Source organism: Cytobacillus sp. GQ23, assembly GCF_059758675.1.
On sequence record NZ_JCAXER010000029.1, the window covers coordinates 1 to 57354 of the forward strand.

The window sequence follows — 57354 nt, forward strand, 5'->3', positions numbered from 1 at the left end:
GGAGGGAGCCCCTCCTCTTTTATAATTAGGCTATTATTGAAAGGTTTCCTTGATGCTTTTTGTTTACTGAGTTAATTGCAGCGGAAGGTGAGAGATCCTAGAAAATGCATACATTTTTTTCGTGCGGTGTGTACTCAAGTAAGCATATTCAATGTCCTGCGGGAGTAGCGGGACAGATGAGATCCAGCATACGAGTAGCGTCGAGGGGCTTAGGCGCCCGCCCCACGATCATTGAGCATTCCTTTGCTGCAATCAACGGGAAAAAATGATAAGCAAAAGATAACATTTAAAGAGCCTTACAAAAAGAACCCTTAATTATTCCATTCAGAAACCCTTTCATCTGGGGGAAGCAATAAAGTCAGCAATCCCAAAACGGGAAGAAACCCTGTTAATATAATCATATTAACCAGACCAATAGTGTCGGCTATATAGCCCAAAGCAACGGAGCCTATTGCCCCCATGCCGAAAGCCAGCCCTACAGTCAGTCCAGCCATTGTGCCGATTTTGCCTGGGACGAGTTCCTGGGCGTATACAACAGTCACAGAAAAGCTTGACATAAGAATAAATCCGCCTGCCACCAGCATGATAAATGCAAGAGCGGAAGGCACTAATGGAATGAGAATTGAAAGAGGAACAGTCAGTATCATTGAAAGAAAAATAATCTGTTTCTTCCCAAACCGATCTGCAAGCGGGCCGCCAAAAAACGTACCCAGCGCCCCTGAGACTAAAAATGCAAATAAAAAGAGCTGTGCCTGACTAATTGTGAATGAATACTTCTCTATTGCATAAAAAGCATAGAAATTTGTCATCCCAGAGATATACCACGAACGGGCAAATATCAAAAAAAGAACCAATAGAAGGGCTCCCCACACCTTTTTAGAAATTCTTTTGTTTTGGTGTGCCCCTGAAGCTTTCCGAGGTTTTGTGACGGTCAGTTCCTTATGAAGCCGTCCTGTATACCAAAATGCAATATAAATAAGCAGTCCTACTGCAATTGCCGCAACTGCGGTAAACCATGCAGCCCCTATTTGTCCCAGGGGAACAAGTATGAGGGCTGTAATGATCGGAGCAAGTGCCTGTCCGGTATTTCCCCCAACTTGATAAATGGATTGAGCAAGTCCTCTGCGCTGGCCTGCTGCCATGTAGGCTACCCTTGAACCTTCAGGATGGAACACAGCTGAGCCCAACCCAATGAATAGAACTGAGAGAATGATCCATTTATAATCTGGTGCAAATGCCAGGCCTAATACACCAAATAAAGTTGAGGTAAGGCCTATTGGCAAGGCGAACGGGAAGGGTTTTTTATCAGTGGCCATCCCAATGACAGGCTGCATGATGGAAGAAACCATATTTAACGAAAAAGCAATCATGCCCAGCTGTGAATAGGTAAGTCCCATAGATTTTTCCAAAATGGGAAACATAGCCGGGATTACGGATTGGATAGAATCGTTCAACAGGTGGCAGAGCCCAATGATGAATAATATCCTGTAGGCTGTTTTCTGCTGCGGATCAGAATTTGGATTGATTGTAGCAGCGGTAGCACTCATAATGTAAGTCTCCTTCTTTCTGAACATTTCGTGAAGCTAAATATAGTGTACCTTATTCACAGGTCTATCAAAATAGCTATTTCGAAAATCTATTAAATATTATATAATTTACATTATTTAGAATAAAGGGAGAGCAGGGAAGCTAATGGAAAAAGCTGTTGATGCTTTAATGACGGACGAAATCCTCCATCATTTCTTAAGTATCTTTTCTTTGGATACCGTGAATTATAAAAAGCTGGGTGACTTTGAAAACTATGTCTATCAAACTTCAAAACATGGGGAAGAGCTTATTTTGAGAATTACCCATTCGTCCCATAGAAAGCTGCAGGAGCTATTATCAGAAGTTGACTGGATGAGCTTTTTAAGAGCAGAAGGTGTGAAGGTTCCGAGGGGTGTTCCTTCACAAGATGGAAATATGGTTGAAGCTTTGGAGGCTTATGACGGCTCTGTCTTTTATGCAAGTGTGTTTTCCAAAGCAGAGGGAAAGCCAATCAGTGTTCATGCACCGGTATTCAATAAGGAGTTATTTTATGTGTGGGGAAGAGCAGTGGGGAAAATGCATACAGCCACAAAGTCATATGTTCCTTCTGCTGGCACTATCCCGCGCATGCAATGGCATGAAGAAGAATTGCTTAACGTTGAAAAATATATACCTGAAAAAGATCAATTAATCGTTCAGAATACAAAGGAATTATTGAATCTGCTTCAAACATTGCCAAAACATAAAAACAATTATGGGCTTATTCATACGGATATTCATTCAGGAAACTTTTTTTATGACGGAAAAGAGATACAAGTGTTTGATTTTGATGACTGCTGTTATCATTGGTTTGCATCTGATATCGCCATTCCCCTATATTACTCACTCTTATATAAGTTCAAGGAGGCAGATCAATCAGAAATAAATGGTTTTGGAAGGGGGTTCCTGGACTCCTTTTTGGATGGCTATCAGCTGGAAAATGAAATTCCCGGTGACTTGGAAAAACATCTGCCGTTATTCCTGAGGCTTAGGGATATCACTCTGTATTCTGTTCTCCATAAAAAAATCGCACCTGAGGACAGGACTCCTCAGCTTTTAAAAATGATGAAGTCAATAAAGGACCGGATTGAGAGAAACGTTCCGATCTATATAAGTTAAAAGGGAAGGTGCATACGTTCATGCACCTTCCCTTTTTATGTGTTTTTGACTGGCAGAAAGATATCTACATGAGTACCCTTCGTTTCTTCGCTTGTAATAAATATTTCACCGCCGAAAGAATGGATAATGCGCCTGCATACCACTAGACCAAGACCTGTACCCATTTCCTTTGAAGTGTAAAAAGGATGAAATATCTTTTCTAATTCATTTTCTGGAATACCAGAGCCTGTATCCGCGATTTTAAGCTGGCATCTGGATTGCAATTTGGTTAGCTTAATTGTTAGTTTTCCGCCACTCTCCATTGATTCAAAAGCGTTTTTCATTAAATTCAGGATTACCTGTTTCATCTGATCTTTCGTACAGTCAACCATAACAGGCTCATCTGGAAGAACAGATTCGAAATTGACATTGTGTAAATTAGCTTCTGAAAGTATTAATGGCTCTAACTCCTTTACAATACCTCTTAAATCCATCGCTTCCGTTTTTAGCGCTGTAGGTTTACCCAGAATTAAAAACTCACTGACAATTTCATTAATTCTTCTTATCTCATCATTTATGACCGAGAAATAATACTGGTCCTGAGCATTCGTATATTTTTCGCTCAATAACTGTATAAGGCCTTTTATTCCCGTTAATGGGTTCCTGATTTCATGGGCTGTGCTGGCAGCCAGAGTGCCTACCAGTTCCAGCTTTTGCACTTCATTTTCCTTTTTTTCCTTTTCAGTCTGTTTTTTAAGCCTTAAATATTTAATAAAGAGAAATACAATATGCAATAAAATCGCTAAACCAAGGATTGCCCGGAAAGCATCCTTTATTATTTTCAGCATGTCTCTTGGCGGAAATTCCACTTTCACACTCCAAGGCAGCCTGTCAATCGGAATTGTAATGCTGTTTTGACTGGAAAAGGAGGAGTCTCCATTCATATTGATGTCCATGATTGTTTGCCTTTTAGAATTAAGAATACAAAGTCGGGCATCGGGAGTGAGAAGCCTCATAATATTTTGTACGTAATCCACCCTCATATGTGCCACAATAATAGCAATTACATCTCCATTGTCATTTACTACCGGCTTTGCTATCCCAACGACAGTTTGACCATTTGACAATGTTTCAGATGTATTTGAAATAACAATATCTTTCGTTAGCAAAACCTCTTTAAGATATTTCTTATCAGATAAATTTGAGTTTGCTAAAAATTGATTTGAGCCTGTAAGAACCATTCCGCTGGGGTTGAGAAGGTAAATCCCTCCATAACGCGGATCCATTTGATTGGCTTTTTGGAGCAGAGGCTCAAGCTTGTCCGTAGGCTTGTCAGCACTTCCCGCTGTCAGTGAAAGCATCTCAAGTGTGGTCACGGTCTCGGAAATAAATTGGTCCCAGCTTCGTTGATGTATGGAGCCAATCCATTTTGCTTCTTCCAGTCTTTCCATATCGTTTTGTTTAACAGAATCCATAAAGAAAAAGATGCTGCCGGCTAAAGTTGGAATAATAACTGCAAATAAATAAAGCAGGAAATTTCTGTTTCGGTTATTCATGAGGTTAGCTCCAGATTTATTAGGTTAATTTGTTCTTAGCTAGCTGACAATATCAATATTATACCATTTTGTGTTAAAAAAAGTGGTTTAATTCTTTCAAAGGAATGTTATTTTATATGTAAGGAGGGGTTTGATGAAATCCGAAGCTATACTCACAATTTTAGCTACAAGTGATATCCATGGACATGTTTATCCATATTTATATGGAACAGATGAAAATGCTGAGCATGGCCTGGGCAAGCTTGCAGCGTTAATAAAGAGAGAAAAGGAACAATCTGAAATCTCTATTCTTATTGATAATGGAGATTTGATACAGGGAACTCCTCTTACTTATTATTATTCCAGATACCTGAAAAACCAAAAAAATCCAATGATACAAATATTAAATAAACTTGAATATGATGCAGCTGTAATCGGAAATCATGAATTCAACTATGGAAAGAACATCCTTGCAAGAGCGGTCAGTGAATCAAATTTCCCTTGGCTTTCAGCTAATATCTTATTCAATTCAACAAAAGAAACTTATTTCGGGCTTCCTTATAAAATAAAAACCTTTGCAAATGGTTTGAAAACAGCCGTAATTGGTGTAACCACCCAGTATATTCCCAATTGGGAGAAAAGGCAGCATATTGAGCAGCTTTCCTTCGAGTCTGCGGTAGTTAGCTTGAAAAGGTGGGTTTCCTATATCCAGGAGGAAGAAAAGCCTGACTTAATTATCGTCTCTTATCATGGAGGCTTTGAAAAGGATCTTAGAACAGGAGAAATGACGGAAGAACAAACTGGAGAAAATGAAGCCTACAGAATCTGTACTGAGGTACCAGGAATTGATGTTTTGATTACCGGGCACCAGCACCGTTTTATCGAAGCGGAACAAGTGAATGGTGTATCTATTGTCCAGCCGGGGTTTAACGGTCAGGCGCTGGCAAAGATTACAGTCAAATTCAGAAAAAAACACAATGATTGGCTGATCGATGAAAAACATTCTTCTTTAATTTATCCCAATGGAATCATGCCTGATTGTGAGGTACTTCAGCTTGCCGGGTATTATGAATCTAAAACCCAAAATTGGCTGGATACGGTGATTGGTGAGATTGAAGGAGATATGGTGATTGATGATATTTTCAAAGCGCGCCTCACAGAGCATCCGCTGATTGAATTCATTAATAAAGTACAGATGGAAGCTGCAGGTTGTGATATTTCCTGTACTGCACTGTTTCATGAGGGAGCACCGGGCTTCAAATCTAAAGTAACGATGAGAGAAGTTGTTTCTAATTATATTTATCCGAATTCACTATGTGTGCTAAGAGTTTCAGGAAAGGACATTAAGGAGGCTTTGGAGCGGTCAGCATCTTATTTTGATTTGAACAGTGACGGGGAAATTGTTGTAAATCCTGAATTTTCATATCCAAAGCCCCAGCATTACAATTACGATATGTGGGAAGGAATTAAATATAAGATAGATGTTTCGCGCCAAAAGGGCAGCCGGATCACAAGTCTTCTTTATAAGGGAAATCCAGTCAGAGAGGATGAAGAGTACCGTGCAGTAATGAGCAATTACCGGGCTGCCGGAGGTGGAGGATATTATATGTTCAAGGGAAAACCAATAGAGAAAGAGATATTAACAGATATGACTGAATTGATTGCAGATTATTTTTCAGACAAGGGAAAGATAATTCCGACTCTGAACAGCAATTGGGAGGTAACTTCCGGCAAATGATTATAATCTGTTAAATTGACAGCTTTCTTCCTGTTTTCTATAATGGTTGAGAATTGATGTAAACGCTACTCATTAAAAGGTAAAGGGATTGGATAAAATGGGATCTGAACAAATTGACCAATCATTGAAATTATTTATTGTTCTGTCCAGGGCATACCGGGCTATAAATGAAAATGTTAATAAACTTATTCAAACTTACGGAGTAAATCCAACTGAATTTGCAGTTCTGGAGCTCCTGTACCATAAAGGTGACCAGCCTCTTCAGCAGATCGGCGGGAAAATACTATTGGCCAGCGGAAGCATTACGTATGTAGTGGACAAGCTTGAGCAGAAAGGTCTGTTAAAAAGGGTCGCCTGCCCTACCGACAGAAGAGTTACCTTTGCGCAAATAACAGATGAGGGAAAAGCATTTATCGAAAACATTTTTCCTGACCATGAAAAACATATACATTCACTTATGAACGAGCTGACTCCAGAAGAGAAAGGTACAGCCATTATATTATTAAAGAAATTGGGACTATCAATCTCCCATGATAAAAATAGCGGACTTGAATGACAGCCTTGACCGGCTGTTTTTTATTTTGGGCCAGATAAAGAATTGTTTAGAGGAGGAATCATCCAAATATTGTCGAATTAGTTTAGTGTTTCTTAATAAATCCATATACATAATACGAGGGGGCAATAATGTGAAATTTGAAGACTATACATATGTTCGTCCGAATCTTGAGAAGATAAAGGGACAATTTGAAGCAGCGCTTGAAAAGTTCGAAGGTGCAGCTTCCGCAGAACAGCAAACTCAGGCTATGAAAGAAATTAATGATATCCGCAATGATGTCGGTACGATGTTCAACCTGTGCTATATCCGGCACTCAGTAGATACGAATGATGAATTTTACAAAGCAGAGCAGGATTATATGGATGAGCTTCAGCCTGAAGTAGAAGGGTTGGTTACAAAGTATTATCAGGCTTTGGTTGATTCCAGGTTCAGGAGAGAGCTTGAAAAGCGCTGGGGAGATCAGCTGTTTTCGCTTGCAGAAGCACAATTGAAGGTGTTTTCGCCAGAGATTGTACCACTTTTGCAAAAAGAAAATAAACTTTCTTCGGAATATACGAAATTAATTGCTTCAGCGAAGATTGATTTTGAAGGTGAAGAACGCACTCTTGCCCAATTGGAGCCATTTACCCAATCTACAGAACGTGAAATGCGCAAAAAAGCAAGCGAGGCACGCTTTGGTTTTCTGGCTGAAAATGAATCTGAACTGGACCGTATTTATGATGAGCTTGTCAGTGTTAGAACAGAAATCGCCCATAAGCTTGGTTATAAGAATTTTGTTGAACTGGCGTACTTCCGTATGTACCGGACAGATTATAATGCCGAAATGGTTGCAAACTTCCGTAAACAGGTGAAGGATTTTATAGTTCCGATTGCGACAAGGCTAAAGGAGAGGCAAAGAGAGCGCATTGGCGTTGATAAACTGAAATACTACGATGAAGGATTTGAATTTAAAACAGGTAATGCCGTACCAAAAGGTAATCCTCTATGGATTATTGAAAACGGACAAAAAATGTATGATGAGTTATCCAGGGAAACAAGCGAATTTTTCTCATACATGAGGGAAAATAATTTAATGGATCTGGTGGCCAAAAAGGGAAAAGCTAGTGGCGGCTATTGCACTTACATTGAAAACTATAAATCCCCATTCATTTTCTCTAACTTCAATGGGACTTCAGGAGATATTGACGTGCTTACCCATGAAGCAGGCCATGCATTCCAGGTCTACTCAAGCAGTCATTTTGAAATACCTGAATATAACTGGCCAACCTATGAAGCAGCCGAAATTCATTCCATGAGCATGGAATTTTTTACATGGCCTTGGATGGAAGGCTTCTTTAAAGAGGATACTGAGAAATACAAGTTTTCACATTTAAGCGGAGGACTTCTTTTCCTGCCTTATGGCGTGTCAGTTGATGAATTCCAGCATTGGGTGTATGAAAACCCGCAAGCAACACCGGAGGAAAGAAAACAGGCATGGAGAGAGATCGAGAAGAAATACTTGCCGCATAAAGATTATGATGGCAACCAGTATTTAGAGAATGGAGGCTTCTGGCAGCGTCAGGGACATATCTACAATTCTCCATTCTATTATATTGATTATACGCTGGCCCAAATCTGCGCATTCCAGTTTTGGAAAAGGTCCAGGGAGAATCAGGAAGATGCATGGAAGGATTATTTAAAACTATGCCAGCTTGGCGGCAGCAAGCCTTTCACTGGACTTGTTAAAGAAGCTGGATTGATTTCTCCTTTTGAAGAGGGATGTGTAGAGTCGGTTATCGGGGAAATTGAGAAATGGCTGAATTCAGTGAATGATAAAGGTTTATAAAATAAAAGCTGTTTTCGGAATGTTTGCTGCTTTTTCATAACTTGTTTAATTTGCTGAGTTGATTATCAACGGACAGCATTGAAGCGAAAAACAATTAATTTATACGAAAAGGGCCTTAAAGAAGAGCCATAAAAAAAAGAGAGCCGGTTATGAATTCCGGCTCTTTGTCATCTTATTTGCGTAGTGAATTAATCACAATTATTCCGTTTTCCAGCTCAGCCTGTAAATGGCTATTACCGCCATGGTCAATGATGAAATCTGCAATTTTGTCCTCAAGCTCATCCTGGATAATTCTTCTCAATGGCCTTGCGCCAAAATCAGGGTGATACCCGTCTTCTGCTAATTTCTCCTTAACTTCCTGCGCAACAGTCAATTCAAGCTCCTGATCATTTAATGTTTTCTGCAGATCATTGAGCATGATATCGACTATTTCTAATAAATGTTCTTTTTCCAATGCTTTAAATTCAATAATGCCATCAAAACGATTCAGGAATTCCGGCTTAAAGAAGCTGCCGAGCGAATCCAGAATGTTTGAATCTTTGACGGCATCAGCTGCGCCAAATCCAACATGGATTTCTTTATGCCCAACACCTGCGTTGCTTGTCATAATAATAACTGTATCTTTAAAGCTGACAGTACGGCCCTGGCTATCTGTCAGGCGCCCATCCTCCAGAATTTGAAGGAACATGTGCTGTACATCTGGATGTGCTTTTTCTATCTCATCAAGCAGGATAATGCTGTACGGATTTCTGCGGACCTTTTCTGTCAGCTGTCCTGCTTCTTCATGTCCAACATATCCGGGAGGGGAACCGATAATTTTAGACACGCTGTGCTTTTCCATATATTCACTCATATCAAGCCTGATCATGCTGTCTTTTGAGCCGAACAGCTCCTCCGCAAGTGTTTTGGTTAATTCAGTTTTCCCAACACCTGTCGGCCCGACAAATAGGAAAGATCCAATTGGGCGGTGCTTGGATTTAAGTCCTGCACGGCTTCTGCGGATGGCTTTTGCAACTTTACGAACTGCTTCCGGCTGTCCAATTACATTTTGAGCAAGATTTTCCTCAAGGTTTTTCATTTTTTTCTGTTCATTTTCGGCTAATTTGCCGACCGGAATTCCCGTTTTCTTCTCGATGATCTCCTGAATAAGACTAGTTTCAATAACTGGCCTTTCAGCTTTGTTTTCTCCGTTTAATGCCTGCTGGAGTTTTAGTTCCTCTTCACGGAGTTTTGCAGCTTCTTCATATTTTTCTTCTTTTAATACAAGTTCCTTCTGCCTGCTGATTTCATTCAGCTGTTTCTCAATATTTTCTGCCGGAATATATCCTGACTGAAGATTCATTTTTGAACCTGCTTCATCCATTAAATCAATGGCTTTATCAGGAAGGAATCTGTCCTGAATATAGCGGCTTGACAGCTGTACACACGCTCTTATGGCGTCTTCTGTAAAAGAAACATCATGATAATCCTCATATTTTTGTTTCAGCCCCATCAAGATGTCAAAGGTCTCATCAGCAGTCGGCTCATTTACATGAACAGGCTGGAATCTGCGTTCGAGAGCTGGATCCTTTTCAATTTGGCGGTATTCTTTCAATGTTGTAGCTCCAACTACTTGCAGTTCTCCCCTTGCAAGGGCAGGCTTCAGTATATTGCCGGCATCCATTGAGCCTTCAGCTGACCCTGCTCCGACAAGCAGATGGATTTCATCAATAAAGAGAATAATATTCTTCCTGGTCTGAAGCTCTGAAATAAGCTGCTTCATTCGTTCCTCGAATTGGCCGCGAATGCCGGTATTTGCAACCAGGGATGCCACATCAAGCAAATAAACCTCTTTATTTAGAAGTTTCTTCGGGGCCCGCCCCTCGGCAATATTAACCGCCAGCCCTTCGGCAATAGCTGTTTTACCTACTCCCGGTTCACCTATTAAGACCGGATTATTTTTACTTCTTCTATTTAAAATTTCCGTCACACGATTTATTTCTTCGTCCCGTCCGATGACTGGGTCAATTAAACCAGCTTTTGCAAGCTGTGTAAGATTTCGTCCGAATTGATCGATAAATCCGCCGTTCCCCTGATTGTGTCCCGGCGCTTCTTTTAAAGGCTTGAAGTTTTCATTTCCTTGGGATGATGCCATTTTTTTAAAGAAATCCTCTAAAGGCATTTGGCCAAAACCTGAAAAGCCGCTCAAAGCAGGCCCAAAGGAAGTAAGACTTTTTTGCTTTTCAGTTTGATAACAGCTATGGCAAAGGTTAATGTTTCGTTCATTTCCATTCACATTCAGTCTTAATTGTACGTTTGCTTCTTTTGATTGACATTTTTGACAAAGCATTTTGCATACCTCCATTAAAAATTTGGTCTGACTTTGACTATATTTGACCTTATACCGATATTATAATTTGACCTTCTTTGACTTTCAAGAGATTTGTTTTGGAATTTGTATCAAAAATGTAGTTTGCGTTTAAATGCAAAAAAGCTCGTCTTTGTTTGTATCAGACTACATATATTGGAAAGGAAGGAGGAGATTAAGTGAAGACGAATTGGGGGGCAGCTTTTCAGATCGCTGCCGTTTATGTGGGAACCGTGGTAGGCGCGGGCTTTGCCACTGGCAGGGAGATTGTAGAGTTTTTTTCCCGATTTGGTTTTATCGGTTTAATTGGGATACTTATGAGCGGTTATATCTTTATATTTCTCGGTTCCAAGTTAATGAGAATCTCTGCACAGATAAAAGCAGCATCCTACCAGGAATTAAATGAATATTTATTTGGAAGATTTTTTGGTTCTGCCATTAATATACTAATGCTGTTTATGCTGCTTGGTGTATGTGCAGTTATGCTGTCAGGTGCAGGAGCAGTGTTTGAGGAACAGATTGGCATCAGCAAGACTGCAGGATTGCTCGTAACGATAGGGTTAACGATCATTACAATGATAGTGGGCATACGCGGATTATTTGCTGTAAATACATTCGTTGTTCCAATGATGATTGCATTTAGCTTTATTTTATTATTTATTAGCATGAAGCTTCCTAATTTTGCAGAACAGGTTCTGTTTATCCCATATGCTGAAGATGGGTGGAAGGCGGTTGTGGCTCCGTTTTCTTATACTGCTCTGAATTTAACATTGTCGCAGGCTGTCCTGGTGCCTGTGGCTTCTGAAATAAATGATGACCGGACAATCAAATGGGGCGGATACCTTGGTGGTGCCGCATTGACACTCATTCTGCTATCCAGCCATTTAACACTTATGATGCTGCCGAATCTAGAGGCATATGATATCCCGATGGCCGCTATTGTAAAGACATTGGCATCTTCATTCTATTGGATTTTTGTGTTTGTCATCTATGGAGAGATTTTCACTTCTGTTATTGGGAATGTATTTGGCATCGAGAGACAGGTAAAAAAGCACTTTTCGGTGCCGAGTATTTTTATAGTGGGCTTTATCTTTGTAGTTTGTTACTTTATCAGTTTGATCAATTATGGAACGTTGCTTTCCTATTTATATCCGGTTTTTGGATATGTAAGTTTGACATTTATCATTCTTCTATGGATGAAGCCATTTGATGATGGAAGTAAGGGCAGAAAAGCCTGATAATAACAAAAAAGAGATCCGCTTTACATGGATCTCTTTCAAATTCCTATTATTCCTGGGGCTTCTCTTTCATAATGGTTTTCGCCATCTGCAGGAATGCATCCTCATGGTCAGCATCTTCCTTATTGAATAGAGTGAGCTTAAGTGATAAATCATCGTTTTTCACAAGGTAGGCTGAAACCTTCTCACCGTTTCCTTCTGCTCTCATCACAGACGCATCTTTGTAAAAATCATCTGAAGGAGCATTTGATGTCTGCACATTTTCGCTGACAGCTTCAAGCTGTGCTTTGGTGTTCTCTTCAATCATGTCCCAGTCTGCATCATCCGGAAGAAGTTCAATCCTCATGAATACTTGATCATTTTCGGAAAGGTACAGCACATCCTTATTTGGTTCCTCGGCAGTTAATTCATATGCTGGCAGAACGTAAATCGAATAATTTTGATTATCACTGTGTTTCAGAAAGGCAGTGTCTTCCTTCGTTTCACCATTAGCGGAATAAGACATATTCTGTTCCATTATTCTGATAACATTACCTTCTTCATTATTGCCACCTTCTGATGGCTCCTCTTTTTCACTTTGTTCTTGTCCATCCTGTCGTTCCGAAGCTGTTTCTTCTTCATTTTTTCCAGGCTCCGCTCCATTGTCTGGATCATTTTGAGCTGTTCCGCATCCTGCCAGGACAGCAGCTACAATTCCCAGCATTAACATAAATTTTGCCATAGTTTTCATTATTGTTCCAACCTCCCGTTGCCTGCCTGCGCATTTGCCTAATTAGACGTAATTGAAATAAAAGAGTTACGTATAAATTCCTATTTAATTGTACATTACCATTTATGTAAAATATCGACAAGATTCACTAAAGAATAAAGGCTGTTTTCGCAAAGTTTGTTATTTGTATTATATTTACTGAGTTGATTGCAGCGGAAGGTGAGAGATCCTCGAAAATACATGGGTATTTTTGGGGTATGGTTTGTACTTAAGGAAGTTATTCAATATCCTGCGGGAATAGCGGTAAGGTGAGACTCGGCAGACGCACAGCGTCGAGGAGGCTCTGGCGCAAGCCCCGCAGCACGCTTGAGGATCCCTTCGCTGCAATCAGCGCACTGAATTCTAAATAATAACAACAATCTTTAGAAATGAGCCAATAAAAAAAGACAATTCATAAAGAATTGTCTCATCATCACTGCAGTATGTGGATGAACAACTATTTAAGGGGAAGAAGAACGAACAATAACAAGTCAAAAATCAGATGCGATACGATTACTAAGGGAATGCTTCTTTTCCAGGCATAAAGCCATCCCCAGAAGAGACCTGCGATTAATGCTGCAAAAGCGAGCATCCAGTATCCTGAATAAAAATGAACAGAAGTATAGAGCAGAGATGATATTATAATGCTTACCTTAACAGACGTATGTTTCATCAATCTTTTTTGAACGAATCCTCTCCAAAACACCTCTTCACCTGGAACGATGATTAAAATCAGCACAATATAGTGCCAGATAAACGAAGGTGAGAATCGGCCGTATAAATGTTCAACCTGATTAACGAAGGGGAGATTGAGCAAATCAAATAAATTGTATCCTGCCCAAAATAGTCCATACAATAGAAAACCGGAAAGGGTTCCGAAGGTAATATAAGTTCCAAAAGAAGCTTTGTCTTCCACTTCTTCCATGATAATTGAGTAACTGATTAGAAGCAGTAAAGTGGCTGAAAAGATGTACCAAAAAATTGATTTATCCTGAAATGTAAAATACATAAGCAGATGAGCAAGAACCAGACCGCCGATTAAGCGGACATCTGCAGCAATATTTTTCAAATTACTTAACTCCTTTCAAGCGAAAAAAATAACCAAACACTATTCTAACAAAAAACAAACATAAAAAGTAAGGAAAAGATTTCTTTGAAATCGTTAAGATAAATTAATGCAGAAATGCTAAACATAAGCCCATATGAAGGGAGGTATGTATAATGACAAAATCAAAAAGAGAAAAAGAGCGTGCCTGGACAGTTAGAAAGCAGGATCAGCATCCTCATGGAAAAGTGAAATCCTTCAAAGAGCTGTCAGGGGAAAAAGAATAAAGTTATGGCCTCCTGAAAGGAGGCCATAACTGTGGGATTTATAGTGCAGCTAAAAAATCCAGCTGGTATGGCCAGGGAAAAAAGACAAAAACAAAAAGCAGCAAAGGGAGCTGCTTTTAAAAGAATACGCTTTCATTTTTTCTTCTTTTATACTGCTGATTCTCTGACAACTTTATAATTTTTATGATTGACAACAGTTCTCTGATCTAATTCAAGATCACGGTAGTTATCCATGTACGTTAAATCCACAATCACGGAATTCTCATTTACTTTTTCTACAATTCCCTGTAGTCCATCACGAAATTCAATAATATTGCCAACCTCTGCTTTCTTCACAAATCATCTCTCCTTTTGTCCATTTCTTTCGCTGGTAGTAACAGTTTGCACTATATTTTAAAATGCGTAAAGAATTTTGCAATTTACTGCTGCTAAGGTAAAATGTTACATTCTTTAGGTTGGTAATATTATACCAGAAAAAATACTATTGTACATTAAAATTATTTAATATTCAGAAAAATAAGTCGTGTTTATATACTTCAAAATTGGCAGTACTTTATTTATGATTAAGAAAGAATGTAGAAAAAGGAGTTCTGGATAATGAATCATGAACAAATTCAGGAAGTGCTTGAACAATTAAAAAATGGAATCATCTCAGAGTATTATGTGTCAAAGGAGGACTTTCTTCCTTTTCGCAGTGTCATCGTACAAAGGGATGACTTTAAGCACTTCAGGGGAATTGCTCAAAGAGGCGGACATGTAATTTATCAATACTTAGATTCTCCACGAAGCTAATTAAGCGTTGAAAAAAATAGCACGCAGTAAAGACACTTGATCATTTCAGGTGTCTTTACTATGTGCATACAGTTTAATTGAAAAGAAATAAGGAAAATAAGCATTATGTCAACTTTGAAAGGATGAGCAAGTATGAACGACTTTAAAGGGAAAACAGTCATTGTTACCGGAGGAGCCAGCGGAATAGGGTTGAGTATTGCCGAGTCATTCGCGAGAAAAGAGGCAAATGTTGTTATCGCCGATATTGATGAAATGAATGGAAAACAATTAGAAGACCGTTTAAACAAGACAGGCCTTAATAGCCTATTCATTAAAACAGATGTTAAGAATGAAACTGATATTAAAGAACTAATTACAAAGTCATTTGAGACATTTGGATCCATAGATATCCTGATCAATAATGCAGGCATATCAAAATTTCATTCATTTTTTGAATTGAGTGTCGAAATGTGGGATGAGGTGATCAATACAAATCTTCGGAGTGTGTTCCTGTGCAGCAGGGAGGCTGCCAAATTGATGAAGCAAGGTTCCAGTATAATCAACCTTACTTCTACAAGAGCAATAATGTCAGAAAGCGGAACAGAAGCTTACTCAGCTTCTAAAGGAGGAATTAGGGCAATTACTCACGCGATGGCCAGTACACTCGCTGAAAAGGGGATCAGGGTTAATTGCATAAGCCCCGGCTGGATTGAAACAGGAGTATATGGAAATCTAAGGGAAATCGACCATAAACAGCATTTCTCAAACAGGGTTGGAAAGCCCGGGGATATTGCAAGGACTTGCTTATTTTTAGCCCATCCGAAAAATGACTTTATAACAGGTGAAAATATAACAGTGGACGGAGGCATGACAAGGAAAATGATTTATGAACAATAATTGTGATAGTAGGAAATTAAGTTAGAAATAGAAACAATTACCTTGTTCTAAATGGTTCTATAGGCTCATGTTCTATTAATGTTTTAGAACGATTTTAGGGAAGGGTTTAATGGGCATTACCATGATTAAGATTATTAAGATTTCTTCCGAATACTTTGCCGTTGGGATTCTGCTGGGGTATTATATGTCCAGTACTCATTCTTATTTATTAGGGCCTGTTCATGTCCATATTAATTTACTTGGGTGGACGTCCTTGACTTTGGCAGGAATCCTATATTACCTATTTCCTGCTCTTGCAGTTGGGAAAGCTGGGATGTGGCATTTTTGGCTTCATAATATTGGCCTGCCAATCATGATGCTGTCACTGTCTTTAGTCCCGGTAACAGAGAATAATGCTTTTCTTTCGGGTACAGCTGTTGGAGCCACTTTTACGGCAGTCGCCATAATGAGTTTCGTATGGAACTTACTGAAAAACCTAAAAGCAGACTAGTAACTAAATGTATCGGATGGAAGAGTATTAACGGGTTCGGTTTTGAAGAGCAGAATTCAGATTAGCAGTGCTTTTCGCAGTTGAGTCAGCAGCCGCTTTAACAGAGAAATTAGCACAAAAAAGCTCGGAGTCAATATGCTCTGAGCTTTTTAGGCATCATATAGCTAAGATTAGATTTCATCTCTATTACGGCAAATAATCCCCATGATGATTAGGGGAATTTTCGCCAGACCAGAAAAGAAAACATATACATTATCACCTTTATTTTTGCATAGGAAAGACTTCAGCATTATATCTTTTGTAAAAAATTAATTTTGCATTATTACCGTATATTCCGGTTTGGTCAGTTCCCATTATACCAGCGTACTTTTTATGAAAAAAATAACCTATTATTAATTCAACAAATAATAATATAATCATTCCTATTGAATAATAAATTTTCGGCATTTCCTCCACCTCATTAATTCTAACGTTAAACTGCCTGAAAGATGACTGCCTCTTTAACATTTTAACATTTTAACATTTTAACATTTCCAATAGTTTTTTTACTTTTTCATAGTTTAATCTTGTTAAAATCCTGACTGGCCTTTGTGATAAAGAGTGAACCTAGAGGGGAAAAGGAAATTGTGAGCTGGTTCATCATGAACACTAATCGCTTCCTTTAGGAAATTAAGCTTACAGCATTTCACTCTTATGTCCCGCATATAATTGAGAAATTAATCAAAAAGGCGGGATAAAGAATGAAACTTGAAAAAGAAAAAGCATACAGAGTGAAAAGCTTATCTCAGGATATACTTGAGCACCTAATGGAAGATAACACTACTTATCATTATGAAGACCTGAAACATGTCATAGAATTGATGGCCCGGTCGGTCGCGGATCTTGCAGCACTGTATACAGACATGGAAGGCGATCATGAAACAGCCCTGAAGGGAACTATTTCAAAAATGAGAATAGGCTATAATATCCTTCAATACAAAGAAACTTCAAAGCATGTTAGAAGACAGGATAAGTATCATGTTGAAAACCTTGGAAAATGAAAGCGTTTTACTCAAAAAAATATGAACAAACGTTAAAAATTAAGGGTTTTTCATTGTCTAAATGAATGTGAAGTGCTATTCTTTTGTCTGAGATGTAAGTTGTCCGATGACTTAATTACAGCCCGGTAATCCTACCTGATTCTATAGAAGTGTTCGAAAAGCTGAATAGTTACCTGAAGAAGTTAATGAAGTAATTTTTCTCAGCCTTTTTGCACAACTATATACATGAATAATAGGGCATTGGAAAAAATAAAACAGCATATAGGACGGAATTTAATGGATTCATCCTGCTGCTGGTTTTGCTGAAAATTCCAGTTCCCGTCATTAAGTTCGTGAGGCAACGCCTTGCACATCTTAATTCATATTCAAAAATACGAAGGAGATTGATCCCATATGGTACAAAAACAATTTAAAGTAACTGCAGAAACAGGAATTCACGCTCGTCCAGCTACAATGCTTGTACAAGCTGCCAGCAAATTTGACTCAGAAATTCACCTTGAGTACAAGGAAAAGAAAGTAAACCTTAAATCAATCATGGGCGTTATGTCTTTAGGTGTTGGACAAGGTGCTGATATTACAATTATTGCTGAAGGCAGTGATGAACAGGATGCGCTTAACAGCCTTGAAGAAACATTGAAAAAAGAAGGATTGGCTGAATAATGAGCTTCTTAACTGGAATTGCGGCGTCAAGCGGTATTGCAATCGCTAAAGCTTACCGTTTGGTTGAGCCGGATCTCTCTTTTAATAAATTGACTGTAGAAAATGCTGAACAGGAAGTGGAACGCTTTCAAGCAGCATTAGCTGAATCTAAAGGAGAATTGGAAGTTATCCGCGATAATGCACATAAAGAGCTTGGTGCAGATAAAGCAGCTATTTTCGATGCTCATCTTCTAGTATTGAGTGATCCGGAATTAATTTCGCCAATTGAAGATAAAATCAAAACAGATAAAGTTAACGCTGAATCTGCTTTAAAAGAGACTGCGGATATGTTCATTACAATGTTTGAACAAATGGACAATGAATACATGAAAGAACGTGCAGCGGATATCCGTGATGTAACGAAGCGTGTACTTTCACATTTGCTTGGAGTGCAAATCGTAAATCCCAGCATGATTGCAGAAGAAGTTATCATAATTGCTGAAGACTTGACACCATCTGATACTGCTCAGCTAAATCGCCAGTACGTAAAAGGATTTACAACTGACATCGGCGGCAGAACATCTCACTCGGCTATTATGGCCCGTTCCATGGAAATTCCAGCAGTAGTGGGAACAAAAGAATCCACAAAGCAAATTAAAAATGGCGACCTGATTATCGTGGATGGATTAAAAGGTTTAGTACATATTAATCCGACCCCGGAGGCAATCGCCGAATACAAAGAAGAGCACCGTAAATTCGAGGAGCAAAAAGCTGAATGGGCCAAGCTTGTCAACGAAAAATCAGTTACAGCTGATGACCATCATGTGGAATTGGCAGCGAATATTGGTACTCCGAAAGATTTGAAGGGTGTAGTTGAAAATGGCGGAGAAGGCGTTGGCCTTTACCGTACGGAATTTTTATATATGGGAAGGGATCAGCTTCCAACAGAAGAGGAGCAGTTTGACTCCTATAAAGCTGTACTGGAAGGGATGAGCGGAAAACCAGTTGTAGTCCGCACACTGGATATCGGCGGTGATAAAGAGCTTCCATATCTGAACCTTCCAAAGGAAATGAACCCATTCCTTGGCTTCCGGGCGATTCGCCTATGTTTGGAAGAGCAGGGCATGTTCAGGACGCAATTAAGAGCTTTATTAAGAGCCAGCACTTATGGAAACCTAAAAATTATGTTCCCAATGATTGCCACGCTGGATGAATTCCGTCAGGGCAAAGCAATCCTTGAGGAAGAAAAGCAAAAACTTATTAGCGAGGGCGTACAGGTTGCCGACAACATTGAAATCGGAATTATGGTTGAAATTCCTTCAACGGCTGTTATGGCTGAGCAATTCGCTAAAGAAGTTGATTTCTTCAGTGTAGGCACTAATGATCTTATTCAGTACACAATGGCTGCAGATCGCATGAATGAACGTGTTTCTTACCTTTACCAGCCGTACAACCCTGCAATCCTGCGTTTAGTAAAAATGGTTATTGATGCAGCGCATAAAGAAGGAAAGTGGGCAGGAATGTGCGGTGAAATGGCTGGGGACGAAACGGCAATTCCATTACTGCTGGGATTAGGACTTGACGAGTTCTCCATGAGTGCTACTTCAATCCTTAAAGCTCGTTCTCAAATCAGCCGCCTGAACAAAAAGGACATGGAAGCACTGGCTGAAAGAGCGCTTCATATGAATACAGCTGAAGAAGTAGTCCAAGCTGTAAAAGAAACAGCTAAACTGTAATCTAACTGTAATAATTTGTGTGTTTTAAATATAATTTCCCGGGTAAATTAGAAGTAAGCACTTAGGTCAGACTTAATTAAGCTGATCATTCTCATTTTCCCCCCTTTTTTAAACCGGCCATTGCAGGCCGGTTTATTTTTTTGCTTATTCGAAAGAGGTATCTGCTTTTTCTTATTGACTTGTAGAGGGATGCGTGAATTTCTTGTGTTCACGCTAGAAAGCATATTTACCGTCCCGCAAAAGTGTGCAGTGCTCACAACGAAGCTCTACCCGGCCGCCTCGTGCAAGCGAGTCTATGGATCGCTATAAACATACAATTGTGGGAGACTTAAGGCCAGCATCTTATACGAAAACAGACTTTAAAATTAACCCGTTTTCAGTCTTAAGGATGACAAAGTTCCCATCTTATGGTTGTTATCGGAAATCCTAAACTCCTGCATAATAAAGCTACATTATTAAAAGGAGAGATAGAAAATGGTTACTATAATAATCAGCTTTCTCTTTCATGATCGATATAGATGCATTAAAGAAAAACAGCAGAACGACTTATATGAGAAACAAAGCCCTTTTATCACCCGCGTATTACATTGAAGAAGCCTATGAAGGGCTTCTTTTATTTATTGCCTATAATATCTGTTCGATAAGGATTTAGTTGTGCAATTGGGGTTTATTGTCAGGCGTGAAAGGAAAAGGTAATGAAAAAGGAGGAATTCTTTGTGAATAAAAAAAGCATAAGCCTAATTTTTTTCGCCATATTGGCATTCATTTTGACGGGGTGTATGCAGGGTAACCAGGATTCAATTGTCAATAGCCACGCAGAAGCCCTGCTGACTAAAAAAAATGAGCTGCAGTTCAGGTTTAAAATCAATGATAAAATTCTTTCAGAAGAGGAATTATACAAAGTAAAAGTTTCCATACATAATGAAAAACTGGCAGCTGCCCTTGGAACGGATGAGTTTATTTATGGGGAAGATACTATTATTGACGGGGAATATATAGAAGCCAATAATGAAAAGGGGAACTATATTTTTATGGATCCCATTCCTCTAACACAGGATCTGCATGTTTTCGAATTAGAAAAAATGATTGTGCAGGAAGATGCGGTTTCAGTTGAAATTTTAAATGAGGATGAAGTGATCGCGAGAGCATTCTTAAACAATTTTTCATCCCAGCTTTAAAGATAGTTAAATGTAAGAAAAATGTTTTGTTTCTCCCAATATTGGGTAATATAAATTACACGCATAAAATTGGGGATGGACCAGGCGCCTGCCTGGTCTTTTGTCGTTCCTGGAATCCTAATATTTTTATAAAAACAAAAATAATGGTAGAATTGATATAAAAATTCAGATTATTTCAAGGGAGAGGGTACCATGATTTCACCTGAAAATACAGTTATAGGATTTGTAGGAACAGGGGTTATGGGCAAGAGTATGGCAGGACACTTATTGAATGCCGGTTATCCATTAGTACTGTATACAAGAACTAAAGAAAAAGCCTCTGAACTGTTAGAGAAAGGGGCGGAGTGGGCTGAGACGCCTTCAGCAGTTGCAAAGAAAGCAAATGTTATTATTACAATTGTTGGCTATCCGGCAGATGTAGAGGAAGTGTATCTCGGGGATCATGGTATTATAACAAATGGCAGAGAAAATACATATGTAATTGACATGACTACCTCAACACCTACATTGGCCAAAAAAATATACGAAGAAGCAGGCATATTAGGCATGCATGCATTAGATGCCCCGGTTTCCGGAGGAGATATAGGTGCGAGAGATGCCCGTCTTTCAATTATGGCAGGAGGAGACAGGGAAGCATTTCTGGCCGTAGAACCAATTCTCAATCTGCTCGGAACAAATATCGTCTATCAAGGGAAAGCAGGAGCCGGACAGCATACGAAAATGTGCAACCAAATTGCGATTGCATCAAATATGATCGGGGTATGTGAAGCTGTCGTTTATGCTGAAAAAGCAGGTTTGGACCCGAAGACAGTGCTCCAAAGCATATCATCTGGTGCAGCTGGCAGCTGGTCTTTATCTAATCTGGCACCCAGAATGATTGAGGGGAACTTTGAACCGGGCTTTTACATTAAACATTTCATTAAGGATATGAATATTGCTTTAGATGAAGCAGAAGCAATGGGCATGATGACACCAGGGCTCTCCCTCGCAAAGAAAATGTATGCTGAGCTTGCTGAAAAGGGAGAAGAAAACAGCGGTACACAGGCATTGTATAAATATTGGGAAGATTAATAAGCCCCTTTTTATGAATAAACCCTCTTTTTTCACTTCAAACTAATTAAGAAAGTGAAAAGGGGGGTTAGACAAGTGGCAAAAAGAAACAAGAAAAATGATCCTCAGCAGAAGAATAAAAAAGGCTTCGATTCTGCTGTCATTGATTCTGAATTCTCCCATGAATTTGGAAGTGCTGATACAAATAAAATACACAGGGATAAAGCCAAAAAGGAAAAAGCACCAAAAAACAACGGAAAATATAAGGGTCAGTAATCACAAGAAAGGGCAGGCTGGAGCTTGCCTTTTTTAAATGAAAAAAGCGCCAGTTCCTGAAAATGGGAATGGCGCCTTTAGTATAAACATTCTAGACCTTCTGAAACTTTTCAATTCTGTTAAGGCCTTCTTTCAAGGTTTCCATGGAATAAGCAAAAGAAATGCGGAAATAGCCTTCTCCATATGAGGAAAATGCGCTGCCCGGAACGACAGCTACTCCTGCTTTTTCTACAAGTGTAAGGGCAAATTCAAAGGATGTCATTGAATCATCCGGTATTTTTACAAAGAAATAAAAAGCTCCATCAGGTTTGACAACATCCAAATTCATTTTTACTAATCGCTCATAAACATAGTCGCGGCGTTTAGCATAGTCCTGTCTCATAGGCAGCGCGTCATCGATACCTGCTGTGAGTGCTTCAAGTGCTGCCATCTGGGAGACAGAAGCTGCACAAGTCACATTATACTGATGAACCTTCAGGATATGCTTTGCCAGATTTTCCGGTGCGTATAATAGCCCAATACGCCAGCCTGTCATTGAGTGTGACTTTGATAACCCATTAATTACAATCGTTTGCTCCCGTAAAAGGGAAGCAATCGAGTGATGGCTTTGATCATAGATCAGTTCGCTGTATATTTCATCAGCAAGGATAAAGATCTCTTTGCCTTTAACAAGTGCTGCAATTTGCTCAAGTTCCTCCACAGTAAGACTGACTCCTGTGGGATTCGAGGGGTATGGAAGAACTATGCATCTTGTTTTTTCACTTATATGTTTCTCAATTAATTCAGCAGTAAATCTAAACTTGTTTTTCGAAATATCAGCATGTACCGGAACTGCACCGCAAAGCTTTATGATTGGCTCATATCCGGGATAAACAGGACCTGGCAGGATTACTTCAGAGCCTTCGTCCAAAATGGTTCTAAAGGCAATATCAATTGCTTCACTCGCACCTGATGTCACAATAACTTCAGATTCAGGATTATATGTAAGATTATATTTTGTCTTTACAAAAGAAGCTGCAGCTTCACGCAAACGGATATCGCCTGCATTATGTGTATAGGAGGTAAAGTTATTGTCGATTGCCTGTTTAGCTGCTTCTTTCACATGCAATGGTGTAGGGAAGTCAGGCTGTCCAATTGTAAGAGAAATCATATCTTTGGTGCCGGCCACCATATTGAAAAATTTTCTGATTCCGGAAATTTCGATGTCCTTCACTCTTTGGTTGATTAAATGATCCAATGTATTCACCTCGCGTCATCATAATCTATATTCTAACACTTTGGCAGTTCGGCAAACAGTAAAAAATAAAACAGGCTCCGAGTTCTATTCAGAGCCTGCAAAAATATAATTAATATCCGTAATCCCAATCCACCTCATCTTCATGCCATAAAACAGGGGATACAGCCCCAAAGTCGATGACTTTATTTTCTATATGGCAATGGCAATGCTTATCGCCGCATTGATCTTTCATTTCCTCGAACACAGAATGCTCCACATTTTCCAAAATCGTAACTTTATGATCATCATGGTAAAGGATTGCTGTACCTTTCATGCCTGATTGCACCTCTTTTATAATTTATGTAAAACGTTACTTTCTGCTTTACAGACTTATTTTATGCCTTGCCAAAGAGAGTGTCTACAGTGTTAGATGAGTGTTCACAGAATAGTCAAGATGAAAACGTTTAAAAAATATTCGATAAAAATTAATCTGTGTAAAATTTTACAAAGAGTTGAATATAATTCATTTAGAGATTAACATTAGTAGATAGTGGAAACTATAATTTTAGAATGTTAGTTTCCTGCTTATTTATTTTAAGGAGGTTTTTAAGTGGAGACATCTTTAGAGAAGCAGCCTTATGAAAGCACAAAGGAATATGGCGGATTCTGGCAACGGTTTGCGGCCTATTTAATTGATTCTATTATTATCGGAATCCCGCTTACTATTCTGAGCATTGTTATATTTATGATCTTCTTTGGCACTTCTGACGCTTTTAACATGATGATAAGCGACCCATCTTATATGGAAGCAGAGATGACAGATGCAGAAGCTCTTGCATTCATGGGATCCTATTTTGGCGCACTTGGAGTAACATTTCTTGTCAATCTTGTTGCTGCTGTTGCCTATTTTGCTGGCCTGCATGCATCCCCATGGCAGGGGACTGTGGGCAAAAAGCTGCTTGGATTAAAAGTGACTGATTTGAATGGTGATCGCATTTCTTTCTGGAGAGCACTTGGGAGATATTTTGCTATGGCAATCCTATCTGGAATTTTCCTAATCGGCTATATCATTGCTGCTTTTACAGAGAAAAAACAGGCATTGCATGATCTAATCGCGGGCACAGTTGTTTTAAAAAAATAACTCCAAAAAGAAGCTGTATGGCCTAGCTGCTATACAGTTTTTTTAGGATTTGCACTTAAAAGGATTTATTGGCTGCATGCAGAATATATTTTTAGAAAGGGAGGGTGAAAATGCAAAAGAATGAAATTATTACACACTATGAATCTTTTTCAGTGTGGCTTGAGTCTATAAAAGTGCTTGACCAGGAAACGTGGCTAAAACCTGTTAAAGCCGGGAAATGGCCAATTGCCGCAGTGGTTGCCCATCTGTTATTCTGGGATCGGTTTTCCCTTGAGAAGCGCTTCCCATTTTTTAAAAAGGGTGCAGAACTTGAGAGCTTTCCTGAGTTTCAGTATGTGAATGATGCTGCAGCAGAATATTCTCAAAAGCATGCACAAATAGAAATTATTGAAGAACTATTAGAAGTAAGAAAACAGTTCCTTGATATCCTGAAAGGGATGACTGAAGAAAACCTGAATACAGCATTTACAATTGGAGGTACTGCCTTAACTGTCCGTGATTATTTTGCAGATTTTATAAAACATGACATACACCATAAAAAGCAAATTAATCAGGCAGCCGGCATCAGGGTTTAATATGCTGGGCGGTGACAGTCTAACTGTTTTTTTAATGAAGGAGCTGATGGCATGGAAATAGAAAGAACGGAGCTTAAGAAACCGGGGAAATTCAATTCTCTGCGCCTGTATATGACCCTGCCAATCGTATCATGGGCACTATATGATTTTGCGAATACCATTTTTTCATCCAACATTAATACGATATTTTTTCCTTTTTACCTGCAGGAAGTAATAGGGGAGAACGAAGTTTTAAATCAGATTGCTAGTACTTTTATATCTTATTCTAATGCGTTGGCAAGCTTTTTTCTTGTCCTGTTTTCCCCCTTGTTCGGGGTTATGATAGACCGGACAGGAAGAAAAAAGAAATATATAGTTATATTCACTCTTATTACTGTCATGGCAACGATTTTTATGGGAGTTTTTGCATCCAGCCAAATTAGCGGGAAAGTATTTGGGCTGCCTGTTTATCTTGCACTGGTTATTATTTGTTTTGTTATTGCAAAGTTTTTTTTCCATTCCAGTCTGGTTTTTTACGATGCAATGATCTCAGACTTGGGAACAAAACAGGATATTCCGCTGATTTCGGGTTTCGGAGTAGCAGTCGGTTATATTGGAACCCTTGTAGGACTGACTGTTTATTTGTTTGTAGGTGATGATGGTTTTCACGAATCCTTCATACCAACTGCTATTTTATTTCTGGTGTTTTCATTGCCGCTATTTTTCTTTGTTAAAGATAAGCCCAGCCAGGTAAAAGAAAAACAAACATTTTTATCAGGCTATAAGGAAGTCTGGCAGACTTTTAATGAAATGAAACATTATAAATCAATTTTCACTTTCATGATTGCTTATTTTTTCTTAAATGATGCAATAGCTACAACGATTGCGATGATGGCCGTTTATGCAAAAACGATAGTCGGTTTTACAACTGGCAAATTCATTTTGTTATATCTGGTTTCCACGGTTTCGAGTATAATTGGATCTTTTGTATTTGGCTATATAACCAAGGCGAAAGGAGCAAATAAAGCGGTAAAGTATGTTGGTATCCTTCTTCTTGTTGCATTGGCAATTGCGGTTGGCGCTGTCAATGAAGTCATGTTCTGGATTGCCGGCAGCATGTTTGGCGTTGCCCTGGGTTCGATGTGGGTAACCACAAGAACGTATATAGTGGAATTAACTCCTGAAGATAAAAGAGGACAGTTTTTTGGTTTGTTTGCCTTTTCAGGAAAAGTATCTTCCATTATTGGTCCGCTCATTTACGGAAGCATAACCCTGATCTTTGCAAGCTACGGAAACCTGGCAAGCAGACTGGCACTTGGCTCATTGATGATTTTGACTGTAATTGGACTGCTCGTTCATTCAAAAATTAAAGAAGAAAGCATTCCTGAATAAAGCAGTACATCTTGTTTAGATTCCATAAGCAGGCCGCTAAGGGCCTGCTTTTTAGTATTAACATTACTGACTGCTGCTGTATAAATCGGGACTTTTTACATGATATATCAAATTTACATAAGAAATTTTATCCATTCATGGTATATTAATAGAGAAAAAGACTCAGATAGTAGCATGTGCTCTTCTTGAAGAGTTATTATTTGAAGGGCAGGATTTGAAATAGGCAGATGGAAAAGGAAGGACGAAAAGAAGTGGATCAGAATAAAGGCATTTTACTTGAAAGTGGAACAAATGAACTAGAAATTGTTGAATTTTCGATAGGCAGGAATAAATTCGGAATTAATGTGATCAAAGTGAAGGAAATTATAAACCCTGTGCAGGTCACTCCTGTCCCTCATTCACATAGAAATATTGAAGGAATCATTGAACTGAGGGGTGAGGTGCTTCCTGTGGTTGATGTAGCTTCTTCATTGAATATGGCTTCATCAGAAACCCCGCAGCAGGATAAGTTTATTGTGACAGAGTTTAATCAGCAGAAAATTGTTTTTCATGTTCATAATGTTTCGAAAATCCACCGAATTTCCTGGAACCAAATAGAAAAACCATCTGAAATGTACCAGGGGCAGGAAAGTCAGATTATCGGAATCATTAAACTAGGTGGAGAGATGGTCCTGATGCTTGATTTTGAAAAAATGGTCACAGAAATAAATCCGGATTCAGGGATCAGCATTCAAAAGGTGCAAAAACTTGGAAAGCGTGAAAGATCTAATAAGAAGCTGATTATAGCGGAGGATTCTCCATTATTAAGAAAGCTTTTGAACGATACATTGAATGAAGCGGGATTTTCCCGGATCAAATTTTTTGAAAACGGATTTGAAGCTTATACATATCTTCACTCATTAGCAGCGTCCGGACGGAATGTCACTGACGAAGTGCAGCTCATGATTACCGATATCGAAATGCCGCAAATGGATGGACATCATCTGACTAAAAAGGTGAAAGATGATCCGATACTTGCAAAACTTCCTGTAATCATTTTTTCTTCATTGATTACTGAAGATCTTCGCCATAAAGGACAGATGGTTGGAGCGGATGCACAGGTGAGCAAGCCGGAAATTGCAGAATTAGTGCTTTTAATTGATCAGCATGCTTTATAAGCAAACTAAAAAGCTGGATTTCTTCATTCCAGCTTTTTTAGTGTTAGGTATGAAAGTAAAACTGTAATCTTGATAACTGTTCAGCTCCAGCGTCTGCCTCCTTGAGTCCACAGGCTTGTCTAGGTTCGGCTTCCGGGGCAGCCGCCCTCTTCATTTCTCACCATATAAACTAAGCTTTTCATTGAGAACCTCTTTTTCTGCTTGCCGGGGGTGAGCTGGCACTAGTACTTTCAATGATTAAAAGTAACTTTCTCCTAATTTTTTAAATACTGGTTTTTGATAGCGCTGTTTTTTTTCATTCGGCGGGCTATTAAGCTCCTTTAGTCCTGTATATGACATTAGCAATTTTTTCGCTGCATTAAGTGATAAGGAGGACTTTGGATTTCGGACGAAGGAATCCAGCTTGCCCAAATGCGGAAGCTCTAAAAAATCCTCTTTAGATGGCGGGAGGTGAAAAGAATAATTCCCGCACTTTACAAGAACATCAGATTGCTGCTGGCTGTTTTTAGGATTACCTGAATAATGCAAGCCAGCTTTTTGGGCTTTACCTTCTTTGATCAGCTTGTGCAATGCATCATGCTTTAATTTATACAAAAATTTAGGATTTGGTGCTGTCTTTGCATGGCGGTTAACGGTGAAGATGGCTTGAGAGAGGTTTTCAACCGTTGGTTGCAGATGGGGATATTGTTTCTTGTCAGAATTCAATTTCCAATCTCCTTTCATATTTTAAAGGGGTATAAACGTATTATACCCCTTTTAGGCAATAAAACCAACATAGTATAGAGTTGAGACAATAAAAGCTTATGCGTCCAGCTGTTTACTGCTAACGGGCTGAAAATATCCAGATTTTTTCCATATAATTATAAGCATGGTGAGTCCCAATAATGTCGTAGCAAAGCCTGCGCCAATCATAACAAAAGAGGCGCCTAGCTTTTTTGCCAGAAGAGCACCTGCCGCAGGCGCAATAAGCATCGAAAAAGTCTGCAGGGACATAGCGGCAGCAGAAACTCTGCCCATCATTTGCTTTGGTGTTTCAGATTGAAGAACATAGCCGTAGGGAACAGATTCTCCTGCACCTAAGAGACCTAAAAGACATGCACCGATTATCCAGGCCAGTTGTGACAAATTAAGAAAACCTAAACCTCCAAGTCCAACAGCTGCTATTAAGGTGCCGCTTAAGATGGCTGAAGAACTCATTAAATGGATGGGCTTCCGGTTCCACCCTGTCCATTGGCCCAGCAAAAGTGAACCGGCAACACTGCCTGCTCCCACTGCACTGATGAGCATACCAAAATTCCCCTCATTAAACCCAATCTGTTTTGCAATAAAGACAAACAGACCATCATAAAGGAAAATAATGAAAAAAGCTGCAGAAGAAAGAATAATCGAGATCTTCAAAAGAGGTGTACGGGAAATATGCCGAATTCCATCGGAAAAGTCTTTCCAAAAACTCCTTTTGTTTGCGTGTCCGCCATCCAAAATTTTATCTGATTCTTCAAAGGACTTTAAGTTGGGAAGAAACAAGAGGAAAAAAACAGCTATAAGGAATCCTGCAGCTTCAAACAAAAAAGGGCTTTTAGGTCCAAAAACAGCTATTATTCCCCCTCCTAATGCCGGCCCGGCAATTTTCATCGTGTTAACTGAAAGCTGGCTTAAAGTTACTGCTTCAGGCAGCATGTTTTCAGGTACAATCATCCGGATGACACTCTGCCTGGCCGGATCATAAAGTGCCGAAACGGTTCCTTTTAAAAACACAAATAAAAGCAGAATGTATAGATTAGGGGCGTAAAATAAGCCTGCTACAAAGACTACTCTTAAAAGGAGGCAAACGATCATAACTGCCTTTTTGGGCATTCTATCCACAAACACACTCGCAAATGGGCCAATGATGACCCAGGGAAGACCAAGAACGATAATAACTGAGGCAATGGCCGTTTCATCCAGCCCCCAGTGATAAGCGACAATAACCTGCAACGCAATAAAATCAAGCCAGTTCCCCAGGTCGGAAAATAACTGGGCACCAAAAAGTACGCGAAAGGATTTTAGTTTGAGCGGTTTAAAGATTCCTGGTTTCGCTGTCATTTTCCTTCATCCTTTCCGATGGCCATCCTCCGCCTGTTCAGCAGCTTTTCAGTATTGCCATAAGGGTCCTGGCCGTCCGGCAGATTATCTGTTTGTAGAGCTTCAATTGATTCCTCTATCCATTTAATTTCTGTTTCAAGCTTCATTTCGGCATATCGAATTGAGAGAGAGCCAAGCTTGCTGACATAGGAATACCCATTTCCAGGCCACTCCTTTACGAATTTAAGGATATCTGAAGCTTCCTCTTTTCTTTTTAATAAATGGCTGATTAGCACTTCATTATCCATATCTTCATGCCAGGTTGACATTTTCATTAGCAGTTCATCTTTAATAACAGGGAAAGCAGGAGGTGTCCTCAGCCAATTCTCAAACTCTTTCCAGCCTTTAGCTGTGAGTTCATACATTTTTTTTCTTCTTCCATCGTCTTCCTGTTCGAGTGTATAGATAAATCCTTCTTCTTCCAGCTTTTTTAATTTGGGATATATGCTCCCATAGCTCATTCCCCAATATAGGCCAGCAGCTTTGTGTTCAAATTCAGATTTGATTTTATATCCCGTGCTGGGCCAAAAGCTTAGTACAGCTAGGATGGTATGTTCTACAGACAAGGATAATTCTCCTTTCGATGTATCAGTATGATATATCAATATGATATGTTTTGTTTATAAAAAAATCAACAAAAAATAAAAAACTTTCGCAATTTTTAAGCGAAAGCTTTTTTGAAGGAGGATGTTCTCTATGGCTGTATGATTACCCTTGTGCCATTTGGCACTATGCTTGCCAATTGCAGTACATCCTGGTTATACATGCGTATACAGCCTTTGGAAACAGATTGGCCGATTGAAGAAGGGTTATTGGTTCCGTGAATTCCATAGCCGTATTTAGATAGAGAAAGCCACATGGCCCCATATGGGCCGCCGGGGTCAGGTTCTCTGTTCACAATTACAAACTCTCCAATTGGGGTTAGCGTCAGCATTTTTCCTACTGCAATGGGATAGACTTTTTGCACGGTACCGTTAGATAAAAGAGTTAAGGTTTTTTTGCCTCTTGAAACTATAATTGTATATGGTATGGAATCCGGTTCAGGCAGTCCTGGTATTAAGACTCGCTGGCCAGGATAAATTAGCCCTGGATTAACAATGGCAGGGTTTGCCGCCAATAGCCTGCTTAGAGGGCGGCGGTAATTTTGCGCGATGACAGACATTGTTTCACCAGGCTTTACTATATGGTAAATAGCAACCACCTCATTCTTATAAGGTTTATTAATATATGCATGAGAAAATCATCTTGTAACTTATTGCTTGAATTATGTCCTGAATGCATTAAAAAAGGAAAGCAGCATAATTTGCTTTCCCATTACTTGCTGCTGTCTGATTGCAGGGTAAACACCGTCAGTTCCGGTCTGGACAAAAAGCGGAAGGGCAGTCTGGTTGTCCCAAGCCCTCTGTTTACATAAAGAGTTAAAGGGTTTTGACGGCCAATTTCATAAAAACCTTCATAGTATCTTTCAGCATGAGGAGGTTTAACTAAGGCTCCAAAGAATGGGAGTTTTATTTGGCCGCCATGACTATGGCCGCTCAACTGCAGGTTGATGCTGAAAGCAGAGGCTGCATCTGCTAAATCCGGTGCGTGGGACAATAAAATGTTATATGATGCCTCGTCCATATTTTCGCTGGCCAGCTTTATGTCCGGCCTTCCGAGCATAGCATCATCAATGCCTATAATCCCAATGCTGCTTCCGGAAAATTCGAGTTTGCGATTTTCATTCAGTAAAAGAGTAAATCCTGAATCTTCCATAATAGATTTATAGATATCTGAACCATAGCCCCCGTGATCATGATTCCCATAAATAGCAAATCTGCCAAGCGGTGCCTGAAGTCTTTTCAGGATCGGTGCAATCTGGTCTGCCTCCTGATATTTATTTGGTTCATCCATCAGGTCACCTGTAAAGAATACAATATCAGGCTTCAGGCTGTTTATCTTTTCAATCAATTCTTCAAGCTGTTTCAGTTCATACTGAAATCCTAAATGGGTGTCGCTGAATTGGATAATTTTTTTATTATTGAATGCTTGGGGAATTGCGCTGTCAGATATTTTGTAGTTTGTGATTTCCAGGAGCCGAGGCTCCATTTCCCGTGAATAATAATAACCGCCTGCACTAATACCACACACAGCAGCAAAAAAGCCGAGAGTTCTTTTTAGAAAAGATCTTCTGGACAATTTTTCCGGCATTGGACATACCAACCTATCTTTAAAAATTTTTACTGGAGTTTGTACGAGAAGAGAAAGAAGGCCTTCTCATTACAGTATCTTTAATACTATCAAACTATCCTATTAAAAAGAAGGAGTAACTATGCTTGTTTTTTATCCTTCATTTTCCTTAAATTGATTTAAGTATTTATTTATAAATAATAATTCGAAAATTCTATATTTAATGGTAAAATATAAATGAATGATCATTCATTTTTTGGGAGGGGAATTAGGATGAAAAATAAAACAGTCATTGTTACTGGCGGTTCCAGCGGCATGGGGAAATTTATGGCAAAGCGTTTTGCTGAAGCCGGTGCGAATGTGGTTATAACAGGCAGAAACGCCGAACGCCTCGAGACAGCCAAAGCTGAAATTGAAACATCAAAGGGACAAGTTTTGACCATTCAAATGGATGTCCGCGAGATTGAACATCTTAAATATATGCTTAAAGGAACGCTTAATACGTTTGGGCAGGTTGACTTCCTTGTCAATAATGCTGCAGGAAACTTCATATGCCCTGCTGAGGAGCTAAGTGCAAATGGCTGGAATTCTGTTATTAATATTGTGTTGAATGGAACCTTTTATTGTTCGAGCGAAGTCGGCAAATACTGGATTGAAAAGGGAATTAAGGGAAGCATAATCAATATGGTAGCTACATATGCATGGGACGCTGGAGCTGGAGTTATACACTCAGCTGCCGCAAAAGCTGGGGTGTTATCCATGACAAGAACATTGGCTGTCGAATGGGGAAGAAAATACGGTATCAGGGTAAATGCTATAGCTCCAGGTCCAATTGAAAGGACGGGAGGGGCAGACCGGCTGTGGGAATCGGAAAAGGCTGCACAAAGGACACTTCAAAGTGTGCCGCTGGGCAGGCTTGGAAAGCCGGAAGAAATTGCAGAATTGGCCTTCTTTCTATTCTCTGAGCATGCAGGTTATATTAATGGAGAGTGCATTACAATGGATGGCGGCCAGTGGCTGAACCAGTTTCCGTTCTAATGAATATAAAAGCCGGCTGAATATTTTCAGCCGGCTGACATAACCTATTGATAACTTACAGCTCTTGACTGCAATGCTTTCCATGAAGAGTTAAATCGCTCTTTTGAAACCTTCACCTGTTTTTTTCCTGAGAGGGGGTCGTTTAGAAAAACATAATGATCATCATATCCTACCAATACGACTGCATGAAGATCCAATGGAGTTTTAATGGTTTTGCCGGAGTGAGTCCACGATTCCCAGCGGTCAGGAAGCCTATAGTCACCTGTCGTCCAGACGACAGCAGGATATCCTTTGGAGACATGCATAAGAACTGCTTCAAAATCTTGGCCGGTTAAATTAACGGCTCTTCCAGGAAGGTATTTATTTACCAATTCTTCAATTGGTTTATCAAAAACTGCGTATCCGGCAGTTCTTCCTGTCATATCGCCTACAAATCCTTCTGCAGGATTACCCCATTTTAAAATATCACCTTTTGAGCGTATCAGCGGATCACTATCTTTTTTTACTTCATTGTATAAAACCATTTTCCCGACTTTGACACCTGCGTGCTGCAGAACCATTGTCAGGCTGGTTACTTCACATCCATACTTCAATTCCGGATTTTGTTTAATTAGTGGAACATCAATGATCACAGATCGTTTTTTTACAGCCTTAGCAGGTTCTGTCGATTGGACTTTTACTTTCGGCTGTTCCTTTTCTGCATTAACTGGTATTTGGGCATTCAGCTCTTTGGAAGTCATATCAGTCTCTTGGACAGGACTGGCCGGTTCTGAATGTCCGCAGCCAAGCAAAGGAATAAGAAGGGATATAAGCATGAAATTCCTCATAAAATACCCTCTTTCTTTTGATGTTCTGATATTAGGTTGTGGAAGACAGCACCGCAATATGCTGCTAAGCTTTTGCCAAACAATCATGTTTTATCAAGACGCGGGACCTATATTTTGAATAGTAAAAGTTTTAAGCAAATATGGTATAATAACTCATTAATCACAGTTTCATTTATATACATAGGGAGGCTAGGACATGGATGCATTGGATATCCTAACAGATTTGGATAATGTATTTCCCTATTTCCAGCCCATATTCAGTGCAGATGAGCATCGTGTCATTGGTTATGAGGTCTTAGGCCGATATAAAGGTACGGATGGGGTCGTCAGTCTTGGTCCATTCTTTCAGGATGAAAATATTCCTGAAGAATTTCGGATTGAGGTTGATTATGAAGTGTTAAAGAAGGCTTTAAGCAAGGCACAGCATCTTGATAAAGATGTTCTAATTTTTATCAATAGAGATGCTGACTTGCTCATGTATAATGATGGGGAACAATTTCTAAACACCCTCCAGGAATATGGAAAAAAAGGCATAAGCCTTGACCGGATTGTATTGGAAATTACCGAAAGGAATTATAAAGGCGATATTGACCATCTGGATCATCTTTTAAATTATTACCGGACATATGGAATCAAGTTAGCAATAGATAAACTTGGAAATGAAAGCAGTCATTTAGATCGGATAGGCCAATTGGCTCCGGACATTTTAAAGGTGGATCTAGAGTCAATGAAATCAAATGCAACTGCTTATAATTTTAATGATATACTCTATTCGTTATCCATGCTTGCCAGGAAAATCGGAGCAAGCATGCTTTTTGAAAATATTGAAATGGTTTACCAGCTTCAGTATGCATGGAAAAATGGCGGACGTTATTATCAGGGATATTATTTGCAAAAACCTGCAGAAAATTTCACTGACAGAGATATTTTAAAGGAAAAATTGCGAATTGAATGCCACCGATTTATTGTGCATGAAAAGAAAAAACTGGAGTCATTGTATCAGGTAACATCTGAGTTCAATGAAAAGCTGATTGATTATGTAAATAAAAACAAAAAGATTACAGTATATGAAGAAACCTTGGAACAGATCGCACTCCTTTTAGAGGGGGCAGCTTTTCGGCTGTATATTTGCGATGAAGACGGATTTCAGAATTCTGCCAATTACTTTAAAAGGGATGGAGGATGGCTTATTCAGAAGGAATATCTGCATAAAAATTGGAGCTGGCGACCGTATTTTCTTGAAAATATTATGAAAATGCGAATAAATAAAAAGGGAATACTCTCTGATTTATATACCGATATAGAGACAGGTGAAACAATAAGGACTTTTTCCTTCCCGCTTAATACTAATGATTACTTATTTGTTGATTTATCATACGATTTTTTATATGAACATGATGGGCTATTATAAGTTGAATTTTTTTGTATAACTATTCTTGATTTGAGGAAATGTAAGTGTAGAACTTTCCTCGAGGAGAGATTAACCATGAGCATGTTCGCATTAATCATATTACTGATTGGACTTGGAATACTTGTATATTCATTAGTTTACACTTTGGTGATTGGTAAAGAAAGAAAGGCAGTTAAGGGAAATATCGATGCACAGCTGCCGGAGAATGTTCAAAAGCATACCTATATCAGGAATCCAATTTTTTTGGCATTTGCCATCTTCTTTGGAATCGTTATAGTTATGATTATTTATTTTTCACTTACCTGGACTTGGTAAAGGCCCTCCACTGGAGGGTTTTTTTAATTTTTAAAAACTCATTTTGAACAATTTACAATATTTACATCCAATTTTAATATATGCTTTTCCTTCTGCTGCGTTAATTCTTTGTCAATCCGGGTAGATTCTTAACAAGAAAAGAATTTTCCTGTCAGAATTTAAGGGAATTTAGAGAACGAAAGCTGGCATCAGGATATTTATTTATTGGTAAAATGAAGGGTACAAACTAAGAGATGGATAAAGAAAGGGAGAGTGGAATGTACAAGCATTTATCAGTTATTATTACAATTGCAGTAATGTTCGCATTGATTCCTTCTCAAACTTATGCCGAGAGAAATACTGATAAAGAAGAGGTATACGGGTTCCTGCAAAATGCTTTTCAGGCACAGATGGATCTTAGCGGGGAAGAGCGAAGCATGAACGAAGTAAATGAATTGCTAGACCCCTATTTTTCTGAAGAAGCTAAAAATCAGTTTCTCAAGGAAAACCTTGTTTCAGAAAATGGCAAATATTTTGCCCTTGGATCTGATTCGGCTGCATACTACGTTCCGTTTTTTACTTATTCGGACAACACAAAAGTAGTTGAAGAAAGCGGTAATGTCTATGTGTATGAATATTTTCCGGAAAATCATGAGGGGCCTGTAGGCTATGAAAGTCATTATGAAGGTGTCATGCTTACGAAGTATGGGGAGGAAATAAAAGTCGCCAAATTCATGGGAGAAATTCCTGAGAAAATAATAAAGAAAGCTGAGGGCAAGCAAGAAGCGGCAGAACGAACCGCATTTAAAGCACCTGAAGCAAATTGGCTAAATACTCCTTCCTATCAATTTGGATTCCTGTTGAATCCATTTGAAGCCATGTTTCGTTCAGGAAGCATGCTCATAACTGACAGCCAAGGTATAAATGCTTTATTTGAAAAGAAGGAGCTGCATGGACAGCTGGCAGCCAATTAAAAGAGCTTAAAAGCTAAAAGGGCTTTTAAGCTCTTTTTTTATTTCATTCCTATCGCGGATATTAGTTTTTCCAGGTCAAATCCCCTAATGACAGTCTCCCCGATAACAACAGTGGGTGTAGAAAAGGATTTATACTTCCTGGTCAGCTCTTTATGTGCCTCCACGTCTTTTTTTATATCTTTTATTGTAAAAGCATATCCATTCTCATTCAAAAACATCTTTGTAATTTCACAGGGCGGACAATCCGGCTGTGTATATAAAACAATCTCTTTCAATATTCGATCCTCCCGGCTTTTTGTATTCTATCTTAATGCAGGATGATCGAGCAGGCAATCAGTTTGCTTTATGCAGGTAATCAATCAAACCCATTGAGCAAACAGCGATATCGACAGCAAGAACCTCATATACAGGATGGTCAAGCGGAATGCCTTTACCCTTTAAATAACCTTTAACTTTTTCTTCAAGCAGTGCTTGTGCAGCCTGTGTCTGATGACCCGTAGAGCCCCCACTGGAAAAGGCTGTTTCACCGGCATTCATGAATATCTTAAGCCAATCTTTGATTTGCCTGTAGACTTCTTTTGGGTTTGAACTCATGCCATAATGCCCAAAGAAAATAAATTCAAGGTTCATTTTTTCGTACATCTCAATGGATTTAAGCATTTTGAATGGGTTAAATTGATTTGGTGAAGTTGAGGGCAAATATAATTCAATCCCATGTTCTTTTAGCCGCGGATAACATACACCCGCAGTATCTCCTGTAAACATTCCATTTAATGCAGGATGAAAAATACTGAAATGGTGATTCGCATGTCCGGGCGAATCATAAAATTTCAGCGTGCAATTTGGACCAATTTCAAGCTCTTCTTCATGCTCTTTTATAATAATTTTATCCTCGGGAACAGGAAGTATGGGATTAAACAATTCATCGAATTGATCTCCATAAACAGCTTTTGCACCGGTGATTAACCGTGAAGGGTCTGCTAAGTGCCTTGCACCTTTCGGGTGGACAATAACCTTTGCGTTTGGACAATGGGTTAATAATAAGCCTGCGCCGCCTGCATGATCAAGATGAATGTGTGTCACAATGATATACTCAATTTCCTCCGGAGTAATGTGAAGCTGTTTAAGGCCATCTAATATATAGGGGATGGAGGGGCTGGCAGAGGTCTCAATTAGGGTCAGCTTTTCTTCTTTTAAGACATATGTACCGGTACGTTTTTCCATTGAGAGGTCAAAGTCATCAATTAAATATAGATTTTTCGCCAATTTTTCAGGTTTTGCCAAAAAAAATCACATCCTTTACAAAGCTTTTGCTTGTACAAATACCTGACAATATTTTATTCTGTTAATATTGGTATGTAAAGCAGTAAGCTTGAATATTCTGAATTTATTTCTTTAGGATAGAAACATGCCAAAAGAGAAACCTAAATGTGAATTATGGGTTTTGTTTTGGAAAGGAGAGAGAGCATGTCACAGCTTCAAGGTATATTAACACGCTTAAAAAGCTTACAGGAACAAGCAACAGGCGGAGAGCCGATGCAAAGATTTTTTGAGGTGAATGGTGAAAGGAAATGCCAGGTAACTTTTCATCCAAAAAATGAAACATTTGAATTGGAAGTATATAACGATAAAGAAAAGCCAAAAAGATATCAATTTGACAACATTGATATGATCACAATCGAAATTTTCGATTTGATTCAATAATTCAACACATACATAAGGGGCCTTTTTGGGCCTCTTTTCTTATTGCTGCTTAAAAAAATATTTTTCCCCGAGGTGAAAAATGGATTATCTGCTCACAATTTTGCTGTTCTTCACTGTTCTTCTTTTGCTTGCAGATGTAATCAATACAAAAAAAGAAGTAATCCGGATAAGGAAAACTCTTGAAGAAATGAAAGAAATTTTAAAAGATAACCGGGACTTGAAAAAATAGCCTTGAGAACAATAAATAGTATAAGACCCTACAATCACGAGGTGAAGCAGAATGATGCCAACTGTAATATGTCCGAGCTGTAAGAAGGAAAAAGAAATTGATGCTGTTTTAACTGCACAATCAAATCAAAATGTTATTTTTCACTGTCCTTACTGCAGCTATGAAGTTAAAGACATTCAAACCAGCAAAGGTTAATAGGCGCAAATTACCGGAGACTATGATAAAATGGTTAAGAAGCATAACTAATTTTTGAGGAGTTTTCGGTGATGATCAGTCTCCATAGCGAGGAATTTTTAGAATTTAATATCAGTGATTTCATGATTCCTTCTGAACGGGTAGCTCATGTACAAGTCGGCAACAACCTGGAGCATGCCCTCTTAGTACTAACGAAAAGCGGATATACAGCAATTCCTGTACTTGACCCGCAATATAAGCTGCAGGGCTTAATCAGCACACCTATTATCATGGATTCCATTCTTGGTCTTGAGCGGATTGAGTTTGAGCAGCTGGAGAAAAAAAGGGTTGAAGAAGCTATGAACACAAATATTCCACGGCTTGATGCTGCATCTTCTATACAGCAATCGATCGCGCTATTAGTTGACCATCCATTTGTTTGTGTTGAAAACAAGGAAGGCTACTTTGAGGGAATACTGACTCGCAGAACAGTATTAGATCAGCTAAATAAACATATCAGACGATTAAATAAACGATAGAAATCAGCTCCCCGCAGTGGGAGCTTGCTTTATTTTTCAATGGTGAGAATACAGGCGGTTTTATTGCCGTCATTTGCATGCGTTATTCATGTTTTTAATCATGGAGGGGAAACACTTGAGTCAAACTTTACATAAAAAAATGCCTCAAGGAAAGAGGAAAGTGACCAAAAAGCCATTTGTACTGGCTGCAGTAATGCTTGCCATGTTCATGGGGGCCATTGAGGCAACCATTGTATCAACTGCGATGCCTGCCATTGTTGGTGATTTAGGCGGATTTGCTTTATATAGCTGGGTCTTTTCAGCATACCTGTTGATGAATGCTGTAACTGTTTTGATTTACGGTAAGCTTTCAGACTTATTTGGGCGAAAGCCCGTTTTGACGTTTGGTATTATCATATTTTTAATTGGTTCCATCTTATGCGGCTTTGCTGAATCAATGACAGCGCTGATTATTTTTCGGTTAATCCAGGGTTTTGGTGCGGGTGCAGTAATGCCGATTGCCACAACCATTGTCGGGGATATTTACACAAAAGAGGAAAGGGCCCAGGTGCAGGGCTATTTATCAAGCGTTTGGGGAATTTCAGCTATTATGGGCCCGGCAATAGGGGGTCTTCTTGTTGAATTCGTCAGCTGGAGATATGTTTTTTGGGTTAACATTCCGCTTGGCATCCTGGCTATTGCAGGCTTGTGGCTTTTCCTCCATGAAAATGTGGAAAGGAAAAAGCATCAGATCGATTATGCAGGAGCTGTGCTATTAACGGTTTCCATTTCTTCTCTAATGGTTGTGCTTGTAGAGGGAGGAACAAATTGGGCCTGGAATTCCATTGAAGCAATCAGCCTTTTAGCAGTCAGCGTAATAGCCTTTTTCTTGTTTATCCTGCAGGAACAAAAAGCTGCAGAGCCAATGATGCCTTTTAATATATGGAAGGAGAAGCCGATATTAATTGCCAATTTGGCTTCATTAACAACCGGTGTAATGCTGATTGGAATTTCCAGTTTTCTTCCGGCATTTGTGCAGGGCGTCATGGAGAAATCTCCAATAGTAGCAGGCTTTACACTTACCACAATGTCGATTGGATGGCCGATAGCTTCTGCAGCGGCTGGGAAGCTGCTTTTGAAAATTGGTTTTAGAAGTACATCTGTAATAGGCGGAGTATTTTTGATTGCAGGCAGTATTATGTTTGTTACACTCACTCCTGAAGCGGGGCCAGTATGGGCAGCGGCAGGGAGCTTTTTGGTCGGGGCCGGTATGGGCTTGACCACTACAGCTTTTATTGTATCCATTCAGAGTACTGTGGAATGGAATCAAAGGGGAATTGCCACGGCAGCCAATATGTTTATGAGAAACCTTGGAAACACTATAGGAGCTGCCTTACTGGGAGGAATTCTGAACAGCCAGATTAAATCATATATACAGCAAAATGGCGAAGGCATAGATGACAGTTTATCTTTAGATTCCGCAAATGTACTTTTAAATGAAGAAGCCAGAAACAGCATGGATACTGGAATAAAGGAGATTCTGCAAAATGGTCTTACCGTTTCACTTCATTCTGTGTATTATGCAGTGCTGATATTTGCAGTGATAAGCTTCTTATTAGTTATCTCACTGCCAAAGCATGAAAAAGAAACAGCCGATTAAGCACTCCCTGAAATCTCTGCATTTAACGTGCAGGGATTTTTATATTTCTCCTCCAGAACATTATTGATGATAAAGAAATTTAAAAGTGTTTAAGATATACTATAAGAAAAAGTTATGAAGGGAAGATGTTTATGTCTTCACTTACAGAATTTCATCTTTTATCTGTGCTGGCACAGGAAATGAATATGAGGAAAGCCGCTGAGCGTTTATTTGTATCGCAGCCGGCTCTTTCACAGCGCCTTGTGAATATTGAAAAAGAATGGGGTAACAAGCTGTTCCTCCGCTCCCAAAAGGGTTTGTCAATGACTCCTGCGGGAGAAATTGTTATACAATTTGTCAATGAAGTGCTGGCAAAGGAAGAAAAAGTCAGGGAGTCAATTACTGCCCTGAATTCGGAGGTTCATGGCACATTAAAAATAGCAGTTGCCTCTATTGTCGGACAAAATTGGCTCCCTCAGGTTCTTAAAAAGTTTGTCAGCCGCTACCCCCAGGCCAAAATTTCTCTGATCACCGGATGGAGCAGTGAAATATTAAAATCTCTCTATGATGATCAGGTGCATATTGGAATTATCAGAGGTACTCCGGATTGGAAGGGAATTAAAATTCCTTTATTTAAGGATAGCCTTTATCTGGTTGATACAGAGATTACTAAACCTGAGCAGGTTCTTGAAACAGATCGGCCTTTTATTCAATTTAAAAGCGATTCCAACTATTATCAGGAAATTCAGGACTGGTGGCTGCGGCAATTCAAAACATCGCCAAAAAGAACAATAGTAGTTGACCAAATAGAAACATGCAAGCAAATGACTTTCAATGGAATAGGATACGCCATTCTCCCGGCCATTACACTCAATGGTGCTGAGAAAAATATTTTTAAGATCCCGCTCCTCGATGAAAATAATATGCCGATTAAGCGTGATACATGGCTGCTCGGATACGAATCTGCCTTCCAGCTCAAGCAGGTGCAGGCATTTGTTGAGTTAATAAAGGAGCATATAGAAGAGGAAAGACAATGATACTCCACTAGCAATCTATTTTCTTTTCAGACATTTATTTTTCTTGTTTTCAGCGCTTTTGTTTGTTAAAGTAATGCTAGTTGCAAAGTTATACATAGAGGAGGATTTTTAATATGAAAATGATGGATGCCAATGAGATTATTTCTTTTATCCAAAACAGCACAAAATCCACACCTGTAAAGGTTTATATTAAAGGTGATTTAGAAGAGATCAACTTCGGATCCTCAGCAAAGGTCTTTTTAAATGGCAGCACCGGGGTTGTGTTTGGTGAATGGTCAGAAATTAGCCAGGCTATTGAAGAAAACCAGTCAAAAATAGAAGATTATGTGGTTGAAAATGACCGCAGAAACTCAGCGATTCCATTGCTTGATATGAAAAATATTAAAGCGCGCATTGAGCCGGGTGCCATCATCCGTGATCAGGTAGAAATCGGAGATAACGCAGTAATCATGATGGGTGCCTCCATTAATATCGGATCAGTAATAGGAGAAGGCACAATGATTGACATGAATGTTGTCCTTGGCGGAAGAGCTACAGTCGGAAAGAATTGCCATATTGGAGCGGGAACTGTATTGGCTGGCGTTATTGAGCCTCCTTCTGCTAAACCTGTGGTTGTAGAAGATGATGTAGTAATCGGAGCCAATGCTGTGGTTCTGGAAGGTGTAACTGTTGGTAAGGGAGCTGTAGTTGCTGCAGGCGCGATTGTTATTGATGATGTGCCTCCATATACAGTGGTAGCAGGAACACCAGCCCGTGTTATTAAAGAGATTGATGAAAAGACTAAGTCTAAAACAGAAATTAAGCAGGAGCTTCGCCAATTATAAGAGTTTAGAAAGCGTGGATCGCGATCCGCGCTTTTTCTAAAGGGATAAATCTCTGGTTATCCATTTCTATTATGCAGATTAATTATAAGATGCATTTTGAACAAGGGGGAAAATAGTTTTGGCCACTAACAATCCATTCGTTGCATTGCGGCGGGAGCTGCATAAAATCCCGGAGCTGGGGTTCCGGGAAATTAAAACGCAGCAGTTTCTATTAGATTACCTGAATTCTCTTCCTCAGGATAATATGGAAATTAAAACTTGGAAAACGGGTATTTTTGTGAAAATCAGCGGCAGGAATCCCTCCAGGATGATTGGGTATCGTGCTGATATAGATGGACTGCCAATCATTGAGGAAACTGGTTTGCCTTTTACATCAGAACATAGTGAACAAATGCATGCCTGCGGACATGATTTTCATATGTCTATTGCACTTGGCCTAATAACCAAATTTATTGAAGAACGCATTAACGATGATTTACTGTTTATATTTCAGCCAGCTGAAGAAGGACCTGGCGGAGCTGAGCCTATGCTTAAATCTGAAATAATGAAGGAATGGATGCCGGATATGATATTAGCCCTCCATATTGCACCGGAATATTCTGTCGGAACCATCGCATTGAGGGAAGGCTTGCTCTTTGCGAATACCTCTGAACTTTTCATTGATTTAAAAGGAAAAGGGGGACATGCAGCATATCCGCATAATACCAATGATATGGTCGTGGCCGCATGTACGCTGGTCACCCAGCTTCAGTCCATCATTTCGAGGAACGTTGATCCCCTGGACAGCGCAGTTGTTACAATCGGAAAAATAACAGGTGGCACTGTTCAAAATATAATAGCTGAAAAAGCTAGGCTTGAAGGGACTATTCGTACCCTATCACCAGAATCAATGAAGAAAGTAAAAAGCAGAATTCAGGCACTTGTCAAAGGAATCGAAGTTGGGTATGAATGTGAAGCTTCTATCGACTACGGAAGCATGTATCATCAGGTTTACAATGAGGAAACTTTAACAAGGGAATTCATGGATTTTGTCCGAACCAATACAGACATTAATGTGGTTGAATGTCGGGAAGCCATGACTGGTGAGGATTTCGGCTATATGGTTGAAGAAATTCCGGGCTTCATGTTTTGGCTTGGCGTCGATTCAGAATATGGACTCCATCATGCAAGGCTGAACCCGGATGAAAGGGCAATCAATAAGGCAATTGAATTGATTTCAGGATATTTAAGATATAAAGGCTGATGCCCATAAATATAATAAAAAGCTGATTTCATATACTCCTTTTTAGGATCTGTGAAATCAGCTTTTTTGCTTTCTATTTATCCAGTGGAACTATCCCTTCCTGCCTGTTTTTGAATCAGCACCTGATGAGGGAATGGAATTTCAATCCCGCCAGCTTCCAAGGCCTCTTTAAGCGCTTTTCTAAGCTGCCGTTCGACAGCCCACTGTTCCATGTTTTCTGTCTTGGCTATGATTCTTAATACAACATCAGATGAGCCTAATGTTTGTACTCCGATAACGTTAGGTCCTTCAACAATCGCCTTGTTTTTTTCGGCGATCCTGTCGCAAGCTTCCTGAAGAACTGTGATGGCTTCATCAATATTGTCATTATAAGAGATTCCTATATCAACCAGTGCGCGCATATTGCCGCGCGAATGGTTGCTAAGACTGGTAATTTCCCGGTTGGGCAGATAATGTAAAGTTCCGTCAAATCCGCGGATTTGAGTGGTTTTTAATCCAATTTGTTCCACTATACCTGAGTAGTTTCCAGCTGTTACATAATCCCCTACATCAATTTGTCTTTCCAGCAAGATAAAAAATCCTGTTACTACATCGCTGACAAGTCCCTGTGCTCCAAATCCTACTGCTAAGCCAATTACTCCGGCACCGGCTAGAATAGCAGTTGCCTTTATTCCAAAAATCTGCAGAACCGTTACCGCGAAAATAAAAATAAGAACATATGAAAATATGTTTTCGGCAAGACTCAGCAATGTTTTCGATCTTCCGGGTGATATTCTATCCTTTTTTGAAATTCCCTCAAAGCTTTTTTGAATGATTTTATTCCCTGCTGATTTAACGATTAAAAATGCAAAATAGATAGCTGCCAGTTTTAATAGAATTAGTCCTCCATTAATAAGAAGAGCTTCCCAATTAATTTGTGAAAAACTTAGATATTCCATTTATTCCTGTCCTCTCATAATTATTGGCTGTTTTAGCATGGTTTTCTGCTTTTTTAAGCTGATTTACTATGTTGAATCTGCCGAACAGCACGAGATCCCCGAAATGGACAAACCTTGGCAGACGGTGAAAGACAACAGAATATTTAAAAGAGCCTTATTATCAAAGTCATCATTTTATCGCAACAGTGTTCTATATGCAAACAGTTAGCATTTCAAGCATATGCAATCCGGGAGGACATAGGGATATAAACAGATGATTACTTATAAAAATTAATTTAAAAAAAGTGCGGAATCAAACAAAAAGGGGTGGAAAAATACTTCGAAACTCGATATATTTAATATTACGTTCTAACTTTTCAAATTTTTCCGCAAATTAAAAGGGGGGATGCAGATGGAAACATTTAAAAAGTTAAAGCAGTATTATTGGCCTTTTAAACATTACTTTATCTGGTCGATACTTTTTCTGTTTATTGTAACTGCGATAACGGTTGTATATCCAATGATCCTGCAGGTGACAATTGATGAAGTTGTCATTGGGGGCAATTATGGGTGGATTCCCTATTTGGCTATAGGCTTTATTGTCATAATGGCCGTCAAGGGGGCTGCAACTTATATCCATCAGTACACTGGTGATTTGTTTGGCATCACATCGGTCTATAAGCTTAGAAATGTACTTTATGAAAAACTGCAGTTCCTGCCTTTCAGATATTATGATAATGCAAAGACAGGGGATTTAATGTCCCGGCTTACTGCAGATGTTGAAGGGTTCCGTTTCTTTCTATCTTTTGGATTTTCTGAACTCATTCGTTTTTGTCTGTTGATCCTCATCAGTATGTCAGTCATGTTTTTTTATTCTGTTCCGCTTGCTATTGTCACACTTATTACACTGCCTTTCCTGGCGGTTGTCACTTTTAAATTCGATAAAGCTGTTCATCCGGCTTTCCGGGGCATACGGAAATCATTTGGGCGCCTGAATACAAAAGTTCAGGAGAATATAAGCGGTATTAATACTGTGAAGTCATTATCACGTGAAGATTTTGAGATCAATAAATTCAATGATTCTAACAGTGATTATAAAGATAAATATCTCTTTACATCGGATATATGGGCAAAATACTTTCCGTTAATGGAATTTCTGGGTAATTTAAGCGTTGTACTGCTTTTGGCTTATGGCGGTTATCTAGTTATGTCCGGCAGTCTGAAGCCAGGGGAACTTGTCGCTTTTTACAGTCTTGTATGGTATATAATGTGGCCAATTATGAACTTAGGCTTCATTGTTAATCTATTTTCACAGTCAAAAGCATCCGGTGAGCGGCTCATTGAGATTCTTGAAGCTGATAATGAGATTGAGGATGCCGATTCATGTGTTAAGGCAGAGCGTTTGCGGGGTGAGGTTGAATTCCAAAATGTTACACTTAAATATAACGAGGATGACAAGGACGCTATATCGAATATCTCTTTTCATGCTGAGCCGGGGAAAGTTATTGGATTAATCGGCTCTACGGGATCAGGAAAAACGAGCTTAACACAGCTTATGACAAGATTTTATGAGCCGGTTGAAGGTAAGGTGATGATTGACGGGATAAATGTGCAGGAATACTCTCTGAAGTCTCTGAGAAGTAATATCAGCTTTGTACTTCAGGAATCATTCTTGTTTTCTTCTTCGATTAAAGCGAATATTGCATTTGGAAAGCCTGATTCCACCATTGAAGAAATTATTGAAGCTGCCAAACGTGCACAGGCACATGAATTTATCATGCAGCTTCCAGATCAATACGATACCATTCTTGGCGAGAGGGGAATGGGGCTCTCAGGCGGCCAGAAGCAAAGGATATCGATAGCAAGGGCTATTTGTGCAAATCCCAGCATATTAATTTTGGATGATGCAACAAGTGCTGTGGATATGGAGACGGAATTCAGAATACAAAAAGCCTTGAAAGAAGTAATGGCTGATCGAACTACGTTTATCATTGCCCATCGGATTTCTTCCCTAAAACATGCAGATGAAATACTTGTTCTTGATAATGGGATAGTGGCTGAACGGGGCACCCATGAAAAGCTGCTTAAAAATAATGGTCCATATCAGAGGATTTACGATATTCAATATCAGGACCGGGATAAGGTTCTCCAATCAAATGCAGGCTAGGAGGTGCGTCCTTGAAAAAAACTAAATCGGAAAATAACAATGTGTTAAACAGGTTCCAATATTCTGCTGACGAAGTGATTGAGAAGCCATTCAATTGGAAGCAGATGCTCCGATTATTCAGTTATATGAAGCCTTACAGAAAAAATTTGGTTCCTCTATCGATTATTATGGTCTTAATAAATACGGCAGTCAGGCTTATTATTCCAATCCTGATCGGTGTATACACGTTAGATAAGGCGTTAATTGAAAAGGACGGCCCGCTGCTTGCGTTCCTGGTATCATTGATTGCTGCACTTTACACTATTTCATATGCTGCAAACTATTTCAGGATTAAATGGATGAATGAGCTAGGTCAAAGTGTTATTTATGATCTACGAAAACATTTATTCACACACGTGCAGAAGCTATCACATCGTTTCTTTGATCAGCGTTCGGCAGGATCCATACTAGTGAGAATCATGAATGATATTAATTCTCTGCAGGAGCTTTTTACTAATGGTGTCATCAATCTGCTTATGGATTTAATCATGCTGGCAGGGATTTTTATTATTTTATTTACACTAAGTCCTGAGCTGACTCTGGCAATAATGGTCATCCTGCCTATAATGTTTTTTATTTCAACAAGTTTGCGCAGAAATATCCGCAGATCCTGGCAAACTGTCCGATTAAAACAATCCAAATTGAATTCTCACTTAAATGAAAGTATTCAGGGAATAAGGATTACCCAGTCTTTTACACAGGAAAAAGAGAATATGGCATTCTTTGATGGCGTGAATACGGAAAACTTTGAAAGCTGGAGGGCCGCCTCCCAGAAAAACGCAATGTTCAGGCCGCTGGTTGAATTGACCAATGCCCTGGGCACTGCTGTATTGATTTGGTTTGGGGCCAATCTGATTCAGAACGGTTCTATATCGATCGGCATATTCGTTTCTTTTGCCTTTTACTTAGGGATGTTCTGGGAGCCTATTTCCCGGCTTGGCATGGTTTACAACCAGCTGCTCATGGGCATGGCTTCCTCTGAAAGAATCTTTGAATTTCTTGATGAAAAGCCAATTGTATCAGAACGGAATAATGCTGTTAATTTGCAGGTGATAGAAGGCCGGATAGAATTCGAGAATGTCACTTTTTCTTACGATGAAAAAAGAACGGCCTTAAATGGAGTTTCACTGGAGATAAAAGCAGGACAGACAGCAGCGCTTGTCGGTCATACAGGATCAGGTAAAACAACGGTAGCAAACTTAATCAGCCGTTTTTATGATCCCTCAGGAGGTACTGTGAAAATAGATGGCTATGATTTAAAAGATGTTTCTTTATCAAGTTTGCGCAAACAAATCAGTGTCGTCCTGCAGGATACTTTTATATTCTCCGGCACAATCTGCGATAATATCCGTTTTGGAAGGCCAGATGCAACGGATGAAGAAGTAGTGAAAGCAGCGAAAGCTGTTGGTGCTCATGGATTTATTGAAAAGCTTCCAAATCGTTATGAAACTGAAGTGGAGGAGAGAGGGAATATATTATCAGTAGGGGAGAGACAACTGCTTTCGTTTGCCCGCGCTTTGCTTGCAGATCCGCGTATTCTTATACTTGATGAAGCTACAGCAAGTATCGATACCGAGACAGAGATGGAGATCCAGCAGGCATTAAAAACACTTTTAAAGGGCAGAACGGCCATAATTATTGCACATAGGCTGTCCACGATCCGGGAGTCTGATCAAATCTTTGTGCTTGATCATGGAAATATTTTAGAGCAAGGGAATCATGAGGAATTGATGAATGCGAAAGGTGAATATTTTCATTTGGTTAAGGCACAATTCAATATGCTTGAAGCAATTTAATGAACGAATTAAAACCTCCATGCGGAGGTTTTATTTTGTCAGAAGCAGTGTATATTGCTTGGGGTGCTATTATGGTATGATTGTCTATATTGCTAACTTTGCTGGGGGAAGATAGGATGAAGAAAGAATTTGCTGTTATCGGACTTGGACGTTTTGGAGGAAGCATATGCCATGCACTTGCTGAAGAAGGAATGGAAGTTATGGCGATTGATGTTAATGAAGATCGTGTTAACGAATTCGCGAGAGTTGCTTCGCACGCAGTAGTTGGTGATACTACGGATGAATCCGTCATCAAAAGTTTGGGAATACGAAACTTTGACCATGTTATTGTGGCGATTGGCGATAATATCCAGGCTTCTATCCTGACAACCTTAATTTTAAAAGAGGTAGGCGTTAATAAGATTACCGTAAAAGCGCAAAATGATTATCACGCTAAGGTGTTAAGGAAAATAGGCGCCGACCAGGTTGTTCATCCTGAAAGGGATATGGGCAGAAGGATTGCTCATAGTATTGTGTCAAATAATGTTCTCGATTATCTGGAACTTTCTGATGAGCATAGCATAGTAGAAATCGTTGCTAATGAAAAACTTGCAGGTCACAGCATTATAGATCTTGATATCCGGGCAAAATACGGAATCAACATTGTGGCAATTAAAAGAAAAAATGAAATTCTCGTTTCTCCGCAGGCAAATGAAAAAATACAATTTGATGATATTCTTATTGTTATTGGAGCAGACGTAGATATCAACCGATTTGAAAAGAAAGTGATGTCCTAATTTAAAAAAGGCTGTATCTCTCGTGTGAGCGATACAGCCTTTTTATTCGTATAAGTTTATACATAACATTCCGTGTCTATCCAAAACCGGAAATACGCCCGGAACTATTAAACTTCCATGATAATCGGCAAAATCATTGGACGGCGCTTTGTTTTTTCATAAAGAAATGGTGCAAGCGTGTCAGTGATTTCATTCTTGATTTCTGACCATTGAGTTGTTCTGCGTTCCATAACCTTGCTTAAGTGTTTTGTAATTAGTGCTTGAGCATCATTAATTAGATCCCCTGATTCCCTCATGTATACGAATCCGCGGGAAATTAAGTCAGGGCCGGCGGCAATTTTGAAGTCCTTCATATTGATGCTCACTACGACAACCACTAAACCTTCTTCAGAAAGTATGCGGCGGTCTCGTAAAACAATATTTCCGATATCACCGATTCCGCTTCCATCAATATAGACAGATCCAGACGGGATTTTTCCGGCTACCTGGGCAGAATCATCGCTGAGAGCCAGAACTTCACCATTATCCATGATAAAGCAGTTTTCTTCTTCCACTCCACAATCTACAGCCAATTTAGCATGCATTTTTTGCATTCTGTATTCTCCATGGATTGGCATGAAGAATTTTGGCTTTATTAAACGAAGCATTAATTTCTGTTCTTCCTGACCTCCATGGCCGGATGTATGAATATCACTTAATTTTCCATAAATGACTTCTGCACCTGCACGGGAAAGTCTGTCAATCGTTCTGCTGACACTGATTGTGTTCCCAGGAATAGGTGACGAAGAGAATACAACAGTGTCACCAGGGATGATCTGTATCTGGCGATGCGTTCCATTTGCAATTCTTGAAAGGGCCGCCATCGGCTCTCCCTGGCTTCCTGTACATAGAATCGTTACCTGGTTGGCTGGAAGTCTGTTAATTTGATGTGCATCAATAAAAGTATCTTTTGGTGCCTGAATATATCCTAATTCCTGTCCGATATTTATGGCTGCTTCCATACTTCTGCCAAAGACAGCAATTTTTCTGCCATTTGTAACGGCTGCTTCAGTCACCTGCTGAAGACGGTGGATATTAGAAGCGAAGGTGGCAAAGATGATTCTTCCTTCAACTTTGCGGAAGATGTCATGAATGCTGTCGCCAACCCGGCGTTCAGACATAGTGAATTCAGGTATTTCACTATTTGTGCTGTCAGAAAGCAGGCAAAGCACGCCTTCTTTACCGATTTCAGCCATTTTCGTCAGATTTGCCGGCTCTCCTACAGGAGTAAAATCAAACTTGAAATCTCCAGTATGAACAACTTGTCCTGGAGGTGTTTTGACAACGATACCATATGAATCAGGAATACTATGAGTTGTTCTGAAGAAAGTTACGGAAGTTTTTCTGAATTTAATGATATCGTCTTCCTTGATTTCATGTAGAGTGGTCTGTCTTAATAGTCCGTGTTCTTCAAGTTTATTTCTAAGTAGCCCCAGTGCAAGCTTTCCGCCGTAAACCGGGATGTTAACTTCTCTTAGAAGATATGGAATTCCTCCAATATGGTCTTCATGTCCGTGAGTGATAAATAACCCTTTTATCTTATCTTCGTTCTTAACCAAGTATGTGTAATCAGGAATAACATAATCGATTCCGAGAAGTTCATCCTCAGGAAATTTAATTCCTGCATCAATCAGGATAATTTCATCCTGAAATTGCACCGCGTAAGTGTTCTTTCCGATTTCCCCAAGTCCGCCCAGGGCGAAAACGGCTGTTTGATCATTTTTTACAAATTTCATAAATTACTCAATCTCCAATACTTTAAAGTCTTCACTTTGTTTTTCATATTCCAGGAATTCTCCTTGAACAGATGCTACAAATTCAATATTATAGTTGCGGTCAGCAAGCTTGTTGCGTACGTCTCTTTCAGACTCGCCTTCCACAAAAATAGATTTTGTTTTTTCTCTAACCGGTACCTCTGTCTTAGAATCCTGATAATATACCTTGAAAATCATTTCAATCTCTCCTTAATCCGATAAAAAACTTTTATCTAATATATAAAATAATAACATGTATTACATGTTTTTTCCTGCGGGATATGAATATTAATTCTTCTAATGCTAAAACGCTTCCGAATTTATGTAATAAGTATACTGATAACCAATTTACAATAAGGAAGGAGCCCTTCGCAAGTTTGAAGGGCTCAAATTTGTCAGGCAATAGATTTTTTTCGAAGCATTTCATTCCACTGTTTTAAAAGCTTCTTTCTCAGCTTCTTTAACATAGTGGATCAACTCCTTACTTTCTATTTTAAACGATCCTTGTCCAAAGTAAAGGCAGCAAGGACGTTTTAAGCAGATTTAGTAATTAAAATGGCTGCTTCTAATGCTGCCTGTCTTGATAGTAAACGCTTTGGCATTATGACCTAATGTCTTTTTCGTCCCCGATCCTTCGCAGGCAGGGAGATTCCGCTTTTCTTAATTATATTATATGGTAAATATAGTTGAATCTCTCGAGGATAAAAATGGAAACTCGAGTTGTTAATAACAATGAAATTGACTTTTTTACTTTATGGGTTTAGTGTTTTATTACGATAAAATATTTAATGGAAGCAAGTAGAATATCGCCTGAAAGGAAGTTTGTTTTAATGAAAAAGATTGTTTTCTTTGATATAGATGGGACCTTATTGGATCATGAAAAAAATTTGCCTGACAGTACGAAAGAGGCAATTGACAAACTGAAAAAGAATGGGACTTTCGTGGCGATTGCTACCGGCAGGGCGCCTTTTATGTATGAGAATTTGCGCAGTGAGCTTGATATTGATTCATTTGTAAGCTTTAACGGCCAATATGTCGTTTTTGAAAACGAGCCGATATACCGCAATCCCCTTAAGACGGCTGAAATTGAAAAACTGTACAGGCATGCACAATCAAACGGACATCCGTTAGTGTTTATGAATGAGAAAACAATGAAATCTTCGGTAACTCATCATCCGTTTATAGAGGAAAGCATGGGAAGCTTAAAGTTCCCGCATCCTGAGGAAGACCATGAGTTTTACACCGGTAGGGAATTATATCAATCACTGCTGTTCTGTGAGGAAAAAGATGAGGAAAAGTATATTTCATCAGCTGCATATCCTCATTTTGGGTTTATAAGATGGCATCCATATTCCGTTGATGTTTTGCCTGCTGGCGGGTCCAAAGCTGAAGGGATAAAGCAAATGATAAAAAGGCTTGGGTTTGATTTGAAGGATGTATATGCTTTTGGAGATGGGCTGAATGATATAGAGATGCTGAATGCTGTCGGAACGGGGATAGCCATGGGGAATGCAGAAGAAGTAGTTAAGAAGGCAGCAGACCGTGTAACATCTGGAGTGGATCAAGAAGGAATCTGGAAGGGATTAAAGGAACTTCAATTAATATAAGAACGCAAAGAAGCCTCCGATTCAGTAGACGGAGGCTTTCTTTTATGCTAGTACTGCATCTGCATTCTATCGCTCAATAGCAATGGCATTTTTAATTGGCTGAAACGGATTTTGTTTATTGATATGATCGTAAAACATAATTCCGTTCAAATGATCAATTTCATGCTGAAACACAATGGCAGGAAGCCCTTTTAGTTTGAGTTTTAGTTCATTGCCTTCCAGGTCAGTCCCTTTGACAGTTACCTTTGCATATCGGGGCACAAAACCTGGGATGGATTCATCAACAGACAGACAGCCTTCTCCTGCAGACAGATAAGAACGCTGCACAGAATGGCTGATGATCTTAGGGTTGAACAATGCATAACTAAACAGTTCGCCGCTATAGGCTACATGAACAGCAATCATCCTTTTGGAAACATTAATTTGAGGAGCAGCCAATCCAATTCCAGCCCTTAAACCATATTTTGCAGCAAGCTCAGGGTCTTGGCTGTTTTTAACATATTCTAACATTTCCTGCAGGACTTGTTTGTCTTCTGAAGATGGAGGCAAGTTAACTTCCGCAGCAATTTTCCTTAAAGTTGGGTGGCCATCGCGTATAATATCTTTCATGCTCAGCATGATTATCACTCCCGCTATGTAATAAAGAATAAAAAAATGGCTACATTATTGGCAAGAAGAACTAAATGGAAATGCCAAAAATATGCCAAACATACTTTATATTAGTATATTCAGTCTACCAGAGAGGAGCAAAAAAGTTAATATGAGAAGGTGCTTTTGGCACCTTCTCAAATAATTAAAACTTCCAGCAAGCGCAGCCAACAATGATTAAGAGAATGAATAATACTACAATTAACGCAAAACCTCTGCCGTAGCCGGCACCCGCTACTGGATAACCGCATCCATAACCGTATCCGCCATAACCGTACATGAAGGATAACCTCCCTAAAGTAAGATTATCGTCCATTTTTTTGACTTGCCGCATCGGACGATTAATATAGCCTATGTTTCATATGATGATTGGTGTAGGCCTTTGCCCAAGTTATAAAGGAAAAATGGAATGAATAGATTTTAAATACACCTGGAACAAGGACAAATTGTGAACAGGTGCGAAAAGTGTCAAACCAAAGGGCTATTGTCAAACAGGGCGGGTACCTTTATAGTTAAAAATGTTATAGTAAGGAGGTTTCAACGTGTCAATTTTGAACAATAGCAGACTGCTGCCTGTTTTTATTTTAGCGGCTATCTTACTCTCTGGCTGTATCAATGAGCAAAAACCAGAGGAAAAAGTGTATGATGTTCTGGAAAAGGTAGTTGAAAAAGAAAAGGATTTTGAAAAGCAGCAGGAACCGCTCGTTAAGCTGGAGACAAGAGAAAAGCAATTATACGATAAAATTATTAACCTGGGAATGAAGGATTTCGAGGAAATTAAGAAGCTGTCTGATGAGGCTTCTGCGATTGTAGTGCAGCGCAAAGAACACATGGAGAAAGAACAGAAAAGCATACTGGCATCAAAAAAGGAATTTGAATCATTGTCTCCGGTAATAGAGGAGATAGAGAGTCAAAAATTGAAGGATAGAGCAAAAGAATTGCAAGAAATTATGATGGATAGGTATAAGATACATGACACTCTATACCAGGATTATTCCAATGCGCTGCAATTAGATAAAGAACTGTATGCAATGTTTAAAAAGGAAGACCTTACTCTCGATCAGCTGGAAAATCAGATTAGCAAAATAAATGAAATGTACGAAAAGATTTTGTCTTCAAATAAGCAGTTTAACGAAAAAACAAAAGAGTATAATGAAGCAAAATTGGATTTCTATAAAGAAGCAGGGCTCGAAATAAATACAAAAGAATAAAGTATATGCCGGCATGTTAAATGCGCGGCATTTTTTTGTTTTTTGTCAATTATTGCTTAAGGAGACACCTGGCAGAATGAATCCGCTTTCTTCATTTTGAGCTGCTGTCTTTATTTTAAAGTAACTTTAGTGCAGTTTCTTTACTATAACACATTGAAATATAATAGTTTTTTATAGTACAGAATGTATATATGCGTTAATACAGTTTTAAAAGTTGATTTAAAGAATAAAAAGTATGATATCGATAAAAAAACAAGAAGCAAGGTAATTGACGAAGGTCATTCAGGTGTATTAAACTAATTCTCGTAAGTAATTCTGTATCAATTTTGTTGCAAAATAAACTAATACAGAATATGATAGTTAAAGATGAACAGAAAGACGTTTTTTTAGAAGTGATCTGTGGAACACTATTTAAAGTATGCATATGGCAGAAAAGAACGTTCTGCTATTTAGAGATGCTAATAAAAACACGCCTGAAAGAGGAACTTTTTTGCTAATTGAAAGAGTATCTAATATGGCTTCGTTTTGGGTAACCTAAATTTTGTGTATAAAAACTCTTAATTAACGTCTTTTTATGAAAGGAAAGGGTGACTGATATGGCTTCTAAAACAAAGAAGGCACAATTCGATGCGAAAAAGCAGCTCGAAACAGTTGAAGAACAGTTCCAAACTCTACAAATTCTAAATGAAGAAGGCAAGGTTGTTAATGATTCAGCAATGCCTGAATTAAGCGATGAGCAGCTTCAGGAATTAATGCGCCGTATGGTTTACACTCGTATTCTTGATCAGCGTTCTATTTCACTTAACAGACAAGGCCGTTTGGGCTTCTATGCACCAACTGCCGGACAGGAAGCTTCTCAGCTTGCATCTCAATTTGCACTGGAGAAGGAAGATTTCATTCTTCCAGGATATCGCGATGTGCCTCAAATTATTTGGCATGGCCTTCCGTTATACCAGGCTTTCCTTTGGTCACGCGGGCATTTTGAAGGCGGTAATATCCCTGAAGGTGTAAATGTTATTTCACCACAGATTATCATTGGTGCGCAATATATCCAGACTGCAGGGGTTGCCCTTGGCATGAAGAAGCGCGGCGAAAAGAAAGTTGCCATTACTTATACTGGCGACGGCGGAGCTTCACAAGGTGACTTCTATGAAGGCATCAACTTTGCAGGAGCATTCAAAGCACCTGCTATCTTTATTGTGCAAAATAACCGTTTTGCAATTTCTACGCCTGTTGAAAAACAGTCAGCAGCTAAAACAATCGCTCAAAAAGCAGTGGCAGCCGGTATTCCTGGAATTCAGGTGGATGGCATGGATCCGCTTGCTGTCTATGCAGCTGTTCGGGAAGCTCGTGAACGTGCACTGAATGGTGAAGGTCCAACATTGATTGAAACACTGACTTACCGTTACGGACCGCACACAATGGCTGGTGACGATCCAACACGTTACCGTACTTCTGACCTTGATAATGAATGGGAAAAGAAAGATCCTCTTGTTCGTTTCCGCAAGTTCCTTGAAGATAAGGGAATCTGGAATGAAGATATGGAAAACGAAGTAATTGAACAAGCAAAAGAAGATATTAAAGAAGCTATTAAAAAGGCTGATGACACACCTAAGCAAAAGGTTACTGACCTTATGAACATCATGTATGAAGAAATGCCTTACAACCTAAAAGAACAGTATGAAATATACAAAGAAAAGGAGTCGAAGTAAGCCATGGCGCAAATGACAATGATTCAGGCAATTACTGATGCTCTACGCACAGAATTGCGCAACGATCCGAATGTATTGGTATTCGGTGAAGATGTGGGCGTTAACGGCGGCGTTTTCCGTGCTACCGAAGGCCTTCAAAAAGAGTTTGGCGAAGAGCGTGTTTTTGATACACCTCTAGCTGAATCCGGAATCGGCGGTCTGGCAGTCGGTCTTGGTTTACAGGGCTTCCGTCCGGTACCTGAAATTCAATTCTTTGGATTCGTTTATGAAGTAATGGATTCTATTTCCGGCCAGCTTGCACGTATGCGTTACCGTTCCGGCGGAAGGTATAATTCACCGGTTACAATCCGTTCACCATTCGGGGGAGGGGTACATACTCCTGAAATGCACGCTGACAGCCTTGAAGGTTTAATGGCTCAGCAGCCTGGATTAAAAGTTGTTATCCCTGCAACTCCTTATGATGCAAAGGGGCTGCTTATCTCAGCTATTCGCGATAACGATCCTGTTATTTTCCTTGAGCATATGAAATTGTATCGTTCTTTCCGCCAGGAAGTACCTGAAGAGGAATACACAATTCCGCTTGGCAAAGCAGAAGTTAAACGTGAAGGTTCTGACGTGACAATTGTAACTTACGGGGCAATGGTCCATGAATCTTTAAAAGCTGCTGAAGAGCTTGAAAAAGAAGGGAAATCTGCCGAAGTTATTGACTTGCGTACAGTTGCACCTCTTGATATTGAAACAATTATTGCTTCTGTTGAAAAGACAGGAAGAGCCATTGTTGTTCAGGAAGCTCAAAAGCAAGCTGGTATCGCAGCAAATGTTGTGGCAGAAATCAATGACCGTGCAATTCTTAGCCTGGAAGCACCGGTTCTCCGTGTAGCTGCACCGGATACGGTATTTGCTTTCCCGCAGGCTGAGACAGTATGGCTTCCAAACTATAAAGATGTAATTGAAACAGCTAAAAAA

The 57354-nt window shown here is 39.3% G+C and carries 61 protein-coding genes (1 of these 61 only partly in view); 39 read left to right on the forward strand and 22 right to left on the reverse strand.

Features of this window, described 5'->3' with window-relative positions; translation table 11 throughout:
• Positions 1–311 precede the first annotated feature (311 nt).
• Positions 312–1547: an MFS transporter gene (locus AC6CHU_RS20810; protein ID WP_159862458.1), complete on the reverse strand. Its 1236-nt coding sequence runs from the start codon at positions 1545–1547 to the stop codon at positions 312–314.
• 145 nt (positions 1548–1692) lie between these two features.
• Between AC6CHU_RS20810 and AC6CHU_RS20815 the strand changes: the two genes are divergently transcribed.
• Entirely contained in the window at positions 1693–2685 is a 993-nt protein-coding gene (locus tag AC6CHU_RS20815) for a phosphotransferase enzyme family protein (RefSeq protein ID WP_159862459.1), read from the forward strand.
• 35 nt (positions 2686–2720) lie between these two features.
• On the opposite strand, the gene AC6CHU_RS20820 is transcribed toward AC6CHU_RS20815, so the two are convergent.
• Entirely contained in the window at positions 2721–4220 is a 1500-nt protein-coding gene (locus tag AC6CHU_RS20820) for an ATP-binding protein (protein WP_159862460.1), read from the reverse strand.
• 133 nt (positions 4221–4353) lie between these two features.
• Here AC6CHU_RS20820 and AC6CHU_RS20825 point away from each other — a divergent pair, with 133 nt between their 5' ends.
• The 3 genes from AC6CHU_RS20825 (at position 4354) to AC6CHU_RS20835 (ending at position 8318) form a co-directional block, all read left to right on the forward strand.
• The gene (locus AC6CHU_RS20825) at positions 4354–5937 is read left to right on the forward strand and encodes a bifunctional metallophosphatase/5'-nucleotidase (protein ID WP_159862461.1); all 1584 of its coding nucleotides are present in this window, start codon (positions 4354–4356) and stop codon (positions 5935–5937) included.
• A 97-nt stretch (positions 5938–6034) separates the two neighbouring features.
• On the forward strand, positions 6035–6493 hold the full coding sequence (locus AC6CHU_RS20830; RefSeq protein ID WP_159862462.1) for a MarR family winged helix-turn-helix transcriptional regulator: 459 nt from the start codon (positions 6035–6037) through the stop codon (positions 6491–6493).
• Between the two features lie 130 nt (positions 6494–6623).
• On the forward strand, positions 6624–8318 hold the full coding sequence (locus AC6CHU_RS20835) for a M3 family oligoendopeptidase (RefSeq protein WP_159862463.1): 1695 nt from the start codon (positions 6624–6626) through the stop codon (positions 8316–8318).
• Between the two features lie 172 nt (positions 8319–8490).
• Here AC6CHU_RS20835 and AC6CHU_RS20840 read toward each other — a convergent pair whose 3' ends face one another.
• A complete protein-coding gene (locus AC6CHU_RS20840; protein WP_159862464.1) occupies positions 8491–10647 on the reverse strand; it encodes an ATP-dependent Clp protease ATP-binding subunit in 2157 nt (718 codons plus the stop codon).
• A gap of 197 nt (positions 10648–10844) precedes the next feature.
• On the opposite strand from AC6CHU_RS20840, the gene AC6CHU_RS20845 reads away from it, so the two are divergent.
• Positions 10845–11903 carry a YkvI family membrane protein gene (locus tag AC6CHU_RS20845; protein ID WP_159862465.1) on the forward strand — a complete coding sequence of 353 codons (1059 nt, stop codon included), beginning with the start codon at positions 10845–10847 and terminating at the stop codon, positions 11901–11903.
• A gap of 49 nt (positions 11904–11952) precedes the next feature.
• Here the strand turns inward: AC6CHU_RS20845 and AC6CHU_RS20850 are convergent, their stop codons facing one another.
• Both AC6CHU_RS20850 and AC6CHU_RS20855 read right to left on the reverse strand, forming a co-directional pair.
• Positions 11953–12633, reverse strand: coding sequence for a DUF8580 domain-containing lipoprotein (locus tag AC6CHU_RS20850; RefSeq protein WP_159862466.1), 681 nt, complete (start codon positions 12631–12633; stop codon positions 11953–11955).
• 475 nt (positions 12634–13108) lie between these two features.
• A complete protein-coding gene (locus tag AC6CHU_RS20855) occupies positions 13109–13720 on the reverse strand; it encodes a CPBP family intramembrane glutamic endopeptidase (protein ID WP_159862467.1) in 612 nt (203 codons plus the stop codon).
• 152 nt (positions 13721–13872) lie between these two features.
• Between AC6CHU_RS20855 and AC6CHU_RS20860 the strand changes: the two genes are divergently transcribed.
• Positions 13873–13983 (forward strand): DUF6254 family protein, encoded by a 111-nt coding sequence (locus tag AC6CHU_RS20860; RefSeq protein ID WP_236566134.1) that lies wholly within the window; start codon positions 13873–13875, stop codon positions 13981–13983.
• 147 nt (positions 13984–14130) lie between these two features.
• Here the strand turns inward: AC6CHU_RS20860 and AC6CHU_RS20865 are convergent, their stop codons facing one another.
• The gene (locus tag AC6CHU_RS20865; protein ID WP_009331029.1) at positions 14131–14319 is read right to left on the reverse strand and encodes a YkvS family protein; all 189 of its coding nucleotides are present in this window, start codon (positions 14317–14319) and stop codon (positions 14131–14133) included.
• A gap of 261 nt (positions 14320–14580) precedes the next feature.
• On the opposite strand from AC6CHU_RS20865, the gene ykzS reads away from it, so the two are divergent.
• The 3 genes from ykzS (at position 14581) to AC6CHU_RS20880 (ending at position 16141) form a co-directional block, all read left to right on the forward strand.
• Positions 14581–14775 (forward strand): protein YkzS, encoded by a 195-nt coding sequence (ykzS, locus tag AC6CHU_RS20870; RefSeq protein ID WP_159862468.1) that lies wholly within the window; start codon positions 14581–14583, stop codon positions 14773–14775.
• A 132-nt stretch (positions 14776–14907) separates the two neighbouring features.
• Positions 14908–15651 carry an SDR family NAD(P)-dependent oxidoreductase gene (locus tag AC6CHU_RS20875; RefSeq protein WP_159862469.1) on the forward strand — a complete coding sequence of 248 codons (744 nt, stop codon included), beginning with the start codon at positions 14908–14910 and terminating at the stop codon, positions 15649–15651.
• 109 nt (positions 15652–15760) lie between these two features.
• The gene (locus AC6CHU_RS20880; protein WP_498122685.1) at positions 15761–16141 is read left to right on the forward strand and encodes a cytochrome-c oxidase; all 381 of its coding nucleotides are present in this window, start codon (positions 15761–15763) and stop codon (positions 16139–16141) included.
• Between the two features lie 261 nt (positions 16142–16402).
• Here AC6CHU_RS20880 and AC6CHU_RS20885 read toward each other — a convergent pair whose 3' ends face one another.
• Positions 16403–16561, reverse strand: a complete 159-nt coding sequence (locus AC6CHU_RS20885; protein ID WP_498122687.1) for a hypothetical protein — start codon at positions 16559–16561, stop codon at positions 16403–16405.
• A 320-nt stretch (positions 16562–16881) separates the two neighbouring features.
• Between AC6CHU_RS20885 and AC6CHU_RS20890 the strand changes: the two genes are divergently transcribed.
• The 7 genes from AC6CHU_RS20890 to AC6CHU_RS20920 all read left to right on the forward strand — a co-directional run bounded on the left by AC6CHU_RS20890 (position 16882) and on the right by AC6CHU_RS20920 (position 22060).
• Positions 16882–17181, forward strand: a complete 300-nt coding sequence (locus AC6CHU_RS20890; RefSeq protein WP_159862472.1) for a hypothetical protein — start codon at positions 16882–16884, stop codon at positions 17179–17181.
• Between the two features lie 393 nt (positions 17182–17574).
• Complete coding sequence (locus AC6CHU_RS20895; RefSeq protein WP_035328512.1) at positions 17575–17841, forward strand: phosphocarrier protein HPr; 267 nt, start codon at positions 17575–17577, stop codon at positions 17839–17841.
• Positions 17841–19556 carry a phosphoenolpyruvate--protein phosphotransferase gene (gene ptsP / locus AC6CHU_RS20900; protein WP_159862473.1) on the forward strand — a complete coding sequence of 572 codons (1716 nt, stop codon included), beginning with the start codon at positions 17841–17843 and terminating at the stop codon, positions 19554–19556. Before AC6CHU_RS20895 ends, ptsP begins: the two co-directional genes overlap by 1 nt.
• Before the next feature lie 505 nt (positions 19557–20061).
• The gene (locus AC6CHU_RS20905; protein WP_498122689.1) at positions 20062–20208 is read left to right on the forward strand and encodes a hypothetical protein; all 147 of its coding nucleotides are present in this window, start codon (positions 20062–20064) and stop codon (positions 20206–20208) included.
• A gap of 64 nt (positions 20209–20272) precedes the next feature.
• Complete coding sequence (locus AC6CHU_RS20910; protein WP_159862474.1) at positions 20273–20734, forward strand: hypothetical protein; 462 nt, start codon at positions 20273–20275, stop codon at positions 20732–20734.
• A 192-nt stretch (positions 20735–20926) separates the two neighbouring features.
• Complete coding sequence (locus AC6CHU_RS20915) at positions 20927–21805, forward strand: NAD(P)-dependent oxidoreductase (protein WP_159862475.1); 879 nt, start codon at positions 20927–20929, stop codon at positions 21803–21805.
• Between the two features lie 75 nt (positions 21806–21880).
• On the forward strand, positions 21881–22060 hold the full coding sequence (locus AC6CHU_RS20920; protein WP_159862476.1) for a hypothetical protein: 180 nt from the start codon (positions 21881–21883) through the stop codon (positions 22058–22060).
• Between the two features lie 91 nt (positions 22061–22151).
• On the opposite strand, the gene AC6CHU_RS20925 is transcribed toward AC6CHU_RS20920, so the two are convergent.
• Both AC6CHU_RS20925 and AC6CHU_RS20930 read right to left on the reverse strand, forming a co-directional pair.
• Positions 22152–23297: an aminotransferase A gene (locus tag AC6CHU_RS20925; protein WP_159862477.1), complete on the reverse strand. Its 1146-nt coding sequence runs from the start codon at positions 23295–23297 to the stop codon at positions 22152–22154.
• Between the two features lie 109 nt (positions 23298–23406).
• Positions 23407–23610, reverse strand: a complete 204-nt coding sequence (locus AC6CHU_RS20930; RefSeq protein WP_061793971.1) for a protein YkzT — start codon at positions 23608–23610, stop codon at positions 23407–23409.
• 276 nt (positions 23611–23886) lie between these two features.
• Between AC6CHU_RS20930 and AC6CHU_RS20935 the strand changes: the two genes are divergently transcribed.
• The 4 genes from AC6CHU_RS20935 to AC6CHU_RS20950 all read left to right on the forward strand — a co-directional run bounded on the left by AC6CHU_RS20935 (position 23887) and on the right by AC6CHU_RS20950 (position 27520).
• Positions 23887–24417 carry an RDD family protein gene (locus AC6CHU_RS20935; protein WP_159862478.1) on the forward strand — a complete coding sequence of 177 codons (531 nt, stop codon included), beginning with the start codon at positions 23887–23889 and terminating at the stop codon, positions 24415–24417.
• A 110-nt stretch (positions 24418–24527) separates the two neighbouring features.
• A complete protein-coding gene (locus AC6CHU_RS20940; RefSeq protein ID WP_159862479.1) occupies positions 24528–24992 on the forward strand; it encodes a DinB family protein in 465 nt (154 codons plus the stop codon).
• A gap of 51 nt (positions 24993–25043) precedes the next feature.
• Entirely contained in the window at positions 25044–26363 is a 1320-nt protein-coding gene (locus AC6CHU_RS20945; protein WP_498122692.1) for an MFS transporter, read from the forward strand.
• 251 nt (positions 26364–26614) lie between these two features.
• Positions 26615–27520 carry a chemotaxis protein gene (locus AC6CHU_RS20950; protein ID WP_159862481.1) on the forward strand — a complete coding sequence of 302 codons (906 nt, stop codon included), beginning with the start codon at positions 26615–26617 and terminating at the stop codon, positions 27518–27520.
• Between the two features lie 237 nt (positions 27521–27757).
• Here AC6CHU_RS20950 and AC6CHU_RS20955 read toward each other — a convergent pair whose 3' ends face one another.
• From AC6CHU_RS20955 to AC6CHU_RS20975, 5 genes are all read right to left on the reverse strand, one after another.
• The gene (locus tag AC6CHU_RS20955) at positions 27758–28243 is read right to left on the reverse strand and encodes a YkyB family protein (RefSeq protein WP_201306472.1); all 486 of its coding nucleotides are present in this window, start codon (positions 28241–28243) and stop codon (positions 27758–27760) included.
• A gap of 78 nt (positions 28244–28321) precedes the next feature.
• A complete protein-coding gene (locus AC6CHU_RS20960; protein ID WP_498122694.1) occupies positions 28322–29602 on the reverse strand; it encodes an MFS transporter in 1281 nt (426 codons plus the stop codon).
• Positions 29599–30207 carry a PadR family transcriptional regulator gene (locus AC6CHU_RS20965; protein ID WP_159862484.1) on the reverse strand — a complete coding sequence of 203 codons (609 nt, stop codon included), beginning with the start codon at positions 30205–30207 and terminating at the stop codon, positions 29599–29601. Before AC6CHU_RS20965 ends, AC6CHU_RS20960 begins: the two co-directional genes overlap by 4 nt.
• Positions 30208–30335: 128 nt before the next feature.
• Positions 30336–30833: a L,D-transpeptidase family protein gene (locus tag AC6CHU_RS20970; RefSeq protein WP_159862747.1), complete on the reverse strand. Its 498-nt coding sequence runs from the start codon at positions 30831–30833 to the stop codon at positions 30336–30338.
• 122 nt (positions 30834–30955) lie between these two features.
• Positions 30956–31831 (reverse strand): metallophosphoesterase, encoded by an 876-nt coding sequence (locus AC6CHU_RS20975; RefSeq protein WP_498122695.1) that lies wholly within the window; start codon positions 31829–31831, stop codon positions 30956–30958.
• 252 nt (positions 31832–32083) lie between these two features.
• Between AC6CHU_RS20975 and fadH the strand changes: the two genes are divergently transcribed.
• Entirely contained in the window at positions 32084–32848 is a 765-nt protein-coding gene (gene fadH, locus AC6CHU_RS20980; RefSeq protein WP_498122697.1) for a 2,4-dienoyl-CoA reductase, read from the forward strand.
• Positions 32849–32892: 44 nt separating this feature from the next.
• Here fadH and AC6CHU_RS20985 read toward each other — a convergent pair whose 3' ends face one another.
• On the reverse strand, positions 32893–33675 hold the full coding sequence (locus tag AC6CHU_RS20985) for a C39 family peptidase (RefSeq protein WP_159862487.1): 783 nt from the start codon (positions 33673–33675) through the stop codon (positions 32893–32895).
• 196 nt (positions 33676–33871) lie between these two features.
• Here AC6CHU_RS20985 and AC6CHU_RS20990 point away from each other — a divergent pair, with 196 nt between their 5' ends.
• The 3 genes from AC6CHU_RS20990 to AC6CHU_RS21000 all read left to right on the forward strand — a co-directional run bounded on the left by AC6CHU_RS20990 (position 33872) and on the right by AC6CHU_RS21000 (position 36354).
• The gene (locus tag AC6CHU_RS20990; RefSeq protein ID WP_159862488.1) at positions 33872–35086 is read left to right on the forward strand and encodes an EAL domain-containing protein; all 1215 of its coding nucleotides are present in this window, start codon (positions 33872–33874) and stop codon (positions 35084–35086) included.
• A gap of 75 nt (positions 35087–35161) precedes the next feature.
• Positions 35162–35401 carry a hypothetical protein gene (locus tag AC6CHU_RS20995; protein ID WP_251283164.1) on the forward strand — a complete coding sequence of 80 codons (240 nt, stop codon included), beginning with the start codon at positions 35162–35164 and terminating at the stop codon, positions 35399–35401.
• Positions 35402–35658: 257 nt separating this feature from the next.
• Positions 35659–36354, forward strand: coding sequence for a DUF3993 domain-containing protein (locus AC6CHU_RS21000; RefSeq protein ID WP_498122699.1), 696 nt, complete (start codon positions 35659–35661; stop codon positions 36352–36354).
• 38 nt (positions 36355–36392) lie between these two features.
• Here AC6CHU_RS21000 and AC6CHU_RS21005 read toward each other — a convergent pair whose 3' ends face one another.
• Both AC6CHU_RS21005 and AC6CHU_RS21010 read right to left on the reverse strand, forming a co-directional pair.
• Entirely contained in the window at positions 36393–36629 is a 237-nt protein-coding gene (locus AC6CHU_RS21005) for a glutaredoxin family protein (protein ID WP_498122701.1), read from the reverse strand.
• A gap of 58 nt (positions 36630–36687) precedes the next feature.
• Positions 36688–37638: an MBL fold metallo-hydrolase gene (locus AC6CHU_RS21010; RefSeq protein ID WP_498122703.1), complete on the reverse strand. Its 951-nt coding sequence runs from the start codon at positions 37636–37638 to the stop codon at positions 36688–36690.
• 183 nt (positions 37639–37821) lie between these two features.
• On the opposite strand from AC6CHU_RS21010, the gene AC6CHU_RS21015 reads away from it, so the two are divergent.
• The 8 genes from AC6CHU_RS21015 (at position 37822) to AC6CHU_RS21050 (ending at position 43722) form a co-directional block, all read left to right on the forward strand.
• Positions 37822–38058, forward strand: a complete 237-nt coding sequence (locus AC6CHU_RS21015) for a YkuJ family protein (protein ID WP_035328567.1) — start codon at positions 37822–37824, stop codon at positions 38056–38058.
• 79 nt (positions 38059–38137) lie between these two features.
• Complete coding sequence (locus AC6CHU_RS21020; protein ID WP_159862493.1) at positions 38138–38287, forward strand: hypothetical protein; 150 nt, start codon at positions 38138–38140, stop codon at positions 38285–38287.
• 51 nt (positions 38288–38338) lie between these two features.
• Positions 38339–38482 (forward strand): hypothetical protein, encoded by a 144-nt coding sequence (locus AC6CHU_RS21025; RefSeq protein ID WP_201306473.1) that lies wholly within the window; start codon positions 38339–38341, stop codon positions 38480–38482.
• 71 nt (positions 38483–38553) lie between these two features.
• A complete protein-coding gene (gene cbpB, locus AC6CHU_RS21030; protein ID WP_498122705.1) occupies positions 38554–39000 on the forward strand; it encodes a cyclic-di-AMP-binding protein CbpB in 447 nt (148 codons plus the stop codon).
• A gap of 139 nt (positions 39001–39139) precedes the next feature.
• On the forward strand, positions 39140–40639 hold the full coding sequence (locus tag AC6CHU_RS21035; protein WP_159862748.1) for an MDR family MFS transporter: 1500 nt from the start codon (positions 39140–39142) through the stop codon (positions 40637–40639).
• A 131-nt stretch (positions 40640–40770) separates the two neighbouring features.
• Positions 40771–41655: a transcriptional regulator CcpC gene (gene ccpC, locus AC6CHU_RS21040; RefSeq protein ID WP_159862495.1), complete on the forward strand. Its 885-nt coding sequence runs from the start codon at positions 40771–40773 to the stop codon at positions 41653–41655.
• Positions 41656–41768: 113 nt separating this feature from the next.
• Entirely contained in the window at positions 41769–42479 is a 711-nt protein-coding gene (dapD, locus tag AC6CHU_RS21045) for a 2,3,4,5-tetrahydropyridine-2,6-dicarboxylate N-acetyltransferase (RefSeq protein ID WP_498122706.1), read from the forward strand.
• Positions 42480–42597: 118 nt separating this feature from the next.
• Positions 42598–43722, forward strand: a complete 1125-nt coding sequence (locus tag AC6CHU_RS21050; protein ID WP_498122707.1) for an N-acetyldiaminopimelate deacetylase — start codon at positions 42598–42600, stop codon at positions 43720–43722.
• A 77-nt stretch (positions 43723–43799) separates the two neighbouring features.
• Here the strand turns inward: AC6CHU_RS21050 and AC6CHU_RS21055 are convergent, their stop codons facing one another.
• Positions 43800–44660, reverse strand: coding sequence for a mechanosensitive ion channel family protein (locus AC6CHU_RS21055; RefSeq protein WP_498122709.1), 861 nt, complete (start codon positions 44658–44660; stop codon positions 43800–43802).
• Between the two features lie 391 nt (positions 44661–45051).
• Here AC6CHU_RS21055 and AC6CHU_RS21060 point away from each other — a divergent pair, with 391 nt between their 5' ends.
• The 3 genes from AC6CHU_RS21060 to AC6CHU_RS21070 all read left to right on the forward strand — a co-directional run bounded on the left by AC6CHU_RS21060 (position 45052) and on the right by AC6CHU_RS21070 (position 49417).
• Complete coding sequence (locus AC6CHU_RS21060) at positions 45052–46806, forward strand: ABC transporter ATP-binding protein (RefSeq protein ID WP_498122711.1); 1755 nt, start codon at positions 45052–45054, stop codon at positions 46804–46806.
• Positions 46807–46817: 11 nt separating this feature from the next.
• The gene (locus AC6CHU_RS21065; protein WP_159862500.1) at positions 46818–48641 is read left to right on the forward strand and encodes an ABC transporter ATP-binding protein; all 1824 of its coding nucleotides are present in this window, start codon (positions 46818–46820) and stop codon (positions 48639–48641) included.
• Between the two features lie 116 nt (positions 48642–48757).
• Positions 48758–49417, forward strand: coding sequence for a potassium channel family protein (locus AC6CHU_RS21070; RefSeq protein ID WP_159862501.1), 660 nt, complete (start codon positions 48758–48760; stop codon positions 49415–49417).
• A 107-nt stretch (positions 49418–49524) separates the two neighbouring features.
• Here the strand turns inward: AC6CHU_RS21070 and rnjA are convergent, their stop codons facing one another.
• Together rnjA and AC6CHU_RS21080 are read right to left on the reverse strand one after the other, a co-directional pair.
• Complete coding sequence (gene rnjA, locus AC6CHU_RS21075; protein WP_159862502.1) at positions 49525–51192, reverse strand: ribonuclease J1; 1668 nt, start codon at positions 51190–51192, stop codon at positions 49525–49527.
• A 3-nt stretch (positions 51193–51195) separates the two neighbouring features.
• The gene (locus AC6CHU_RS21080; RefSeq protein WP_251283169.1) at positions 51196–51408 is read right to left on the reverse strand and encodes a DNA-dependent RNA polymerase subunit epsilon; all 213 of its coding nucleotides are present in this window, start codon (positions 51406–51408) and stop codon (positions 51196–51198) included.
• 632 nt (positions 51409–52040) lie between these two features.
• Here AC6CHU_RS21080 and AC6CHU_RS21085 point away from each other — a divergent pair.
• Positions 52041–52817 (forward strand): Cof-type HAD-IIB family hydrolase, encoded by a 777-nt coding sequence (locus AC6CHU_RS21085; RefSeq protein WP_159862504.1) that lies wholly within the window; start codon positions 52041–52043, stop codon positions 52815–52817.
• 66 nt (positions 52818–52883) lie between these two features.
• Here the strand turns inward: AC6CHU_RS21085 and def are convergent, their stop codons facing one another.
• Both def and AC6CHU_RS21095 read right to left on the reverse strand, forming a co-directional pair.
• On the reverse strand, positions 52884–53435 hold the full coding sequence (def, locus tag AC6CHU_RS21090; RefSeq protein WP_159862505.1) for a peptide deformylase: 552 nt from the start codon (positions 53433–53435) through the stop codon (positions 52884–52886).
• Between the two features lie 175 nt (positions 53436–53610).
• Entirely contained in the window at positions 53611–53745 is a 135-nt protein-coding gene (locus AC6CHU_RS21095) for a YjcZ family sporulation protein (RefSeq protein ID WP_159862506.1), read from the reverse strand.
• 262 nt (positions 53746–54007) lie between these two features.
• Between AC6CHU_RS21095 and AC6CHU_RS21100 the strand changes: the two genes are divergently transcribed.
• The 3 genes from AC6CHU_RS21100 to AC6CHU_RS21110 form a co-directional block, all read left to right on the forward strand.
• Positions 54008–54676 carry a YkyA family protein gene (locus AC6CHU_RS21100; RefSeq protein ID WP_159862507.1) on the forward strand — a complete coding sequence of 223 codons (669 nt, stop codon included), beginning with the start codon at positions 54008–54010 and terminating at the stop codon, positions 54674–54676.
• A 596-nt stretch (positions 54677–55272) separates the two neighbouring features.
• On the forward strand, positions 55273–56388 hold the full coding sequence (gene pdhA / locus AC6CHU_RS21105; protein WP_159862508.1) for a pyruvate dehydrogenase (acetyl-transferring) E1 component subunit alpha: 1116 nt from the start codon (positions 55273–55275) through the stop codon (positions 56386–56388).
• A gap of 3 nt (positions 56389–56391) precedes the next feature.
• Positions 56392–57354: the 5' portion of an alpha-ketoacid dehydrogenase subunit beta gene (locus tag AC6CHU_RS21110; RefSeq protein ID WP_159344888.1), read on the forward strand. It continues 15 nt past the right edge of the window; 963 of the gene's 978 nt are visible here — the first part of the coding sequence; the start codon lies at positions 56392–56394; its stop codon lies off the right edge, out of view.

Bases quoted from the DNA above. Each gene is read 5' to 3' on its own strand.
- ccpC (WP_159862495.1), top strand. From the start codon at position 40,771: ATGTCTTCACTTACAGAATTTCATCTTTTATCTGTGCTGGCACAGGAA.
- AC6CHU_RS20945 (WP_498122692.1), top strand. From the start codon at position 25,044: ATGGAAATAGAAAGAACGGAGCTTAAGAAACCGGGGAAATTCAATTCT.
- AC6CHU_RS21035 (WP_159862748.1), top strand. From the start codon at position 39,140: ATGCCTCAAGGAAAGAGGAAAGTGACCAAAAAGCCATTTGTACTGGCT.
- AC6CHU_RS20960 (WP_498122694.1), bottom strand. From the start codon at position 29,602: ATGACAGCGAAACCAGGAATCTTTAAACCGCTCAAACTAAAATCCTTT.
- AC6CHU_RS20985 (WP_159862487.1), bottom strand. From the start codon at position 33,675: ATGAGGAATTTCATGCTTATATCCCTTCTTATTCCTTTGCTTGGCTGC.
- AC6CHU_RS21025 (WP_201306473.1), top strand. From the start codon at position 38,339: ATGATGCCAACTGTAATATGTCCGAGCTGTAAGAAGGAAAAAGAAATT.
- rnjA (WP_159862502.1), bottom strand. From the start codon at position 51,192: ATGAAATTTGTAAAAAATGATCAAACAGCCGTTTTCGCCCTGGGCGGA.
- AC6CHU_RS21080 (WP_251283169.1), bottom strand. From the start codon at position 51,408: ATGATTTTCAAGGTATATTATCAGGATTCTAAGACAGAGGTACCGGTT.
- AC6CHU_RS21060 (WP_498122711.1), top strand. From the start codon at position 45,052: ATGGAAACATTTAAAAAGTTAAAGCAGTATTATTGGCCTTTTAAACAT.
- AC6CHU_RS21095 (WP_159862506.1), bottom strand. From the start codon at position 53,745: ATGTACGGTTATGGCGGATACGGTTATGGATGCGGTTATCCAGTAGCG.
- AC6CHU_RS20830 (WP_159862462.1), top strand. From the start codon at position 6,035: ATGGGATCTGAACAAATTGACCAATCATTGAAATTATTTATTGTTCTG.
- AC6CHU_RS20955 (WP_201306472.1), bottom strand. From the start codon at position 28,243: ATGAAAGGAGATTGGAAATTGAATTCTGACAAGAAACAATATCCCCAT.
- AC6CHU_RS20975 (WP_498122695.1), bottom strand. From the start codon at position 31,831: ATGCCGGAAAAATTGTCCAGAAGATCTTTTCTAAAAAGAACTCTCGGC.
- AC6CHU_RS20850 (WP_159862466.1), bottom strand. From the start codon at position 12,633: ATGAAAACTATGGCAAAATTTATGTTAATGCTGGGAATTGTAGCTGCT.
- AC6CHU_RS21020 (WP_159862493.1), top strand. From the start codon at position 38,138: ATGGATTATCTGCTCACAATTTTGCTGTTCTTCACTGTTCTTCTTTTG.
- fadH (WP_498122697.1), top strand. From the start codon at position 32,084: ATGAAAAATAAAACAGTCATTGTTACTGGCGGTTCCAGCGGCATGGGG.
- dapD (WP_498122706.1), top strand. From the start codon at position 41,769: ATGAAAATGATGGATGCCAATGAGATTATTTCTTTTATCCAAAACAGC.
- AC6CHU_RS20915 (WP_159862475.1), top strand. From the start codon at position 20,927: ATGATTTCACCTGAAAATACAGTTATAGGATTTGTAGGAACAGGGGTT.
- AC6CHU_RS20880 (WP_498122685.1), top strand. From the start codon at position 15,761: ATGGGCATTACCATGATTAAGATTATTAAGATTTCTTCCGAATACTTT.
- AC6CHU_RS20875 (WP_159862469.1), top strand. From the start codon at position 14,908: ATGAACGACTTTAAAGGGAAAACAGTCATTGTTACCGGAGGAGCCAGC.
- AC6CHU_RS20860 (WP_236566134.1), top strand. From the start codon at position 13,873: ATGACAAAATCAAAAAGAGAAAAAGAGCGTGCCTGGACAGTTAGAAAG.
- AC6CHU_RS21070 (WP_159862501.1), top strand. From the start codon at position 48,758: ATGAAGAAAGAATTTGCTGTTATCGGACTTGGACGTTTTGGAGGAAGC.
- AC6CHU_RS20890 (WP_159862472.1), top strand. From the start codon at position 16,882: ATGAAACTTGAAAAAGAAAAAGCATACAGAGTGAAAAGCTTATCTCAG.
- AC6CHU_RS21000 (WP_498122699.1), top strand. From the start codon at position 35,659: ATGTACAAGCATTTATCAGTTATTATTACAATTGCAGTAATGTTCGCA.
- AC6CHU_RS20885 (WP_498122687.1), bottom strand. From the start codon at position 16,561: ATGATTATATTATTATTTGTTGAATTAATAATAGGTTATTTTTTTCAT.
- ykzS (WP_159862468.1), top strand. From the start codon at position 14,581: ATGAATCATGAACAAATTCAGGAAGTGCTTGAACAATTAAAAAATGGA.
- AC6CHU_RS20820 (WP_159862460.1), bottom strand. From the start codon at position 4,220: ATGAATAACCGAAACAGAAATTTCCTGCTTTATTTATTTGCAGTTATT.
- cbpB (WP_498122705.1), top strand. From the start codon at position 38,554: ATGATCAGTCTCCATAGCGAGGAATTTTTAGAATTTAATATCAGTGAT.
- AC6CHU_RS20840 (WP_159862464.1), bottom strand. From the start codon at position 10,647: ATGCTTTGTCAAAAATGTCAATCAAAAGAAGCAAACGTACAATTAAGA.
- pdhA (WP_159862508.1), top strand. From the start codon at position 55,273: ATGGCTTCTAAAACAAAGAAGGCACAATTCGATGCGAAAAAGCAGCTC.
- AC6CHU_RS20815 (WP_159862459.1), top strand. From the start codon at position 1,693: ATGGAAAAAGCTGTTGATGCTTTAATGACGGACGAAATCCTCCATCAT.
- AC6CHU_RS21015 (WP_035328567.1), top strand. From the start codon at position 37,822: ATGTCACAGCTTCAAGGTATATTAACACGCTTAAAAAGCTTACAGGAA.
- AC6CHU_RS20930 (WP_061793971.1), bottom strand. From the start codon at position 23,610: ATGAAAGGTACAGCAATCCTTTACCATGATGATCATAAAGTTACGATT.
- def (WP_159862505.1), bottom strand. From the start codon at position 53,435: ATGCTGAGCATGAAAGATATTATACGCGATGGCCACCCAACTTTAAGG.
- AC6CHU_RS20990 (WP_159862488.1), top strand. From the start codon at position 33,872: ATGGATGCATTGGATATCCTAACAGATTTGGATAATGTATTTCCCTAT.
- AC6CHU_RS20905 (WP_498122689.1), top strand. From the start codon at position 20,062: ATGATCGATATAGATGCATTAAAGAAAAACAGCAGAACGACTTATATG.
- AC6CHU_RS21085 (WP_159862504.1), top strand. From the start codon at position 52,041: ATGAAAAAGATTGTTTTCTTTGATATAGATGGGACCTTATTGGATCAT.
- AC6CHU_RS21055 (WP_498122709.1), bottom strand. From the start codon at position 44,660: ATGGAATATCTAAGTTTTTCACAAATTAATTGGGAAGCTCTTCTTATT.
- AC6CHU_RS20810 (WP_159862458.1), bottom strand. From the start codon at position 1,547: ATGAGTGCTACCGCTGCTACAATCAATCCAAATTCTGATCCGCAGCAG.
- AC6CHU_RS20895 (WP_035328512.1), top strand. From the start codon at position 17,575: ATGGTACAAAAACAATTTAAAGTAACTGCAGAAACAGGAATTCACGCT.
- AC6CHU_RS20940 (WP_159862479.1), top strand. From the start codon at position 24,528: ATGCAAAAGAATGAAATTATTACACACTATGAATCTTTTTCAGTGTGG.
- AC6CHU_RS20825 (WP_159862461.1), top strand. From the start codon at position 4,354: ATGAAATCCGAAGCTATACTCACAATTTTAGCTACAAGTGATATCCAT.
- ptsP (WP_159862473.1), top strand. From the start codon at position 17,841: ATGAGCTTCTTAACTGGAATTGCGGCGTCAAGCGGTATTGCAATCGCT.
- AC6CHU_RS20995 (WP_251283164.1), top strand. From the start codon at position 35,162: ATGAGCATGTTCGCATTAATCATATTACTGATTGGACTTGGAATACTT.